Source organism: Pedobacter steynii (assembly GCF_900103665.1).
GTDB lineage: Bacteria > Bacteroidota > Bacteroidia > Sphingobacteriales > Sphingobacteriaceae > Pedobacter > Pedobacter steynii.
In genome coordinates, this window is record NZ_FNGY01000007.1 from 288,357 (window position 1) to 346,027 (window position 57,671).

The 57,671-nt window shown below is 42.7% G+C and carries 49 protein-coding genes (1 of these 49 only partly in view); 17 read left to right on the forward strand and 32 right to left on the reverse strand.

Annotation, left to right across the window (positions count from 1 at the left end; all coding sequences use genetic code 11):
- Nucleotides 1-744: 744 nt before the first annotated feature.
- From BLQ87_RS20350 to BLQ87_RS20375, 6 genes are all read right to left on the reverse strand, one after another.
- On the reverse strand, nucleotides 745-1,707 hold the full coding sequence (locus tag BLQ87_RS20350; RefSeq protein WP_074610439.1) for a YihY/virulence factor BrkB family protein: 963 nt from the start codon (nucleotides 1,705-1,707) through the stop codon (nucleotides 745-747).
- Nucleotides 1,694-2,071, reverse strand: coding sequence for a hypothetical protein (locus tag BLQ87_RS20355; RefSeq protein WP_074610441.1), 378 nt, complete (start codon nucleotides 2,069-2,071; stop codon nucleotides 1,694-1,696). The genes BLQ87_RS20350 and BLQ87_RS20355 overlap by 14 nt, the downstream gene beginning before the upstream one ends.
- Before the next feature lie 98 nt (nucleotides 2,072-2,169).
- Nucleotides 2,170-3,354, reverse strand: a complete 1,185-nt coding sequence (locus BLQ87_RS20360; RefSeq protein ID WP_074610818.1) for an ABC transporter permease — start codon at nucleotides 3,352-3,354, stop codon at nucleotides 2,170-2,172.
- Between the two features lie 5 nt (nucleotides 3,355-3,359).
- Nucleotides 3,360-4,310 (reverse strand): HlyD family secretion protein, encoded by a 951-nt coding sequence (locus tag BLQ87_RS20365; RefSeq protein WP_074610820.1) that lies wholly within the window; start codon nucleotides 4,308-4,310, stop codon nucleotides 3,360-3,362.
- Nucleotides 4,311-4,319: 9 nt separating this feature from the next.
- Nucleotides 4,320-5,708, reverse strand: a complete 1,389-nt coding sequence (locus BLQ87_RS20370; protein WP_083361971.1) for a TolC family protein — start codon at nucleotides 5,706-5,708, stop codon at nucleotides 4,320-4,322.
- Between the two features lie 38 nt (nucleotides 5,709-5,746).
- Nucleotides 5,747-6,346, reverse strand: coding sequence for a Crp/Fnr family transcriptional regulator (locus BLQ87_RS20375; protein WP_074610443.1), 600 nt, complete (start codon nucleotides 6,344-6,346; stop codon nucleotides 5,747-5,749).
- 179 nt (nucleotides 6,347-6,525) lie between these two features.
- Here BLQ87_RS20375 and BLQ87_RS20380 point away from each other — a divergent pair, with 179 nt between their 5' ends.
- Nucleotides 6,526-7,272 carry a metallophosphoesterase gene (locus BLQ87_RS20380; protein WP_074610444.1) on the forward strand — a complete coding sequence of 249 codons (747 nt, stop codon included), beginning with the start codon at nucleotides 6,526-6,528 and terminating at the stop codon, nucleotides 7,270-7,272.
- A 21-nt stretch (nucleotides 7,273-7,293) separates the two neighbouring features.
- Here the strand turns inward: BLQ87_RS20380 and BLQ87_RS20385 are convergent, their stop codons facing one another.
- The 6 genes from BLQ87_RS20385 to BLQ87_RS20410 form a co-directional block, all read right to left on the reverse strand.
- A complete protein-coding gene (locus BLQ87_RS20385) occupies nucleotides 7,294-7,752 on the reverse strand; it encodes an NUDIX hydrolase (RefSeq protein ID WP_074610446.1) in 459 nt (152 codons plus the stop codon).
- A gap of 170 nt (nucleotides 7,753-7,922) precedes the next feature.
- Nucleotides 7,923-8,327, reverse strand: a complete 405-nt coding sequence (locus BLQ87_RS20390) for a response regulator (protein WP_074610448.1) — start codon at nucleotides 8,325-8,327, stop codon at nucleotides 7,923-7,925.
- 111 nt (nucleotides 8,328-8,438) lie between these two features.
- A complete protein-coding gene (locus BLQ87_RS20395; RefSeq protein WP_074610450.1) occupies nucleotides 8,439-8,909 on the reverse strand; it encodes a DinB family protein in 471 nt (156 codons plus the stop codon).
- A 95-nt stretch (nucleotides 8,910-9,004) separates the two neighbouring features.
- A complete protein-coding gene (locus tag BLQ87_RS20400; protein ID WP_074610452.1) occupies nucleotides 9,005-10,456 on the reverse strand; it encodes a nicotinate phosphoribosyltransferase in 1,452 nt (483 codons plus the stop codon).
- A gap of 104 nt (nucleotides 10,457-10,560) precedes the next feature.
- The gene (gene prs, locus BLQ87_RS20405; RefSeq protein ID WP_074610454.1) at nucleotides 10,561-11,400 is read right to left on the reverse strand and encodes a ribose-phosphate diphosphokinase; all 840 of its coding nucleotides are present in this window, start codon (nucleotides 11,398-11,400) and stop codon (nucleotides 10,561-10,563) included.
- 108 nt (nucleotides 11,401-11,508) lie between these two features.
- Nucleotides 11,509-12,216 carry an NUDIX hydrolase gene (locus BLQ87_RS20410; protein WP_074610455.1) on the reverse strand — a complete coding sequence of 236 codons (708 nt, stop codon included), beginning with the start codon at nucleotides 12,214-12,216 and terminating at the stop codon, nucleotides 11,509-11,511.
- A 133-nt stretch (nucleotides 12,217-12,349) separates the two neighbouring features.
- Here BLQ87_RS20410 and BLQ87_RS20415 point away from each other — a divergent pair, with 133 nt between their 5' ends.
- On the forward strand, nucleotides 12,350-12,532 hold the full coding sequence (locus BLQ87_RS20415; protein WP_074610457.1) for a hypothetical protein: 183 nt from the start codon (nucleotides 12,350-12,352) through the stop codon (nucleotides 12,530-12,532).
- A 124-nt stretch (nucleotides 12,533-12,656) separates the two neighbouring features.
- On the opposite strand, the gene BLQ87_RS20420 is transcribed toward BLQ87_RS20415, so the two are convergent.
- The 3 genes from BLQ87_RS20420 to BLQ87_RS20430 all read right to left on the reverse strand — a co-directional run bounded on the left by BLQ87_RS20420 (nucleotide 12,657) and on the right by BLQ87_RS20430 (nucleotide 15,302).
- A complete protein-coding gene (locus tag BLQ87_RS20420; RefSeq protein WP_216857832.1) occupies nucleotides 12,657-13,769 on the reverse strand; it encodes a class I SAM-dependent methyltransferase in 1,113 nt (370 codons plus the stop codon).
- Between the two features lie 194 nt (nucleotides 13,770-13,963).
- On the reverse strand, nucleotides 13,964-14,449 hold the full coding sequence (locus BLQ87_RS20425; RefSeq protein ID WP_074610459.1) for a DUF4112 domain-containing protein: 486 nt from the start codon (nucleotides 14,447-14,449) through the stop codon (nucleotides 13,964-13,966).
- A gap of 58 nt (nucleotides 14,450-14,507) precedes the next feature.
- A complete protein-coding gene (locus tag BLQ87_RS20430) occupies nucleotides 14,508-15,302 on the reverse strand; it encodes an alpha/beta fold hydrolase (protein ID WP_074610460.1) in 795 nt (264 codons plus the stop codon).
- Between the two features lie 519 nt (nucleotides 15,303-15,821).
- Here BLQ87_RS20430 and BLQ87_RS20435 point away from each other — a divergent pair.
- A complete protein-coding gene (locus tag BLQ87_RS20435; protein ID WP_074610462.1) occupies nucleotides 15,822-23,126 on the forward strand; it encodes a LamG-like jellyroll fold domain-containing protein in 7,305 nt (2,434 codons plus the stop codon).
- A gap of 45 nt (nucleotides 23,127-23,171) precedes the next feature.
- Here BLQ87_RS20435 and BLQ87_RS20440 read toward each other — a convergent pair whose 3' ends face one another.
- Nucleotides 23,172-24,560 (reverse strand): aminopeptidase P family protein, encoded by a 1,389-nt coding sequence (locus BLQ87_RS20440; protein WP_074610464.1) that lies wholly within the window; start codon nucleotides 24,558-24,560, stop codon nucleotides 23,172-23,174.
- Between the two features lie 280 nt (nucleotides 24,561-24,840).
- Here BLQ87_RS20440 and BLQ87_RS20445 point away from each other — a divergent pair, with 280 nt between their 5' ends.
- The 4 genes from BLQ87_RS20445 (at nucleotide 24,841) to BLQ87_RS20460 (ending at nucleotide 27,844) form a co-directional block, all read left to right on the forward strand.
- A complete protein-coding gene (locus BLQ87_RS20445; RefSeq protein ID WP_074610466.1) occupies nucleotides 24,841-25,326 on the forward strand; it encodes a hypothetical protein in 486 nt (161 codons plus the stop codon).
- Nucleotides 25,327-25,548: 222 nt separating this feature from the next.
- The gene (locus BLQ87_RS20450) at nucleotides 25,549-26,430 is read left to right on the forward strand and encodes a DUF6694 family lipoprotein (protein WP_074610468.1); all 882 of its coding nucleotides are present in this window, start codon (nucleotides 25,549-25,551) and stop codon (nucleotides 26,428-26,430) included.
- A 297-nt stretch (nucleotides 26,431-26,727) separates the two neighbouring features.
- On the forward strand, nucleotides 26,728-27,216 hold the full coding sequence (locus BLQ87_RS20455) for a hypothetical protein (RefSeq protein ID WP_143010506.1): 489 nt from the start codon (nucleotides 26,728-26,730) through the stop codon (nucleotides 27,214-27,216).
- A 1-nt stretch (nucleotide 27,217) separates the two neighbouring features.
- Nucleotides 27,218-27,844 (forward strand): T6SS effector amidase Tae4 family protein, encoded by a 627-nt coding sequence (locus BLQ87_RS20460; protein ID WP_074610471.1) that lies wholly within the window; start codon nucleotides 27,218-27,220, stop codon nucleotides 27,842-27,844.
- Between the two features lie 147 nt (nucleotides 27,845-27,991).
- Here the strand turns inward: BLQ87_RS20460 and BLQ87_RS34000 are convergent, their stop codons facing one another.
- The gene (locus BLQ87_RS34000; protein ID WP_218129462.1) at nucleotides 27,992-28,231 is read right to left on the reverse strand and encodes a hypothetical protein; all 240 of its coding nucleotides are present in this window, start codon (nucleotides 28,229-28,231) and stop codon (nucleotides 27,992-27,994) included.
- Between the two features lie 9 nt (nucleotides 28,232-28,240).
- Between BLQ87_RS34000 and BLQ87_RS20465 the strand changes: the two genes are divergently transcribed.
- Nucleotides 28,241-29,176, forward strand: a complete 936-nt coding sequence (locus BLQ87_RS20465; RefSeq protein ID WP_218129463.1) for a serine hydrolase domain-containing protein — start codon at nucleotides 28,241-28,243, stop codon at nucleotides 29,174-29,176.
- A gap of 66 nt (nucleotides 29,177-29,242) precedes the next feature.
- On the opposite strand, the gene BLQ87_RS20470 is transcribed toward BLQ87_RS20465, so the two are convergent.
- The 7 genes from BLQ87_RS20470 to BLQ87_RS20500 all read right to left on the reverse strand — a co-directional run bounded on the left by BLQ87_RS20470 (nucleotide 29,243) and on the right by BLQ87_RS20500 (nucleotide 39,635).
- Nucleotides 29,243-29,584: a DUF6370 family protein gene (locus tag BLQ87_RS20470; RefSeq protein ID WP_074610475.1), complete on the reverse strand. Its 342-nt coding sequence runs from the start codon at nucleotides 29,582-29,584 to the stop codon at nucleotides 29,243-29,245.
- A 108-nt stretch (nucleotides 29,585-29,692) separates the two neighbouring features.
- Nucleotides 29,693-30,628: a helix-turn-helix domain-containing protein gene (locus BLQ87_RS20475; protein ID WP_074610477.1), complete on the reverse strand. Its 936-nt coding sequence runs from the start codon at nucleotides 30,626-30,628 to the stop codon at nucleotides 29,693-29,695.
- Nucleotides 30,629-30,649: 21 nt separating this feature from the next.
- Nucleotides 30,650-31,753 (reverse strand): efflux RND transporter periplasmic adaptor subunit, encoded by a 1,104-nt coding sequence (locus BLQ87_RS20480; RefSeq protein ID WP_074610479.1) that lies wholly within the window; start codon nucleotides 31,751-31,753, stop codon nucleotides 30,650-30,652.
- 36 nt (nucleotides 31,754-31,789) lie between these two features.
- Nucleotides 31,790-35,068, reverse strand: coding sequence for an efflux RND transporter permease subunit (locus tag BLQ87_RS20485; RefSeq protein ID WP_074610481.1), 3,279 nt, complete (start codon nucleotides 35,066-35,068; stop codon nucleotides 31,790-31,792).
- A gap of 11 nt (nucleotides 35,069-35,079) precedes the next feature.
- Nucleotides 35,080-36,477, reverse strand: a complete 1,398-nt coding sequence (locus tag BLQ87_RS20490; protein ID WP_074610483.1) for a TolC family protein — start codon at nucleotides 36,475-36,477, stop codon at nucleotides 35,080-35,082.
- 175 nt (nucleotides 36,478-36,652) lie between these two features.
- Nucleotides 36,653-38,131: an arylsulfatase gene (locus BLQ87_RS20495; RefSeq protein ID WP_074610485.1), complete on the reverse strand. Its 1,479-nt coding sequence runs from the start codon at nucleotides 38,129-38,131 to the stop codon at nucleotides 36,653-36,655.
- Nucleotides 38,121-39,635: an alpha-L-fucosidase gene (locus BLQ87_RS20500; protein ID WP_074610488.1), complete on the reverse strand. Its 1,515-nt coding sequence runs from the start codon at nucleotides 39,633-39,635 to the stop codon at nucleotides 38,121-38,123. The genes BLQ87_RS20495 and BLQ87_RS20500 overlap by 11 nt, the downstream gene beginning before the upstream one ends.
- Before the next feature lie 157 nt (nucleotides 39,636-39,792).
- Between BLQ87_RS20500 and BLQ87_RS20505 the strand changes: the two genes are divergently transcribed.
- The 4 genes from BLQ87_RS20505 (at nucleotide 39,793) to BLQ87_RS20520 (ending at nucleotide 42,908) form a co-directional block, all read left to right on the forward strand.
- Entirely contained in the window at nucleotides 39,793-40,650 is an 858-nt protein-coding gene (locus BLQ87_RS20505; RefSeq protein ID WP_074610490.1) for an EamA family transporter, read from the forward strand.
- A gap of 46 nt (nucleotides 40,651-40,696) precedes the next feature.
- A complete protein-coding gene (locus BLQ87_RS20510; protein ID WP_074610491.1) occupies nucleotides 40,697-41,458 on the forward strand; it encodes a helix-turn-helix domain-containing protein in 762 nt (253 codons plus the stop codon).
- Nucleotides 41,459-41,488: 30 nt separating this feature from the next.
- Nucleotides 41,489-41,890: a VOC family protein gene (locus BLQ87_RS20515; RefSeq protein ID WP_074610493.1), complete on the forward strand. Its 402-nt coding sequence runs from the start codon at nucleotides 41,489-41,491 to the stop codon at nucleotides 41,888-41,890.
- 61 nt (nucleotides 41,891-41,951) lie between these two features.
- Complete coding sequence (locus BLQ87_RS20520) at nucleotides 41,952-42,908, forward strand: NADP-dependent oxidoreductase (RefSeq protein ID WP_083361972.1); 957 nt, start codon at nucleotides 41,952-41,954, stop codon at nucleotides 42,906-42,908.
- A 4-nt stretch (nucleotides 42,909-42,912) separates the two neighbouring features.
- Here BLQ87_RS20520 and BLQ87_RS20525 read toward each other — a convergent pair whose 3' ends face one another.
- Nucleotides 42,913-43,758 (reverse strand): AraC family transcriptional regulator, encoded by an 846-nt coding sequence (locus BLQ87_RS20525; protein WP_074610496.1) that lies wholly within the window; start codon nucleotides 43,756-43,758, stop codon nucleotides 42,913-42,915.
- A 160-nt stretch (nucleotides 43,759-43,918) separates the two neighbouring features.
- On the opposite strand from BLQ87_RS20525, the gene BLQ87_RS20530 reads away from it, so the two are divergent.
- Together BLQ87_RS20530 and BLQ87_RS20535 are read left to right on the forward strand one after the other, a co-directional pair.
- A complete protein-coding gene (locus BLQ87_RS20530) occupies nucleotides 43,919-45,598 on the forward strand; it encodes a GMC oxidoreductase (protein WP_074610827.1) in 1,680 nt (559 codons plus the stop codon).
- Nucleotides 45,599-45,602: 4 nt separating this feature from the next.
- Entirely contained in the window at nucleotides 45,603-46,208 is a 606-nt protein-coding gene (locus BLQ87_RS20535; protein WP_074610498.1) for a gluconate 2-dehydrogenase subunit 3 family protein, read from the forward strand.
- 48 nt (nucleotides 46,209-46,256) lie between these two features.
- Here BLQ87_RS20535 and BLQ87_RS20540 read toward each other — a convergent pair whose 3' ends face one another.
- From BLQ87_RS20540 to BLQ87_RS20555, 4 genes are read right to left on the reverse strand one after another with little or no spacing between them, the layout of a single operon-like run.
- Nucleotides 46,257-47,522 (reverse strand): ATP-binding protein, encoded by a 1,266-nt coding sequence (locus BLQ87_RS20540; RefSeq protein ID WP_074610500.1) that lies wholly within the window; start codon nucleotides 47,520-47,522, stop codon nucleotides 46,257-46,259.
- Nucleotides 47,523-47,567: 45 nt separating this feature from the next.
- Nucleotides 47,568-47,882, reverse strand: coding sequence for an antibiotic biosynthesis monooxygenase family protein (locus BLQ87_RS20545; RefSeq protein WP_074610502.1), 315 nt, complete (start codon nucleotides 47,880-47,882; stop codon nucleotides 47,568-47,570).
- Nucleotides 47,879-48,337 carry a DinB family protein gene (locus tag BLQ87_RS20550; RefSeq protein ID WP_074610504.1) on the reverse strand — a complete coding sequence of 153 codons (459 nt, stop codon included), beginning with the start codon at nucleotides 48,335-48,337 and terminating at the stop codon, nucleotides 47,879-47,881. The genes BLQ87_RS20545 and BLQ87_RS20550 overlap by 4 nt, the downstream gene beginning before the upstream one ends.
- A gap of 57 nt (nucleotides 48,338-48,394) precedes the next feature.
- A complete protein-coding gene (locus BLQ87_RS20555) occupies nucleotides 48,395-48,907 on the reverse strand; it encodes a hypothetical protein (protein ID WP_143010507.1) in 513 nt (170 codons plus the stop codon).
- Nucleotides 48,908-49,212: 305 nt separating this feature from the next.
- Here BLQ87_RS20555 and BLQ87_RS20560 point away from each other — a divergent pair, with 305 nt between their 5' ends.
- Both BLQ87_RS20560 and BLQ87_RS20565 read left to right on the forward strand, forming a co-directional pair.
- Nucleotides 49,213-50,382 (forward strand): 6-bladed beta-propeller, encoded by a 1,170-nt coding sequence (locus BLQ87_RS20560; protein ID WP_172664923.1) that lies wholly within the window; start codon nucleotides 49,213-49,215, stop codon nucleotides 50,380-50,382.
- A gap of 8 nt (nucleotides 50,383-50,390) precedes the next feature.
- On the forward strand, nucleotides 50,391-53,225 hold the full coding sequence (locus tag BLQ87_RS20565; protein ID WP_074610509.1) for a TonB-dependent receptor: 2,835 nt from the start codon (nucleotides 50,391-50,393) through the stop codon (nucleotides 53,223-53,225).
- Nucleotides 53,226-53,232: 7 nt separating this feature from the next.
- Here the strand turns inward: BLQ87_RS20565 and BLQ87_RS20570 are convergent, their stop codons facing one another.
- A complete protein-coding gene (locus BLQ87_RS20570) occupies nucleotides 53,233-54,201 on the reverse strand; it encodes a carboxylesterase family protein (protein WP_074610511.1) in 969 nt (322 codons plus the stop codon).
- Nucleotides 54,202-54,413: 212 nt separating this feature from the next.
- On the opposite strand from BLQ87_RS20570, the gene BLQ87_RS20575 reads away from it, so the two are divergent.
- On the forward strand, nucleotides 54,414-54,956 hold the full coding sequence (locus BLQ87_RS20575) for a GIN domain-containing protein (RefSeq protein ID WP_074610512.1): 543 nt from the start codon (nucleotides 54,414-54,416) through the stop codon (nucleotides 54,954-54,956).
- Nucleotides 54,957-55,027: 71 nt separating this feature from the next.
- Here BLQ87_RS20575 and BLQ87_RS20580 read toward each other — a convergent pair whose 3' ends face one another.
- Nucleotides 55,028-56,380: a PhoH family protein gene (locus BLQ87_RS20580; protein WP_074610514.1), complete on the reverse strand. Its 1,353-nt coding sequence runs from the start codon at nucleotides 56,378-56,380 to the stop codon at nucleotides 55,028-55,030.
- A 134-nt stretch (nucleotides 56,381-56,514) separates the two neighbouring features.
- Nucleotides 56,515-57,671, reverse strand: the 3' portion of a protein-coding gene (locus BLQ87_RS20585; RefSeq protein ID WP_074610830.1) for an alkaline phosphatase. The gene runs 709 nt beyond the window's last position; 1,157 of the gene's 1,866 nt are visible here — the last part of the coding sequence; its start codon lies off the right edge, out of view; it ends in the stop codon at nucleotides 56,515-56,517.

The following is a 57,671-nucleotide window of genomic DNA, read 5'->3' on the forward strand; positions in this document are numbered from 1 at the left end:
TTTTTATTAAACAATTGATTAACTAAAACGTAAAAACGGCATTCTATTCAATGAAACACAGGGTGATAACCTGTCCACATTTACAGCATAAAATTATCCAGCACAAGTAAACTATTCGTTATGACAAGATTACCATTGACTACACTTCAGCTTATGCTACTATGAACAAAGATAATAATTATCCTAAAAGAAGCAACAAAAATATTACATTACTTACAATTAATTAAAAATACGCTCAAATAACTGAAAAAAGGCACAAACAAGAACCTAATTTAATCTGTTATTAAATAAATACGCTAAAATGACTTAGCTAATCCAACATTAAGCTTTTAAACGAAATCATTTCCTCCCTTAGCCGGTTAATGATTTTCTGGTTCGTTTCAATCTGGCCCATTCCGGTATATTTTATTTTTCTTCGGTTCTTGTTTCAGAAACAAACTAAGAACTGTTATTTAGCGTGTTAGCCCTATACAACATATTCAGGATGTTGACAGGACACCTCTTCCTGTCGCCAGCATCACACAAGCTTCAACCACGGTGCTCGTTCGGTGCCGACCCGGTCAAAACCGTTTAAACAGCTGATAAGCCTCGCGTATAATTCTCCTAAAAAGCAACTATCACTTAAATAACACTAAAATACACTCCTACATTGCCATCTAATTAAATAGAAATAAAATATCATAGCTACCATAAAAAATGGAATACTGGGTGGTTTTACTGGAAATAGAAAACAGTTTAAACGGCTCATTGTTCACCTAACTTCTCTTTATCATTTTCCTGAACCGAGGCTTTACCCGTTTCGATTTCCACTTCTTTTGTGGTTACGGCGTACCTGGAAGGGTAAATTTCAGCGCCATAAACAACCGCATAAGCTTTGGTAAATTCAGCACCGAAATACAGGATAATGGAAGAATAATAAGTCCATAACAGCAAGACCACCAATGATCCAGCAGCACCATAAGTACTGCCGATATTGCTCTGTCCGATGTAAAAGGAAATCGCAAATTTCCCCAGCATAAAAAGCAAAGCAGTAACCATTGATCCCAGAATCACGTCTTTCCATTTTATGATGGCATCGGGAAGGACTTTAAAGATCACGGCAAAGATCAGCGACACGACTATCAAGGTCAGTATCTGGTTTAAGATATAAAAAATAATCACGGAAACTTCTGCAAAGCTGGCCTGAAGACGGGCATTGAATGCATCCAATACGGCCGTTACCGCTAATGACACTAAAAGCAGAAAGCCCAGGCTGATGATTACAGAAAAAGAAAGCACGCGGTTTTGAAGGATTTTCAGCCAGTCGTTCTTAGGCTTCGGCTTCAGCCCCCAGATCATATTTATGGAATCCTGAATGTCGCCGAAAACGGTAGTCGCGCCGATAAGCAAAGCGACAATCCCAATGATGAAAGCTACATTTCCCTTATCACCGATAGCGGCCTTTTTTACCAGGTCCTGTAATTGTAATGCTGTATCCTTGCCCAGGAATTCATTCAACTGGGCGTAAACCTCACCCTGTGCAGCTTCCTGTCCTAAAAAGATCCCGCAAAGCGAGATGATCACCACCAGCAAAGGCGCCATAGAAAAAACAGTATAGTAAGCCAATGAACCGCTTAGCTTAAGGACCTTATGATCTATAAAGCCATGAAAACATCGCTTTAAAATGTCCCAGATCCCTTTTCCTGTTATTTTCTTAGCAGTCTTCATCCGGATCTTCCTCCTCACAATGTTTGTCAAAAAATCTCTTAATGAAAAGATTTACCATCCGGTTTTCTAATCTATCTTTTGTCCATAAGATCAGGAGCGCGATCAGAGTCAGCAGTAAGGCCACAAAACCAAAACCTTTAGTAAAGCTTTGCAAAAGTTCAGAAAGATAGAATGCCAGGGTAAAACAAACGCCCAAAAATGCCATTAATATAAAAATGATCAGACTAAGGCTGCTGATCACATCGGCCATAAGTTTCGATACTTTTTCTACCGCCATTAACCGGAGAGATTGCAGCCGGATATAGGCGTAATCCTTGACAAGATTCCATAAGGTATTTAAATCTGTAGGTTCTTCCGGCTGCATAAAAACAAGTATTTGTTCTTAAAAACCCAGTCGACAGAAAAATAGTTTTAATAAACTTTAAATACATGTTTTACATGTCCATCCAAAGCAAGGGCAAATTAGTTGGGGGAAACCTCCTCTTTTCCAGCTTTTTTCTTCATCTGGTAGATCTTGATGCGGACTGTAATTAAAGCCAGGATACCATACACCAGGATCAGGATACATAAATGCTGGATAGAAGGCATTACATCCGCCAGTGATCCCTGTTGAAAGAGCATCACTTTGTGGGCATTCAGGAATGGCGTAAGTGGCAAAATTGACGACAACCATTGTACACCGATTGGCATGGCCTCCAGTGGCCAGGAATACCCTCCGATAATAAATGCAGGGGTAGCCAGCAACATCAATACTTGTGTAGCCTTTAGCGCACTCGGTAGCAACGCGCTGATAAACACACCCAGAAAAGTAGTTGCCGCAATGAAGAGTCCAGTTGTAACCGCGTAATTCATTAAAGGGCTTGGGATTGGCGCTCTGAAGATATGATGAAACATATAGTAGATACCCAGTATAAAGACACTCATGATCCAAAAAGGAATCACCTTGATCAAAATCGCAGAAAAGGCATTTCCTGCACGCCCTAAAAACTCTTTTTCGAGGGTTTTATTTTCATACTCCCTGGCAAAACTTACTGCAAGGCCCAACAGCAAGACCTGTTGCAAAACCACAGCCAGCACGCCCGGCCACATGTAAGTAAAGTAGTTACCCGTTTCATTGTACAAACGGATATAGTTTACTTTAAAAGGCTCGTATTGCGTTGCGGCCTGCCCGGCGTTCATTCCCTTTTTCTTTAATCCCTGCATGTTAATTCCGGCACTGAATGTCCCAAGGGTAGTTTGCACCCCTTGCGAAGCCATATTTGCCGTCAGCAGGTTGGTTGTATTGATATAGGTATTGATTTCCGGATAGCGTTTTTGCAGGACTGATGCCTCAAATCTTTCCGGGATGACAACGGTAACTACCGCATTCATCTGACGCATCGTTTCCGTGGTCCCATTATTGGTATTTTTAACGCGGACTACCTGCAGCTTTTCATTTTCGCCAAGCATGTCAATCAGCTGGTTGCTTAGCGGCGTATTGTCCAGATCGACTACGATGATCGGCAGGTGTTCTACTTTTCCTTTTTGATAGACAAAGCCGAAAAGCAAGGCATAGATGATCGGTGCCAGCAGAAATACAGACCGTAATGTACTATCGGCAAAGAACAACCCAAATTCCCTTTTTATCAATGCAAAGAAGTTTTTCATAATCATTACAGAATAATGGTCGCGTTGACTAGTAATTTCTCCGCAGCCTGCTGATCATCCGGGATGATTTTCACCTCGTACACCCCTTCCTCCACATCATAGTTCGGATAAGCAGCGGTAATGTCTGCATAACGGGTCAGCTGTTTAACCGTCTGTATTTTTCCTTTTAACTTTTCCTTATTGTAAAGCACCGTGACTTCGATCGCTTCCCCTTTTTTGTAGGCGGCGATTTTACTTTCCGGAATGGTAAACCTGAAATAGGTGGTTGCCGGCAGATAGCCATTAAACAAGGGATAGCCTGCAGTAGCCAGTTCCCCCACCCTGAGACTGATCGTTTCTACCTGCATATCGTTGGTTGCAATGATGTACCTTTCAGACAAAGCAACCTCGACCTCCTGTAATACGCCCAATGCTTGTTCCGCCTGGCCCTGGGTAGCGGTTTGCGTTTCAGGACGCACTCCTTTTTCGGCTTCATTATACTCTGCATTTACTGCAGTCAGTTGTGCTTTGGCACCATTATATTTAGCCGTAGCTTCATCAAATGCCTGTGGGGTCATCATGCTATCGGCAAACATTGCTTTCGCCCTGCTGAAAGATTTCTCTGCAAATCTGAACTGCTCGGTGATGCCGGATTTCTTGGCCCGGAGTTGTTTCAGCTGATTGGCTGTCGCCCCGTTCTTTGCCATATCGCGTTGCGCTCCGGCAGCCTTTACCGCTCCTTTTGCCTGGGATAATTTTGCATTGACTTCAGGTACATCCAGCATCGCCAGAGTATCCCCTTCCTTTACAAAATCACCTTCTTTCACATAAATTTTCAACACACGCCCGGTTACTTTTGGCGCAAAGGCCAGCGTTTCGCGTTTAATCTTACCTTCTGTACTTTTTTCGGGCTTCGAGCAGGCAGATGCTGCCAGGATGAGTACAAATAATACGCTTTTGAATGAAGTGTTCATCATATGTTTCATTTATTGAATGGTAGAACGGTTGAGGTTACCGGTAGCTTTTAATAATTCGATGGCATTGCGGCGCTGGTTAAAAACCGCCTTAAGATAATCAAGCGCAGCGCCCTGGTAATCGCTTTCTGCACCGATCAAATCCGCTGCTTTGATCAATCCGGTTTTGAATTCCTTGCCGGCTTGCGTCAGGGCATTTTCTGCCATCTTCCTTTGTTTTTGTTTGAGCACTAGCTCTGAATTGGAATTGTTGTAATCCGTTTGTGTCTTGATCAGGTTCAGTTTCAGCTGTTCTTCCGCTTCGGCTTTTTCATTTTCCGCCTTTTTCACTTCTATCCTCGCCTGCTGAACTTCTCTTTTTCCCTTATTTCCATCGAAAATATCCCACTTAAAACCTATGCCAACAGTGAAATTTGGGGCCACCTCGATCTTGTTCGTATGACTGCTAAACCTTCCGATCACAGGCAGGTCGTGCTTTCCTTTCATGTCTACATCGAACAGGTTCAGATAACCCAGTGATGCCGCGGCCTGCACTTTCGGTTTCCACCAGGTTTGTGCTGCTTTCAATTTAAAACCCTGCGCTTCTATGGCGGCTGAAAGGGCCGTAAATTCCGGTCTGTTTGCTATGGTATTTTGAGAACTTACGGTGTTAATGGGAGAAAGGTCGTTTTCTATCAATCCTAACCGCTCCAGGCTAATTCCGGTAAACATTTCCAGCTGGTGTAATAGAAGATTTCTTTTTCCTTCGTATTCCTGTATTTTAGAAGCAAGGGTCGCTTGTGCCACCTCCACTTTCTGATGTTCGTATTTGGTGATCAATCCATAATTCAAGGCCTTATCCGCTGTTTTCTTATTGATTTCATATCGGTCCCGGCTTTTATCCAGCAAGAGTTTCACTTGTCTGAGCAAGGCGAGCTGATCGTAGGCTTTGGAGATCTCGGTAATGATCTGCTGACGGTCCTTTTCCAGTAAAGCAGTCTGTGCTTTCGTTTTCGCATCTACCGCACTTTTAAGGGCGGATACTTTTCCACCGGCATACAAGACACTGCTCAGGCTGAGGTCTGCTTTAAAAAGATTTGCACTGGAGGTAAACCCTGAATTGATTTCCGGGATACTGATCAGGTCGAATAAAGAGGTTCCTGGTAATCCCAAATTAACGCCATTGGCGAGAAATGCATATTTACCGGATACTTCTGCATTAGGGAGGTATACTTCTGATAATTTCTTACGGTCGATTTTAGAGAACTCAATATCCAACCGCTTATTGGCAAGCATATGGTCCTTATTCAGGGCACTGTCAATCAGCTCAGTTAATCCCGGAGGACCAGATTGCTGTGCGTGCAGCATTAAAGGAGAAGATCCGATAAAGAGTACAAAAATGTGTTTTAAAAAAGCTTTCATTACACAAGGATTTTATGAAGGGGCAAAGGTCTGGTTAATTATGCAATTCTCTTTTGATCCAGATCAAAAGCAAGCTTTTTTCTGTTTCTGATTCTACTCAGCGTTTCCTGGGTGATGCCAAGGTAAGACGCAACGGTTCCCAGAGGAGCTCTTCCGATGATGCTTGGCTGCGTGTCCATCAGGGTATCATACCTTTCCTCGGCGCTGAGAAACTGAAGCGCAACGATCCGTTCACCCGCCTTTAACAGGAAGCTTTGCAGGGTTTTATTTTCCAACCGCTGCATCTCCGGAAAATCGACGAGCAACACGTTTAAATCTGTATAAGATATGGAATTAAGCAGTCCGTCTTCCAGCATTTCCATGTTGTATTTGGAAGCAGATTGGGTAAAAAAACTCTCGGGGATGGTTACAAAATCACCTTCGGTATAATACCCGTAGGTGATGTCTTTACCCGATTGGTTGTGGTAAAAGATTCTGATCAGACCCTTCTCTATGAAGAACAATTCTCTGGCGATCTTTCCGGTTTGATGCAGACTTTCTGTTCTGAAAACCTTTCGTTCTACAAACTTCTCCCGGATCGCCGCTTCCATTTCTTTGGAGACAGGGATCACTTTTTCGATTTCTGTTAGTAAGAGCATGCTTAAACAAGTAGGTGAATACTGCAAAATAATCAATTTTATGCGCTAAAAGGAGAGAAATAAGAGATAATTAATAAGTCACTCAATTCCAGTCAAAAAGGCAACGGACCGATTATTGGGGTATTCCTCTGCTTTCTTTCCATAAAAAATCTACCTTTAATGGCTACACGAATACCATAATGAAGATACAGATCATAAGTGACCTACATCAGGAGTTTGGCGTTTCAGCGCTCAACTTTGAAAATGCTGATCTGGTCATTTTAGCAGGAGATACCAACCTTGGAACAAAGGGAATTGAATGGGTTAAGAAATTCATTCCGGATAAACCTGTAATCTATATCCTTGGAAATCACGAATACTACAAGGGCAGCTACCCGAAGACACTTCACAAGATTATCGAGGAATCAAGGGATTCAAATGTAACTGTTCTTGAAAACGACAGGATTGAATTCAATGGAATACGGTTTCATGGTGCAACCTTATGGACAGACTTTTCTTTATTCGGAAGTCCGGTTGAATATGGAATTATCTGTCAGACTCAAATGAACGATTATAAACTCATCCGCCGGGATCCTTCCTACTCCAAACTGAGAAGCATAGATACTTTTAAAATCCATCAGGCTTCCAAGGCATGGCTGGAGCAAAGTCTGGAAGAATCAAAGGGATATAAAAACGTGGTTGTTACTCATCATGCGCCAAGTCTAAGATCCGCACCTGAATTATATAAGAATGATCCGGTAACTGCAGCATATGCTTCTGATCTGGAAGGGATGATTAAGAAATATAATCCTTTGTATTGGATTCATGGACATATCCATACGCCAGTAAGGTATAAAATCGATCAGACAGAAGTGATCTGCAATCCGCACGGGTATATTAATGAAAAATATAACGGCTACAATAGCGAACTAATTATTGAGATATAAGTTCAGCGACCTTAAGTCCGCCTATGTTAACAAGGCATTCAATTCTACTAACAAAGCGAATTGCTGCCCGTTAATATACTGCTTTGCCTCCTCCAGACAAAACCAGCCTGCTTTATCGACTTCATCAAAAGCAACCATTTTGCCAGATTTTGGCGGCCATTCCAGATCAAAGGTATTGCAGCGGATCCGCTTATGATCCAAATCACCGGCAACAGCCCAACACCAGACTTGCTTCCCTCCCTTTTGTACAATTGGCTGAAGTGCGATAAACTTACCTTCCGGCCGATATCCGGTTTCTTCCTCAAACTCTCTGATGGCCGCTTCTAATGGCAACTCATCCGGTAAGAGCTCTCCTTTTGGCACTGTCCACCAACCCAGGTCTTTATTGCGGAAGAATGGCCCGCCAGGATGAACAAGAAAGAATTCCAACCCTTTCACCGTCTTTCTATACAACAAAATACCTGCACTTTGCTTTGCCATTGTTTTATCGTTAACCACAAGTTCAACAAGGAAGCGGAGAAAAAGTTTTTACTTCAAACCACCAGCTACGCTGCTGCTGGTGGTTGAAGGATTAAACGACTTATAAGAATATAAAACACTCGCTTGATAACCGTTCAGCTCAATTGAAAGTTTACCGGAAATTACGTGTTTTAAAGGCGGAAAACACCTGTTTTATGACGTCTGTAGTGCAAAGCCAGCTTTTCAAGCTGATTTAGCAAAATATATAAGTCAAAAGGTTTTGCGATAAAAACATCACACATAAAATCTTCAACGGGTAAAAGCGTCTCTGAAAACGCAGAATAAATGACTACCGGAATGTTGCAGGTGGATTCATTTTGTTTAACCCGTGCACAAAGCTCTTCGCCATTCATTATGGGAAGCATGTAATCCAGCAAAATTACATCGGGCTGGAAATCCTGGGTAACCCTGAGGATTTCTTTAGTATAACGCAAAACCAGACAACGGTACTGACGCGCTTCGAGAACTTCTTGCAGTAGTTCCGAAAGCGCCGCATCATCTTCAACAATAAGGATTTTCTTTAAACAATCTTTCATACAAAGAGGGTCTGTATAAAGTTAAGCATCTCATTTCCCTTCTGTTGACCGTCTTTATACGGTTATTTAAGAAAAAACTACTTGTTTATCCTGCAATCCCTCCTCCTGTTTTCAGTTTTCCTTTACCACCAGCATCATTTGTTTAACCGCGCCAAGATGATAAGCTGCATGAGGAAGCAGTGCCAATGTTCCTTTCAGCAAATTCTCGTCCGACCAGTCTTCAACTTTACTGATGGCTTCCAGAATGAGCAGATAAGCTTCCAGAAGATCCTGCTGTAACCTGAGCCATTGTACTTCGTCTACTTCAGAAACCTTCCAGCTCGTTTCCCAATCAGACGAAGGCCTGTTTCCTTTATAGAATTCAAGCGCAAAATAGAGGCTCCACCTCAGGTGTTCGGTATGGGCAGCGATGGTACTTCCCCCTTTAACAATTGGCGTCGATGCCTGTTCGGCACTGATCGTTTCTATCGCAGCAGTAAAACCATGTCCGGGTTTGGCGTCGATCACCCAGCTTGGACTGTCGTGAACTCCGACGTATAATTCCTGCAATAGCTCAAGCAATCCTTTGATTGAATTTTCCATAACTTATAGCATTGATTAATAAGACCTTAATACAACAACACCCGATCATAAAAAATGTTTATACCCTTGCAGGGGCATAAACATTTTTTATAAATTTAAAGTTGCGCTACAGCTACTTCCTCCTGCATTTTCACCAGCGTTCTGATCTCTTCCAGACTTGTTTCTTTCATCAGTTTTCCATCGCGGTATACCACCTGAAGTAAAGATCCTGCTTCTTCGGCAGGAGTGCACTGGTCTTTCGTCAGGTAAGCATCCCCTTCTTTGATCAGACAAAGCATTCCTTTCAATGATTTCTTTTTATGATCCGTGATCGGATCTTTTTCAATTTCTCTTGGCTCGCCATTTACTTCCACATAGGTTGCTTTGATCGCAAATCCTAAAGTATCACGACTGTGGTTTCTTAAGATCCCACCTACTCCGATCACGAGGTTACTAGCTGCATAGCCCATATTTCTCAGGCGTTCCAGGGTCCTCAGGTATCTTTCGATATACATGCCATCACCATAGATCAGGCCTACTTTAGGGTTTAATATTTTATATCCTTTGCTGTTCAGTGTAGAACCGAATTTCTCATCTAATAAACGGATGGCGCCCTTCCACTCATTGCTTCCTTCTTCCGCCTCAGGGTTTCCGCAGATGATGTATTCCGGATTTCCGCTGTCTGGTCTGAAGACTACTTTTCCATCTCTTTTCAGGATGTCTTCTTTTAGCGTTTCTGCAAATTCCGTCAGTACTTTGTAGACATCAAAAGTATCAGATACGATGGATACAATTCCTGTAGGATACAGCTCCAGCATATGACGGAAAGCGCCGATCTCATCTTCCCTTCCGAAAGAACACATCACACTGTGCTCACTGGCAGGGACAGAAAGCAGGATTGGGGCACCCTGAATGTCGGCATTGTAATATTCTACTGCGCAAGGTAAGGCAGGTACGTTATCACTTCCCAGGAAAGACAGCAAGTGTGCTACCCCACTGATCGCCGCTCCTTCTTCTGAAGCATCTCCGCGGTAACCGAAATCGTGAACCTGGAAAGCTTTAGCCGCTTCCATTTCGATCTCATCTGTTTCGCTGAAATAACGGCTTACAATTTTACGGTACTCATGACTGCAAGTGGCTACGGTAATGGTATACCAAAGTTTTAATAACAAGCTTTCCATAAATCCAACTACCCAGTAGAAATCAGGATGGGTATTGGTGATCGTCATCAGCACGTTTCTTACCGGCATGATCGTTCCTTCTTCTACGGCTTTAATTTCTATTGGCAGGTAGCCCAGCTGACAAAGTGCTCTGATTTTGCTTTCTATCTCCGGAGAATTGTTGCCCAGGATGAGTTTACGGTAAGTCAGGAACTCCTCTCCCATTTCCGGAGTAATCGGTTCAGACAAATACTGTTTGATATAATATTGAAGTCCGAAGAAAACAGTTTCATCGAAGTTTTTATCACTGCGCGCAGTGAGGTAAGAATATACTTTATTGCAGCCTGGAGCATACTGTTCCATGTGGCCCATTTTGTAAACGTCGGTTTGAAGAAGGATATTTTTCATAGTCGTGTTTTTAAAGGTTATGAAGCGATCATCAGCTTATTGCTGTTTGTAAGTGGTATGCTGATGATGGTTTCATAGTCGTGTTTTTTAAATTAAAAGGGAGATTATAATTCGATCAGGTCGGCCAGCAGTATTCTGCTGATCAGGTCTGAACTGTCGTTTTTTATAGAGTCTGTGGTATAGATATGGTCAACCCAGTCTACCAGTTCTGCTTCTCCATGAGACATGATGCCATGAGAAACGATCAGGCTGACCTTACCAGCGTTTCGTTTTTTAAGTTCTTTTGCCACACCTACGAAGGTGGCACCACCATCACAGATATCGTCAATGATGAAGCAGTCTTTGCCGCCCAGGTCGTCCTGATCAACGGTGATCTGTTTGATCTTTCCATTGCTCACATCTCTCACCTTATTGCAAAGGATGATGTCATTGTGATAAGCCAGGGCTTCGGCCAGTTTATAGATCTTTTTCAGGGCTCCGGCATCCGGAGAAACCAGCAGGTAGTCTGTATGATTACTCAGTACCTGTTTCGCGAGGCTATAATTACTGATCAGTTCGCAGTTGTCAAGTAAAGCCAGGGATACTTCGGAATGCACATCAAAGACATACACTTTCTCAAAGTTGCAGCTGTTGATCAGGTTGCACATCACCTTGATGGAAAGTGGCTCTCCTCCTACCATCACCCTGTCCTGACGGGCATAAGGAAGGTAAGGAATAAATGCGCTGATGGTTTTGCTGCCGTTTCTGCGCAATGCATCTACGGCCAGTAACAACTTCATCACTTCATTGGAATCGTTCAGTCTGGCAGAAACCAATACCTCTTCTGCAGCATCCTGTAATTTGATGTGTACTTCACCTCCGCTAAATAAAAAGCTTTTGCTTTCTATCTCTTCCAGAGAAGAATCGAAGGGCTTGAATCCGGTTGATAAATTTAATACTCTCATATCTATTTGCGTTACAATGACACAAATTAAAGTCTTTATTCTTTCTTAAGCAAATTAATTTGTGTTTATTTTACACAAATTAATTTAAAAACCCATAATCAACTGATATTAAAGGAGTTTATTAAGATCGAAACCATTTACTTTAAGCTGTTTATATTTTTCATAATCGAAGGAATACAAATTCCCCGGTCGGCCGGCCCCTACAGATGGCGCCTTTTCATCCAGTTCAATAACCAGGCCTAAAGACATCATTTTACGTTTAAAATTTCTTCGGTCGATGTTATGACCTAATAATTTCATGTAAAGTTGTTCCAGGTCAGAGAAGACAAATCTGGCATCAAGGAGTTCAAAACCGATGGGTTCATAAGTAATTTTTGCCCTTAAGCGGGCGATGGCTTTCGCTACGATCTCCTGATGATCGAAAGCCAGTGAAGGAAGGTCATAAATATTGAACCAGGCAGCTTCGGAAGCATCTGTGGAGGCAAACAAACTGAAATCAGCAGATTTAACCAGTCCGAAGTAAGCCACAGAGATGATGCGGGTTCTGGGATCACGGTCGGGTTTACCAAAGGTGAAAAGTTGTTCCAGGTAATTGATAGACACTCCTGCTTCCTCCTGAAGTTCACGTGCAACTGCTGCTTCCAGGCTCTCCTCATTGTGTACAAATCCACCGGGCAAGGCCCAGTGCCCAAGAAAAGGTTCGATTTTTCTTTTGATCAATAAAACGGAAATCCCATTCTCCTGATTATAGCCAAAAACAATAGCGTCGACGCTAACTTTTATATCTTGTTTAATGGCAGGTGTAGTTTTATTCATTTGTAGAGATAGCTTCCTGCAAAGTAATAACATTAATTGGGGAAAGTGAAAGCTTTTTCAGGATATCCCCGCGTAATAAAACCTAATTTCAACAGGATTGTTATTAAATAAGAAGGATTTAAAAATATCGATTATGAGCAAGCGTATTAATGATGAATTCGGATCTATTTTGAATTCTAAATTCAGAAACAGGGATTATTACTTTCATCCCGACGAGGACTTCAGGGAAGATAAAGAATGGGCCAGGGAAAAATCTGTTAAATCTTCCAAAAAAGATGATATTAATAAAAAATCACCCGAAGAAGCTTCTCAATAGCATAAAAAAACCGGTAATGTTTTACCGGTTTTTTTATTTCCCTCCTGATCAAACCGCAAAAAAAGCATTTAGTGATCCGTTTGGCAATGATGGCAAGCCGGATATTAGCACTGGCTAATATTCGCTAAGCTCCGGGAAGGACCACACTTAGTCCGGATAACTTTTCGCCATTCATTCCCTTTTCCTGGATCAGTACTTTATACTTATCCCCCATCTCCATTAATAAAATGCGGCTGATCCTGTTTATTTTTTGAACTGCGGAGATCACATCCTCTTCGGGAGACGAAGTATCAATGAGCTGCGCTCTGAGGCCCAGAGACATTAAGAACTGGCATTGATTGGTCAGGCCACAGGTTTTTAATCCAGCTTTCGCTCCCCAATGGCTTAACGCGGAGAAGTTAACATGGCTGGTAATGTCCTGCTGACCAATATGATGATAGGGACAATCATTAACACGATGTTTATGGTAACACATCAATGTCCCATATCTTCTGTAAAATTGATAAAGATTAGAAAAGCCATAATCTATAGTCATCAGATAACCTCTGTTTAAAGTAGCTGCGATCTCGCTAATCCAGGTCAGCGATTCCAGATTAACCTCTGTGTGGTAGTTGTAGGGAAGGTCTACGTCCAATTCAGAAAAGTAATTTTTAAGTGCGGCATTTGCCGTTCTAAGTTCTTCGGTAAAACCATCTTCGTAACCAACGAATACTTCTTTCAGTTCCTCTTTCATTACTACCCGCTGAACGGCAAAATTATCTACCAGCTCATTTGACAATATACATCCATTAATCTCCGGGATCTGATCGACTGAATCACACCAGATTACTTTTTCAGTTAAATGTTCTTTTTCTAATTGACGCATCAGGCTACTTTTTTCAATGATGTAATATCGCAGATCATCATACATAGGCCTGTTACTTTTCAAAGCTCCCAATATTGATTTGCATAACGCTCCGGTTCCTGCTCCATACTCCACAACCATAAAAGCTGTTTTTCCCAGATAATGCCACATTTCCTCAAGTTGTTTCGCTATGGTTGCACCAAAGGCTGGCGTAAGTGTTGGACTGGTATAAAAATCGCCGTTCCGGCCAATAGGGTTGTTTCCTGAAGTATAATAACCCAGCTGAGCATTATAAAGGCATTCTTCCATATAGTCGTGGAAGGAAATCGCGCCCGTTTTCTGAATACGCTTTTTGATCTGATCACAAAGTTCGATACGATCTGTATGCTTCATAAATCCCGGAACAAAGGAAAAACCAAAAAGTTTTCCCTAACGGAATAATACAAGAAAGCCACCTTATGAAGGTGGCTTTTATTTGAGGTCTTTATTCATCAGTTAGACAGCGGTCTGATCACGGGTAACTGAATTCGTTGGAGGAACCAAGACCGGTGCCTCAGGATCATTTGCAGATAACAGAGATTTTTCCTCTAGAACAAACTGATGATCCAGGCCGCGATATACCATAGGATAATCATAAGTATCATGAAGATGATAAAAAGCACGGCTAAGGCCAGAAGGATGGTACTCTTTCCACTTCCCTGATGTTTTCCTTCATGGTAATATTCTTCCATGAGTTTCATATTCTTTGTATTTGATTTAAAGAAGAAATCCCAGATCTGACCGATTCCGGGAATCGCCCCTATAGTGGCATCGAGAAAGATATTGAGGCACATCAAAACGACAATCTTACTGGTCAATCCTTTACTGGACATCGCCAGTACCAATCCTCCGGAGATGATAAATCCGGCAAAATCTCCTGCAAAAGGAATAAGGTTTAGGATCGGATCAAGTCCGAAGCGGAATTGCGTTCCCGGAACCCGAAACTGCTCATCCATGAGGTAGGAAAGCTTCCTTACCGTCCTGATGGTCGGGGTATTGGGAATTTCGTTTTGATGATGAGCGGTCTTCGACATTTAAGGTAAACGGAATCTGGGCTCAAATGTTTTATTTAAGGGAATTTAGCATTCCCTTTTATGACCTGATGGCATTGATCGTCTCATTTAAGGCCTCATTGAATGCTTCCGGATGTTCGATCATTGGATAATGACAAGTGCCTGCAATCTCCCTTAACTCGAAGCCATGAACTGCATTTTTTTGTAATGCTTCGATATTGGTAGGATAATAGGTTACGTTAATCAGATAGATCTTCAGCTTTAAATGGGGAAGCAAATCCTTTTCCACCTGATCCATCTTAAAAAACTCCGGCATGGTTGCCTGCCCCATAGGTTCATAAGTGTTCCTGTAATCTGCTACTATCCTATCGGTAATCGCCGCGGGGGTATCCGGGCTAACCAATGCCATCCTTGCATATTGCTCATTGGTTCCTGCAAAGTCTTTCCTCAGGCTATCGATGACCCCTCCCACCTGGTCCTGAAATTCAGGGGCCAAAGGAGTAGCTAAGTTTTTAAAGTTATCGACAACGATAAAACCAATAATAGGATCCGGGAATTTTGTTGCTGCGATCAGATTGAGATCGGCGCCCAGAGAATGACCGATCAGGATCACCTTTTCCAGTTGGTGGTGTTTGATTAGCGCAACAATATCATCCGCCAGGCCTTCAATCGACCAATCACTTCTTGATCTGCCTGATTTCCCATGACCGGCGAGGTCTAACGTAACAACCGTATAATCGCGTTTAAAAAAGTCGACCTGTGCTGCCCAGTAACTTTGGTCAATGTAAGCACCATGAACAAATAACAGGGTAATAGCTCCTTTACCATCAATGTGGTGATTAATCGTGGTTCCGTTGTTTTCGAATTCTCTCATTATAGTATATTTTGGCGATACTAATTTAACATTTCAACCTTCATTATTCTGTTTTTTCTGAAAATCCTCCATCCCTTGAATCAATGACGCAGTACAACGAAAATGAATAAGAGCGTTGGTATTGACGAGACCATGCAAACGTTTGCGTTGAAATACACAGGGTTGCATTGTAATACGAATATTACTCCAAAAGCACCATCATTATATACCGATTTAGTAGAATTTATGCCTTAAATCTCTTTGATCTGTTACTGATCTCTGAAAAACACCAATATCATTTTATCATCCGGGTTAAAAAACCCTCAAACGAGCTAAATAAATCAATATCAATCGTTTGCGCAATGATAAAAAGCAGATTCCAAACAAAAGCCCTTAAATTGGATTTACCAAACTAACCATCCTAAATCTTCTCTTATGAAATCTCTCCTTCATTACCTATTCCACTTCAGGAAAGTACCTGTACTCCTTTACGTTCGAAGTAAACCGCAGCGCTAAACCAATCAAACCTTATATACCATTATGAAGAAAATTTTATTATTTCTTTGGGGCATTCTTGTGCCTTTATTTTTAGCTGCGCAGGTTCGGAAGCCTGCCGAAAAAGACTTCCGGATCCTCCATACCAACAAGGAATTTAAGCCCGAAAAGGGCTTTCGCTCTGATCAGAGCAGCAGTATGACCGATCAGAAAAAAGGAAGGATAAAATACCATAAAGGCGAATACTTCCTCGTTCAGTTCGAAGAGCTTCCGGATGCTGCACAAAAGGAAAAGTTAAAAAGTCTGGGCATCAAACTGCTCGACTATGTCCCAAATTACTCCTATTACGCACATTTTAAGAAAGAACTCAACTCGGATCAGTTTCCCGCTTTGGGCATCAGAACGGTTTTACCTATAGATGAAGGTTTCAAATTATCTGAAAACCTCTTCAGAAATAAAATCCCCCAACATGCCAGAAAAGGCACTGAACTGGAACTGGAAGTTCTCTTTTATGATGAAGCAGACCTGGTGGCAGCCGAAACGGCCATCCTCAAAGAGGCCCGGATCAAAGCTAAAGGTCAGGCCAGAAAATGGACCATCATGATCGCTCAGAACAAGCTGAAAAAGCTCGCTGCAATTAAAGAGATCAAATTCATTTCTCCTGTTGAAGACGCCCCTAAACCGGAAGTAGATGGGCCCGGAGATATCTTTGCCAATAACATTGGCCGCTCCAACTACATCAACAGCGGTTTTAACGGGTGGAATTACAATGGTGCGGGTGTCAATGTACACATCCGTGAAAATGACTTCCTACAGGACATTGACATGCAAGGCAGGATGATTCCGGGTTCGGCGAATGTAAACCCTGGAGGTCACTCCTGGAGTGTTTCCAAACGAATGGGCAGTGCAGGAAATTACGATCCTAAAGATCAGTCCAATGCATGGGGTTCAAACTTTTATGTCGTTTCCGGACAAAACACCTATACCAATTACGACGATCCCAATAAAAAGATCAGGGTCACGAATATGTCTTATGGCTGGGGTGCGGATGCGAATTATAGTTCCTTATCAAATGAGCACGACAACTATATCCGGACCAGACCGGAAGCCATGCTCGTTTACTCTTCCGGAAACAGTGGGGATATCGTCCCGATTGGCGGCAAATACAATGGCCTGCCAGGCTGGGGGAACCTTACCGGAAGCGCAAAACATGCCAAAAACCTGCTGACCATCAGTGGAACGGATTACGATGATAATTTCCTGGACTGGACCAATAAGGGGCCTGCTTACGACGGCAGGATTAAACCAGACCTGACCATAGAAGGCTCAGGGGGAACTTCCTATGCAGCGCCAAAGGTTTCCGGCATATTTGCCATACTGCATCAGGCCTATAAAGCCGAAACACAAGCTACGACCGCCCCTTCTGCATTGATCAAGGCCATTTTACTGAACACTGCCGACGATATTTACAATCCGGGAATCGATTTTAAAACAGGTTATGGTCGTCCTAACGTCCGCCGTGCGTTCAAAACCATCCAGAACAGGAGCTTCAGCACTGGTCAGATGGCAAACGGTGCTTCAAAAACGACCAGCATTGAAGTCCCTGCAGGCACAAGCCAGGTCAGGGTTTTGTTATATTGGGCCGATTACGAAGCGACGCCCGGTGCGGCACAGTCGCTGGTGAATGACCTGGACCTGAATGTAACAGATCCATCATCCAATACTTTCCTGCCATGGGGATTAGATACTGCTGCAAATGCAATAAGCCTGAATTCTTTACCTACCAGAAAAGCAGACCACATCAATAACGCAGAACAAGTGACCATAGACAATCCTGTGGCCGGAACTTATACGTTAAACATCAATGGAAACCTGATCCCACAAGGGCCTCAGGAATATTTCATCACTTATGAATTTATAAAAGACGAGATCATGATGGCCTATCCTCTTGGTGGAGAAGCCATGGGGCCGGGAAAATCAGAATACATCCGCTGGGATGCTTATGGTACTCCGGGCACTTTTAATCTGGATTATTCCACAGATAACGGCAGCACCTGGATGGCCATCGCCGGCAATATCGCCGCAAATAAACGACAGTTTAAATGGACTGTGCCCAACCTCTCTTCAAAAATTCAGATCAGGGTGAAAAGAGGTGCCCAGGAAAGTATTGCCGGCAACGTGAATGTACTCGCCGCACCCGAAGGCTTGGAAGTAGTTTGGGCAGGGAGCAGTTCTTTGCAATTGTCCTGGAGGAAACTAACCCCCGCAGTGCAATATGAAGTATTTAAGCTTGGGGAAAAATATATGGAATCAGCAGGTCTGACCAGCGATACCAGTATCGTTCTGAATGGTTCAGATCCGAACAAACAGGAATGGTATGCGGTTCGTGCGATTGGCGCAAGCGGATTACAGGGACTTCGTGGAAACAGTATTCCTAAAGAAACAGGTCTGTTGAATTTCAAAAACCTGATTACAGGAACCGCATTCAACATTCGTAAAAATGGAGCCTTGCTTACAGGTAAAGTCAACGCACTCGGAGGAACATTAACGAATCTGATCTTTGAGTATGGCCCTACTACTGCTTATGGTTCCCAAACCAATGTTGCAGGATCTTATTCGGGCGCCAATCTCAACCCCGTTCAACAGGAAGTTCCGCTGACCATGAAATCGGGAGAAATATGGCACTACCGACTGAAAGCTACAGCCAATGGCACTGATGTTTTTGGAGAAGACCATACCTTCCAACCTGCTCCGGGTAATTCCGTTGCTTTTACAGGAACAGGAACTGAATACATTACTCTAGGTAGCAATTCTGCCATTAACGGCACAAAGGCAAGAACGATAGAGCTTTGGGCAAAGGCCGATGCCTTTAACGATGGCGGCGTATTTGCAACGGGTATCACCGGAACAAATTTAGGGGAATTTAGTTTGAGAACCACGACCACAGATAACCTTTGGAGAGCAAATTTCTGGAACTCCAGTAAAGATTTCACCCTGGCCAACAGTAAGGGCGAATGGCACCATTACGCATTGGTGTTTGATGGAACAAATGTGAGTTTCTACTATGATGGGGAACAAAAACTGGCACCAACTCCAACCGCTCTAAACACGACAAACGGTCTCGTGCGACTCGGTTTATGGAACAGCGGGCCGAGCAATAAATTTTTCAAAGGGGAGATCGATGAAGTGAGGGTTTGGAATAAGGCTTTAAGCTCTTTTGAGATCAAACAAGGTTTCCACCACCCTGTTCAGGGAAATGAAGCCGGACTGGTTTATTATGCGAATTTCGACAACCAAGAGGCTGAGATTTATGATATCGTGAGCAAAAAAGCGGTATTGGTAACCGGAACTCCTGTTCGGATCAAAACGGCCTATCCTTTTGGTGGGGGTGCTTCACAGGCAAAATCTGAAGTCGCCGGAAGTTCAGTTTACGGCAATGGGGTCAATGTTACTGCTTTCTACAACGCGGTTACTCCTGTGATTGCAGGATTCTCTAAAATAGATTTCACCTCGCCTGCATTCAACGACTTCTCTCCTTCTGCGGTTAAAATTGGTAATGAATATTGGGTAGGGAACCGTTTCAATACGAATGCCAACCTGAATATGAATTTAACTTTTACGAGTACGGAAGACCTGACCGCAGCAGATCAGTTACATCCGGAGAAGATCCTGGTGATGACCAGACCTGCTTATGGAAGTGCAAAATGGCAGTTCAGTACACCTGCAACTGCAGTAGATGAAGTCAACAATACGATTACAGTAAATAACCTAAATGCGTATTCGCAGTATTTCTTTATCAAAGATAGTGCGCCTTTTCTATTGAGCACCGCAGATTCACTCGTTTTCAGCGATGCCAGAGCAGGCTCAAAAACAAAGTCGGAGAGCTTCCTCTTATCAGGAACAAACCTGTCTGCAGATAGCATTAAGATAAAAGCGCCTGCAGGATATGAGATCTCGATGGACAACCTGACTTTTGTAGGTGCCAATTCATTTCTGACGGTCAGCCCTGATAACGGAACAGTTAAAGACCTGAAGATCTATGCACGTTTTACACCAACTGCAGCGCAGCTTTATACAGGTACAATTAAAATCAGCTCAGGATTGCAGTTGTTTTCCGAAGTCAAAGTCAGCCAAAGAGGAATTAAGGCAGATGTGATTGCCGGAAAAGCAATGACTTTTGATGGTAACGGAGATTACCTGGAAATTCAGGAACTCAACTGGCAGCCAAAAGTGTTTACCATTGAATGGTGGCATAAAGCTAAATCTTATAAAAACTATAACCAGTCAATCGGTAATGGATGGGGCTCGTTCCTCGTTCATTCCGATACTGGCGGGGGATTGAATATTGGTGTAGCCAACAATACGGCTTCCAGGTTAATCATCACCGATGCGTTTAAGGACCTGGCCTGGCACCATTACGCCTATACGTTCAACAATGGCGTTGCGAAGATCTATAGAGATGGAAAGCTGGCCGACAGCAAGACGGCTTCTTCACTCCCACCGATGTGGAGCAGTTTCAAGATCGGATCTACCGATGGCAATTCTGTTGACGGGGAGATGGAAGAATTCAGGATGTGGTCTGTGGAGAAAACACAGCAACAGGTTCGTGAAGGAATGCACCTGACATCAGTAGGAAACGAGCCAGGCTTAAAAGTCTACCTACAGTTCCAGGATGCCCTAAAAGGCGTATCAGATTTATCAGATAACGGATATAAGGTTTCTTTAAATGGCGATGCGAAAAGACTGGTCTCTACCGCTCCCGTGGCCGCAGGAATCAGCGAAAGCAAACAAATTACCAGCTCCGGAATCAGCGATTATCCGTTAGCAGGTTTGAGTTTAACGTTTTCTGAAACGGGTACCAATCCAAATGGAGAAGTGGTAGTGAGCCGGTTAAAATCTATTCCAAATGAAAACACCAGCGTCTCGGTACTGGACAGTACCTATTGGGTGATCAACAATTACGGAAGCAATACCGCTCCTACCGGATTGGTTGGGTTGAGCCTGAAAAACGTACAGGATCCTGCTGCCACTGAAGGGCTGTACCGCCTCAGTTCCCGTGCTTTTAACGCCTTTGGCCAGACCTGGAACTCCATGGCAACCCAGCTAAGCCCGACAGCCAATCCGGTGAACTTTAGCATCAGCCCTGCTGCCACCACTTTCGGACAGCTGGCACTGAACAAAATTTCAGGATTTGAGCCATTGGAAACACTGGCAGGGAAAGCTTACAAGTTTGATGGAACTGCAGGCGCACTAAAAATAACAGGACTGAACTGGAAGCCAACGGCCTTTACCCTTGAATACTGGCTAAATGCAGCATCGGCAAAATCATGGAATCAATCGGTTGGAAATGGCTGGGGAAGTTTCCTTATTCATGCAGATGACGATAAAGGATTGAGCATCGGCGTTGCCAATAATACCGCATCCAGGATTGACATTCCAGGAATGTTTAATACGCTAAATACCTGGCATCACCTTGCCTTCAGTTACGATAACGGAGCTGTTAAACTCTATATAGACGGTCAGTTGTCGGCGTCAAAGCCAAGTTCATCGGCCCCGCCACTATGGGATAATTTTAACATTGGAAGTATGGATGGGAATACCATCAACGGAAGAATGGATGAATTCCGCTTGTGGTCTACCCCACGTACTGCACAGGAAATTCAGGAAAATATGCACCTGACTTTAAGTGGCAATGAACCTGGATTAAAAGTCTATTTACAGGGACAGGGAAATGCCGGTCCGGGACAGCTCATCGATGTATCACCGAACCACTATGTGGTAGAAGCTACCGGAAACGTACAACGCGAAGCATCTTCCGCTCCGGTAGCCAGCGGGCTTAGTCAGACTTTAGCGTTGACTGCCGCCGGAAAATATGATTTCAACCTTGCCGGACTGGCCTTAAATTATGCCGCTACAGGAACTTATCCCAAAGGAAATGTAGTGATCAGCAGGTTGAATAGCCTTCCTTTTAACCTGTCGGCCAACACCAATACATTGGATTCCAAATACTGGATCATCAGAAACTATGGAGATATTACAGCGAGCGCTCTTGAAAGTGCGGAATTGTCCGGCGTTGTCAACAGCAGCGTAAACCTGAACCTTCATCAACGCGGCTTCAATCAAAGCGGAGATTGGAGTACGGGAATTCAGGGAAGCAGCCAAACAGGCTTCAGCAGCTTCTCTGCAGGAACTGCTGACCTTAGAAACAGTCAGATCATCATCGATAGTAAAGCAAATACCGCACCGTTGATCGCTTTCAGCAGTCCTTCGAACAATGGCAGTTATAAAACCACAGATACGATAAAAATGACAGGAACCGCGACAGATCCGGATGGACTGGCACCGGTAGTAGAGTTGTACAATGGCCCGGCAAAACTCAGCACCCTCAGCGGGCCTTCGTTCAGCTACAACCTTGGACCACTTTCTGACGGAACTTATCAGCTGCTGGCCAAAGCCATAGATAAAGCAGGACTGACGACAACAGATACGGTCTCGGTTACTGTTAAGACCAACACCAATCCGCTGATTGCTTTAACCTCACCTGCACAAAGCACTGTGTTTGACACCTCACAACCTATTCTTTTGAAGGCAGAAGCCAGTGATAACGACGGAACTATTGCCTTGGTTGAATTCTATGATGGAACCCTGAAAATCGGAGAAAGCAATACCTTGCCGTATCAGTTCAACTGGACCGGAACAACGGTTGGCAATCATCAGCTGACTGCAAAGGCGAGAGATAACAATGGAGGAGAAAGTAATTCCGAAATACTTGTCCTTCAGGTAACACCGGTAAATGCTCCACCTGCGGTAGCGATCATCAGTCCTGAAAACGGAAGCCTTTTTAATCCAAACAAAAAGGTGACCATCACTGCCCAGGCTACGGATTCAGATGGCGCTGTTACCAGGGTAGAATTCTTTGAAAGGTCTGCTAAAATTGCAACGCTGACCACTCCACCTTACACTTTTAACTGGCAGCCAAAAGATCCGGGTACTTATTATATGAGCGCTGTCGCTACGGACGACAAAGGATTAACAAATACCTCAGCTACAGTAATCGTTAACCTCGAGAAGAAGAAAGATGCCATTCAGCCTTCAAATATCATTACGCCAAATGGAGATGGCAGAAATGATAAATGGATCATTGAAGACATTGCTAACTTCCCGAACAATAAGGTTACCGTTTTCAGTAAAAAAGGAAGAATAGTGTTTAGTACCAGAAATTACTCCAATGATTCTAATTATTGGGAAGGATTATTCGATGGAAGTCCACTATTGGAGGATACCTATTTCTACACCATTGACATCGGCGCAAAACAAGCCTATACGGGTTTTATCACCCTGATCAGATAATGGTTTTATTTACCGGATGTCTTTGGGGGCATCCGGTAAATAATTTTAATAAGCGTTACTTCTTATTGCTTCTACGTCCTCTACAGAGATCGCCAGGTCTTTACCCAGCTTACGGGAACCTTCATTGGTGATGACATAGTCGTCTTCTACCCTAATCCCACCAAAGTTTCTATACGCTTCCACTTTATCGTAATTGATATATTCTGAAAGGTGATTGCTTTCTTTCCACTGATCGATCAGTTCCGGAATAAAGTAAAGTCCAGGTTCTACAGTCAATACATAACCTGCTTCCAAAGCTTTTCCCAGCCTCAGTGATTTCAGTCCGAATTGCGTGGTGTTCTTTTTCAATTCGTCAGTATATCCTACATATTGTTCGCCAAGGTTCTCCATGTCGTGAACATCGAGTCCCATCATGTGGCCGGTACCACATTGGAAAAACAGCGTATGCGCACCCTGAGCTACCGCATCTTCCAGATTACCTTTCATGAGGCCCAAAGATTTTAATCCTTCCGCAAGGCTGAGGCAGGACCTGTTATGGATATCGAGGTAACGGACTCCAGGTTTCAGGGCTTTTACCCCTTCCTGATAAGCATTTAACACAATATTATAGGCTTCTTTTTGTGCGGAAAGGAATTTCTTTCCTGCCGGATAAGTACGGGTAAGATCGCCTGCATAACCCATTGGCGTTTCTGCTCCTGAATCGTTGAGCACCATGTCTCCTTCTTTTAAAATGTTCCCATGGTGATGGTTGTGCAGAATCTGTCCCTTAACCGTCAAAATAATCGGGTAAGACAGTTGTCCGCCTGATTTTAGCGCCACCTGATGAACAGCAGCTGCGATTTCATTTTCTGACATCCCCGGTCTTGCGATCTGCATTGCCATCAGGTGCATATCAGCTGAGATATCAGAAGCTTTATCCAGCTCCACCAGCTCTACTGCTGACTTTATAGAACGCTGTGCCACAACGGCTTTAATGAAGGGTACAGAAACCGCTTCGCTAAGCTCGCTTTGTTTAAGGTCCAGCAAGTCTGCCAGTTTGATTTTGGCTTCGGCGCGATATGGCGGTAAGAAATGAACTTTTCTTTTATTTTTGGCAAGGTAGCTTTCGAGTGCTGAAGAAGGAGAAACGATGGCTATTCCGGCATCATCTGCTTTCGCGCGAAGCGTCTTTTGTCTGCCCATCCATACAATAGCATCCATGCTCATCTCATCCCCAAAAAGAATCACTTTATCTTCATCAATATCGATGATGGCGTTTAATCCCGGTTCCTGGATTCCAAAGTAATAAAGAAAAGTACTGTCTTGTCTGAAATGATAGGTGTTGTCAAAGAAGTTCATCGGGCTCTCTTCATTGCCTAAAAAGAGCAGGATTCCATTGTTGAATTCTCCGGCCAGTTGTTTTCTTCTTTCTATATATTCGTTTTTATGAAACATATGTGATGATTTTAAGGTGTTGTCTCAAAGTTAGAAAAAGTTCATGTTGTTAGCAGAGGTTCTGAATTTTTCCTTGTTTCTTATTCCGGGGATATCTTTGTCTGATTCAGGAGTTCCCACTTATTGATATTACCCATCTTATTTATTAATAATACCTGGAAACCAGTATAAAAAACTACTGGTTTTCCACGATTGCAAGTCAGCAGTTGCATTTTTAGCTTTGTCGGAATTAAACACCCTTATCCCCCTTTTATCTTAAAAAACATTAAACAAATACATTATGATCATTAGAAAACTACTTTTTTCTTTTACCGCGGTTGCGGCATTATTTACAATGAATGTCAGCAATGCAAATGCTCAGGATTACAAACATGCAATTGGTGGCCGTTTTGGTAACGCCAATGGTGTAAGTTTTAAAACAGCGCTTAACAAAGGCGCAATGCTGGAGTTAATTGGAAACTTTAGAAGCAATAGCGGTGTAACTTATATGAATCTGACTGGTTTATACGAAGTTTACAACCCGATAAAAGGTGCGGATGGCCTTAACTGGTTCTATGGTGGTGGCGCAACAGTTGGTGCTTACAAAATAAAACATGGTGGTGGCAGCGATATATACTTGTCGGCGAATGGTGTTTTAGGATTGGATTACAAAATAAAAAATGCGCCGATTAACTTGTCGTTAGACTGGATCCCTGCGCTGCAAATCACTCCTGATACTGAATTTTGGGGCGGTGATATCGGTTTAGGTGTCCGCTTCACTTTCTAAAGAAGATAGATTTACTTCAATTTCATGTAGCTGGGATAATCACAATTATTCCAGCTATGTTTTTATAACAATGTTAACACCACCATCCCTAGCGCTCCTATGGTCATAATCAAAAGCCCGATGTAAGTATAGATTCCTTAAATCAATTCATCTAACAGGCTATTTTTAAACAAAAAAACAGATCTTTAAAAAACAAACGCTTAAAAGAGAAAAATGCACTTAATGAAGAAATTAGTTATAATCAGCAGTATTCTGCTCTTATTTTTATCCAGCTGTTCAGAAAAAATTGACGGCAGTTCTGAGGAAAAGTTCAAAGCCTCTGCTAAAAAAATAAAAAGTAAGCTTAGTACAGAAGATCAAAACAGATTTGAAGTCGCTTTAAGGGTCATCACCGCATCAGCTATGAAACATAAATTTGATCATCCAGAGGAAGATAAGAACAAATCTTTTAATGAAATTACCCTGGAGATGGTGAATGGTAAAAGTTACGATAATGTAGTTGATATAGCAGAACAATACCTGGCAGAGGGCCATAAAATGGAAATTGCTGGTTTGAAAAAAGATATGGCCGATCTTGCCGGCAGAAAGGCTCAGGAAGTTGCGTTAAAAAAAGAATTAGATATGTTGAAAGGGACCCTGGTTAAAATTGACCTGGTGAACGGAGAACCTACTATTTTTGCTGAATTTAAAAACCTATCAAAGGATACACTCTATCGGTTTACTTGTTCGGTATTTTTAAAAACAGATTCTGGAAAGTTCCTGACCTCGTCTTCGTCCAATTCACATACTGGTAAAACAAGTGCTAACGGAACTGTTAATCCCAATGATACCTTTATTGCCACGGCAGGGATAGGACAGCTCATCATGCGGGATTATCCTCATGTTCCATGGAAAACCATGAAATATCCAGTTAAAGACCTAACCCGGTATCATCTGGTTGCTGGTGGAATTACCAAACAATTGCGTATGTATGAACGGGAGCATGACCTATCTTCAGTGAAATGGGATTACTGGGATGAAATGAATTTCGTGAAGATGACAGCTTTAATCAAAAAACGGGAAGCCCAAAAACCAACGCTTGATGACCTCGAGCTCAGCAAATAAAACACAGTTAAAAAGCAGAGCGTAATTATAGTGGTTGAATTATATCCACTAAGCCCATATACTGATTGTGAGGAGATAGTTTGTGCACATAGGTGCAAATATAGCTCATTTGAGAAAAAAGAGGTTATTAATTTCCCCCAATGCCATTGCAATTAAGTAATTATAAATAATGGTACTGTTTTTGCAGGATAAGGAAAATCATTCTATTCAAAAAAAGGACAGCTAATTATTATGATGCAACGCCCGCTCAAACTATATCATACAAAAATCATCTTTAAGGCAGCCGTCGTCATTTTAATGCTTTTTTCACTATCCTCTTGCAAGGGAGGACGTCCGGATTCTAAAAACAACCAGGATACCATTCAAAAAGATAGTTCCATTGTTCAGAGAGATAGTACAACTAAAGCTCAGACCAGGCCTCAGCCTGTTGCGGAAACAGTCCACCTTCCTGAATCTTTTTACAAAGACATCCAGTTGATGGCAACAGATATTGTCAGGGTGAAGTTTTTAAAGGTCGATACTTTTAAATACAATGTAAAAGTCTACAGAACACAAGTATTGAAAGTATATAAAGGAAAGCTAAAAACAGCACAATTCCTTGATTATGCGGGGAGGTCAGAAAGAAACTTTGGCAGCAATCCAACAGATACGGTTATTGTTTTCCTTTACCACCATAAAAAACCACTTGAACATTTTGAAGACAAGAACCTGCGTTACAGTGTCGTGGAGGATAATGCGACCGTGGATAACTCAAAGTATATCGATAGTTTATTAAAAAAACGCTAAAATGGGCATCTCTCTTCCTCCATTCTCAGAATTACGTGTCAACTATCCTGTGATCGAGCATCAGGCCCTATTAAGTTCAATCGGTGGCGGGGTTAATTCCGTATTAATGGACAATGGCTGTGTGATCAGAATGAGTAAAGCATTCAATTATCTCGGGGATCCACCTATTCCCTTTGATCAATGGCCTACACCTTCATGGAAGGTAATTCCAAAATCGATTAATTTTGATGAACTCAGGAAAGCTAAGATCCAGAGGGATAACTTGCATAGCATTCCAAGAACATATAAATATGTGAATACCTTTGAGACCACCTATGGGGCGGACAAAAAGCGCTATTGTTTTCGGGTAAATGAATTCTTCGACTATATGAACCACAAATACAAGCAACCGGATCATAAAATACTTCTGGAACCACGTCAGACCATGCTAACTGTCGGACAAATTAGTCAACTCAAAAGGACGATTTATGGAAAAACAGGAATCATATGTTTCAAGGCAAAATTTGGAGCAGACAGACCGGGGTCAGCAGCATCAGGACATTTTACATTATGGGATGGTAATGTCTGTCTGTATGGCGATTATTTTCAGGACACAAGGACCTATGCCATTTATTTCTGGACCTGCTAATACAAGGCTTTCCATCTGATTCCCCGAGTATCGCCTCAATACCTACCTTTTGAATCTCATCCGATGAAATTCTTAATTCATAGCAACTACCCATACTTTTTTATTATAATTGATATATAGTTATTAACCGGCACTAAATAAACTTATTTATTCCTGAACGACAAGACACTTCTCGTCTACCTGAATAAATAAAACAAAACTAACGCAATGTTTATCAAAAAACCTCAAAACAAACACCTCTTCCTTGTCGCCCTTATTTTGATTATCGGAAGCATAGCTTCCTGTAAAGTCGCCCGCTTTGTTTATTACAATTTTGCTGACATCGGGGATCATAAAAAATTCCCTTCCCGGCAATTGCATAATGATGGTCCAAAATTCGTTTTCCATCAGACAGAAATGGGAAAATTTCCGAAAAACATCAAGATCTACGAACAAGGAGAAGTTCCTTTTGATCAATACCTGGAGGACAACAATACTGTCGCTTTTATGATCATTAAAAATGACACCATTCAATATGAGAAATATTTCAAAGGTTATGATCAGGCAGCCATTGTCCCCTCCTTTTCTATGGCGAAATCTGTGCTCTCTATCCTGATCGGTTGTGCGATTGATGATGGCCTGATTAAATCTGTTGAGGAGCCGGTTACCAATTACATTCCTGAATTAAAAGAAAATGGTTTTGATAAAGTCACACTGGAACATCTCTTACAGATGACCTCAGGTCTGGAATTTAATGAAGGTTATGGCAACCCTTTTGGAGAAGTAGCCACCTTTTATTATGGCACCAACCTGAGAAAAGCGACCACCAACCTGAAATTAAAAAGAGCCCCGGGAACAGCATTCGAATATGTGAGTGGCAACCCTCAGATTCTCGGACTGGTATTGGAAAGGGCATTAAAAACAAAAACCATCACCGCATACCTTCAGGAGAAACTATGGCAACCGCTAGGAATGGAGTATGATGCCAGCTGGAGTCTGGACAAAAAGAAAAACGGACTGGAAAAAACCTTCTGCTGCATCAACGCCAGGGCCAGAGATTTTGCTAAAATTGGCAGGCTTTACCTGAATAAAGGAAATTGGAACGGCCGGCAGATCGTATCTGAAAGCTGGGTGAAGCAATCCACCAAAATAGACACCAGCAGAGGAAGCGCTTCGTATTATCAGTATCAATGGTGGCTTCCTACGAAGAAAGGTGATTTTATGGCGGCAGGAATTTTGGGACAGTACATCTATGTCAATCCGGCAAAAAATCTGATCATTGTGAGGTTAGGAAAAAATAAAGGAAAGGCCGATTGGCAAGGTACTTTTATCAAATTGGCTTCTACCTATTAATCAGTCCTGCACCCTTGATAAAGGGTGCAGGCTACACCAGTTAAATATTAAATTGGAGTTGTTTGCTTATTTATCTTTCAATAATTTGAAAGAAGTGGCTTTAAATCTGCCATCAACAACCTTTCCTGTTACTTCTGCTTTTCTGATCTTGTTGCAAAAGCCATCTTTGGCATGGGCATCACCATGGTCATCAATGCTTGTTCCATCCACAAAATAAGCATGGCCGTTTATGCGCACTGCAAGGTCACATTCTTTTCCTTCCAGGCCAAACTTACATTCTCCGCAGGCAGTCTCCACCACCTGAGGCTTTTGTTTACTGGCAACAACAGTTTCTTTTTTTACTTTTTCCTGCGCCTGAACAGCAATTGCAAAACAGGCAAAAAACACGAGTGTAATCAGCTTCTTCATGGTTATTAAATTTTCTATAATATTAAGAATAATTCTTTCAATAATCCGAAACAGGAAGGCTTATTTTTTCATTTCAAAACGGCATGCTGATGGTGACCTTCTCCAACTTTATCTAAATGATTTCGGCGTCCCTTGCATTTGCCTGCGGAAAAAGATATTGAAGTTGGCCGGGTACTCGAAACCAAGGCAATAAGCAATCTGGGCAATATTCCATTCCGTATGCTTCAATAAAGCCACAGCTTCGGTCGCAATTCTTTTGGAAATGTGTTCAGACGTTGTTCTTCCCGTCACTTCTTTTACCGCATGGTTCAAATGGTTCACATGTACGGAAAGTTTATGCGCAAAATCATGAGCCGTTTTGAGCTCCAGAATATGATCTGTGGAGCCAATGGGAAACTGCCGCTCTAACAACTCCAGAAAAAGGGAGGTTAGTCTTACTGATGCATTATTTTCTTTGAAATAAGTATCTGCAGGCCTTACTTTTAACGCTTCATGAACGATAAGGTGAATATAATTGCGCAGCATTTCATATTTATGAATATAGTCTCCGTCTAACTCTCCCATCATTTTCACAAAGATCTCCATAAAAGTCTTTTCCTGCTCCTCATTGATATTGATCATCGGGCAATCGTGAATTCTCCAAAGCAAAGATTCCCTCAGGCTCTCGTTTCTTTTATGAATGAAATTTTCCGTAAACAGGCAAAAATATCCCGATTGGGTATCAGAGGTACATTCCCATGCATATGGAATATTGGGGTTGGTAAACAACAGTGCCCTGCCGTTTACCTCTATCCGCTGATTTGGATAATGAAGAATTCCGGAGCCAATGATCAGGGAAATTTTATAGAAATCCCTGCGGTTATAGGGAGTTGGATGTAAGGTACAATGTGTAGATCTTTTGAACACACCAAAATGTCCGATATCACTCACCATCTCTAAATTGGGGATACTGATATCCGGACGTATCACCCTCAGCCAGTCGTAGTAATCCTGTAAACTCTGCGTCTTATTCGCCAAGTGAAGATCTGGGTTCTTGGTTAACATTACTTTAATCACTATATAAAATTACGGTTTGATCACGTTACCTTCGCGAAGTTCTTCAGATGGTTCCGTAACAATTTCATCACCAGCATTAAGTTCGCCAAAAATCTCAGTTTTACCATCCGTTAATCTTCCTTTTTTAACGTTTACCTTTACGGCTTTATTTTGTACCACTTTCCAGACAAAGATCCCCTCAGCGGTCTCGAGAACAGCTTTTCTGGGAACCGTAAAAGTACTGGCATTTGCCGGAAGCGGGATATGAACCTCGGCCACCATTCCCGGCAACAACTCTTTGCTGGTATTCGGTACGTCTATTTCTACCCTTTCTGAACGCAGGCGCAAATCCAGCGCACCAGATAAGCGTTTTACTTTTGCGGTAAAGGTTTTTTCAGGCATCGACTTTACGCTAAAAGTCACCTCATGTCCATCTTTCAGGTAACCGGTATACACCTCAGGTATGGAAACTGCCAGACGAAGATTTTTCTGTTCCTGCAAGGTGAACAAGGGAAATTCAGACCCTTTCCCTGAAGGGCCTACATAAGCCCCTAAATTCACATTCCTGGCGGTGATAATTCCATTAAAAGGCGCGCGAATCTCCAGGTAGTCCCTGATATTGCTGACTTCTTTATAGGAAGCTTTTGCCGCTTCGAACTGTGCCAGATCCGAATTTCTACGGGCAACAGCCTGGTCAAGGTCATTCTTCGAAATCGTACCAGGGGTTTTACTTGTTTCATATAAGCGGTCGTAATTTGCTTTACTTGCCGTATACAGCGCTTCCTGAGCCTTCAATCTGGACTGGGCAGCTGCTAACTGCGAATTCGTTTCGGGCGCCTCCAGTGTCATCAATAGCTGTCCCTTGCTCACTTCCGATCCAATGTCTACTTTTAAAGTTTTCACAAAGCTGCTCACCTTGGCATAGAGATCTACCTGTTGAAAGGCACTCAGCTCCCCCGGCAACTGCAAAGCCGTGGAAAGTTTTTCTTTTTCTAGTTTAAAGGTAGCGATCTCCGGCTTTTTCTCTGTGCTGGTCACTTCCTTTTTTGCGGTGGCGGTACAACCGTTGATGATCGTCAACAGGGCTAAACTTCCTGTTAAGATCATGGCATTTCGTGTGCTGTTTGTTCTCATTAGTTTATATTTTATGCAGGACCAGGTCCTTATTAATTAATCTTCTAATCCTTTGATGTAATGTTTACTCTCTTTATCCTCCGGATCTAAGGAGATGGAAGCCGTAGAAACCTTTCCCTGAACCCATGCAAACACGAGTGGCAGAATGATCAGCACGGCAAAGGTGGAGGCAATCAAACCGCCGATCACGGCTCTTCCCAAAGGAGAAACCTGATCGCCACCTTCTCCATGTCCAATCGCCATCGGCAGCATTCCTGCAACCATCGCCACACTGGTCATGATGATAGGTCTGATCCTTAAAGCCGCAGCTTCTCTGGCCGATTCCAGTGCATTGCCATTGTGTAATCGCAAATGCTCCGCGTTCGTGATGAGCAAAACCGCATTAGCAATAGATACACCTACCGACATGATGATCCCCATATAGGATTGAAGGTTCAGCGTAGACCCCGTTAGTTTTAATAAAAGTAAGGAACCCAAAACCACCGCAGGCACCGTGGTCAAAATAACCAATGGCACTTTAAAGGATTGGAAATTCGCAGAGAGCATCAGAAAGATCACCACAATGGCCACCAAAAGTCCTGACTGCAGGCTCCCCAATGTCTCGTCCAGCACTTTGATCATTCCTACAGGCTGTACAATTAATCCCCTTGGCAGCTCCCCTACCGAGCTGATCGCTTTTTGGACATCTTTAGCTGCAGCACCAAGGTCCATTTTATTCAGGTTTGCCGTAACCGAAAGGTAAGGCATAGCCCCTAAATTATCATTCTCTCCATAAGTGGTATCGGAAGTGATCGTCGCAACGTCACTTAACACCGGGCGGTTTACATTTCTCAGTAAAGGAATCTCCCCCAAATCTTCTTTACTGTTCATTTGATTAAAAGGCACCTGAACCTGTACGCTATACGCAAGATTGATCTTTTCATCGATCCATATGTTTTTATCTGTATACCTCGAAGAAGAGGTGGAAGCCACGAGAGACCTTGAAATATCAGTCAGGTCTACGCCCAATTGTGCCGCTTTAACCCGGTCGATATTGACGTTCAACGAGGGATACTTAACGGCTTGTGCCAACTGAATATCCCGCAGATAAGGAATGCTTTGCAAGGCCTTCATTACCTTTCTCGCATACACTTCATTCTGGGCTTTGTTCTTCCCTGCAATGCGGACCTCGACCGGAGTTGGAGAACCCTGACTCAGCACTTTATCCGTGAGTTCAATCGGTTCAAAAGAAAGCTTAACATCAGGTTCCAGTGCTTTCACCCTTTCCCTCAGCTGATCTTTAAATTCTTCCATATCGCCATGATAATCCTTAAACCCAACCTGGAAGACCGCTTCGTGCGGACCAGCCATAAACAGGTAGATCGGGTTTACGGAGAATAAAGCAGGATGTTGCCCCACATATACAGAAGAGATGGACAAGTGTTCCGGACCAACGATATTTTTTAATTCTTTCAGAATCACCTGTACCTTTTCTTCTGTACGCTCTAACCTCGTCCCGTCTGGTGCGCGCATTCTCAATTGAAACTGACTGGAATTCACTTTAGGTAAAACATCCCTTCCGATATTGCTCAGCAATAAAGCTGCAGCACCGACAATCAGCACGAGATAACCTAAGACCACGATTTTCCGGTGCGGCATGATGCGGTCAAGAAAGCGCATGAAACGATTCCTAAAGCGCTCAAAGAGAGAAACTTTTCCATCATTATTAAAATCTTCACGTTCTACCAGTACTTTCTTTTGATTTAAAGTATCCTTTTCTGATTCCAGACTCAATCCGGTTTCTTTGAATACCGCTTCATCTTCTGTGATCTCTGCACCATGTGGTTTTGCTTTCTTCGGATGTGCCACCATCAGCCAGTTGGCCATGATCGGTACAAATGTTTGTGATAAGAAAAAAGAAACAATCATGGAGAAGCCAATGGCCAGAGCCAATGGCAGGAACAGCGCACCCGGAATGCCCGACATGGTAAATGCAGGTGCAAATACGGCCAGGATACAAAACAGGATCAATAGTTTAGGAAAAGCAATCTCCTTACAGGCGTCCCAGATGGCCAGAGCCTTGGGTTTACCCATATCAAAATGCTGGTGAATGTTTTCAATCGTTACCGTCGACTCATCCACAAGGATTCCGATCGCCAGTGCCAATCCACTCAAAGACATAATGTTAATCGTTTGTCCGAAAAGCTTCAAAAACAGCACCCCGGCAACGATGGAAGTCGGTATCGTGAGGATCACGATCAATGCGGCACGCTTATCTCCAAGAAACAGGAGCACCATCAAACCCGTTAATAAAGCACCGATCACCCCTTCACTGATCAAACTTTTCACGGCATTGATCACATATACGGACTGGTCAAATTCGTAGGAGAGCTTCACATCTTCCGGCAGGGTATTCTGAATCGCCGGCAAATTTTCTTTGAGCTTGCTCACCACATCCCAGGTGGAGGCATCGCCGGATTTGGCAATACTGAGGTATACAGAACGTTTGCCATTGATCAGCGCATAACCTGCTGTCGCATCCGCTCCGTCTTTCACTACGGCCACATCGCGCAGGTACAGGTTTTGCACCCCACCTTTAAACAAAGGGATATTCTCAAATTCTTTAACTTTTTGAATCGTATAGTTTGTTGGGGTCAGGTAGTTTTGATTGCCCATACGCACATTCCCTGATGGCGCCGTTTGGTTGTTCACCTTAATCGCTTCTACCACCTGATCCACGGTCATGTTATGAGAACGCAACAACTCAGGATCGACATTAATCTCGATCGTCCTGATGTTTCCGCCAAACGGAGCCGGCGATAAGAGTCCGGGGATCGCGGTAAAGGAAGCACGCACATACGTGTTGGCAAGATCCTGCAATTCATTATTAGAACGTATGGGACTGCTCAGCACCAATTGTCCGACGGGCAAGGAAGAAGCATCAAACCTGATGATAAAGGGAGGCTGAGAACCCGGCGGAAAGATTGCCTGTGCCCTGTTCGACAAAGCGCTGAGCTCTGAGGCGGCCTGCGCCATATTTGTTCCCTCATAATAAGTCAGCTTCATCAACATCAGTCCCTGCACATTTTTGGTCTCAATGGTTTTTACCCCGCTTGCAAAAAGCAATATATTGATGTATTGTTTCCCGAAATAAGCCTCCATTTGTGTAGGCGTATATCCCCCGAAAGGATGGGCTATATAAATGACAGGAAGGTTCATTTTAGGTAAGATATCTACCTTAATATCTTTGATGGCACCGATTCCGAAGAAGAACAATCCGGCAACAAGTACCAGGATCGAGATCGGCTTTCTAAGTGCAAAACGTATTAAATTCATGTAAGGGCTAATTAAAATTCGTTGATAAACAGGTCAAAATTTCCAAGTGCAGCAGATTTCAGCAGCAAGGCCTGCCATACATTGGTATAGGCAATATCCCGGTCTGTTTCTGCCCTGTTGAGGGTATACAAAGCCTGAGTGAGGTCTACAATTGTGCTGAGCCCGTTTTTATATAAAGTACTTTTTTGCAGATAGGCATCTGAGGCCGCCTTCACCTGAACAGGTGCTTCGTTATAGTTGTCGACCGCATTTTTCAGTTTCACATTGGCCATCGCAACCTGTGCCTGTAACTGCTGTCCGGCAAGTTCGTATTCGTTTTGCAATCCTTTAGAAAGGTATTCCTGTGCCCTAACCTGAGGATGAGCCCTCAGTATGCTCGTCAGGTTCCAGACCATTCCAACCCCTACAAGGTAATTCCCCCTTACCGGGTTGATGCCATCGGCGTAATTTTGGGTAAAGGCAGTTTGGTTTTGCGCATAGGCGGAACTAAAGCCTGATCCCCTGCCCTGCATTACCCCGAACAGAGAAAAGCTGGGGTAATAAGATTTGCGGAACAACTTCGCTTGTTCATCGCTCAGCTCCACCCTGTTGCGGTAATATTTTAACAGTGGATGGGCATTTTCATTGAGCAGGCTGTCCTGATACAAAATCCCGGGTACGCGCGTGATGGAGGCAGTATCCAGGACCATATCTGTTGCGGTAATGCCCATCAGTATGCCCAACCGGTTTGCCTGTTCCTGTTCCAGATCTTTAGCCTTGGTTAAGGCAATTTTGGCACTGGAAACTTCGGCTTTGGCCAAAGAAGAATCTACTCCTGCAATCAGTCCGTTGCTGGCCCTGATGACTGCGGTATTCTTAAAGGTAATTGCCCGGTCGAGGTTTCGTTCCTGCGATTTGCGAAGCCTTTGGGCAGCAATGAGGTTCAGGTAAGCCGCTGAAACCCGGATTTCGTGCTGAAACTTCTCCTGTGCCAGGTCGTTTTCATCTCTTTTGAGCAGCGTTTGAGCAACTTTGATTTTCTCTTTTATCCTTCCGAAGGTAAAGAAGTCCCAGTTTATGTTGGCAAGGTATAGCGCGCCAAAAGCAGCGTTCCAGTTCTGGCGGTCGAGGGATGGTCCGCTGGATGCAACCCCCAATCCGCCTAAGCCGTATGAAGGCCCGTTTTGTCCGTTAATCGTTCCGTAGTCCTGCTGTGCGGATAAACTCAGATTGGGCAGGTAATCCCGGCGGGCCTGCTGAACACCTGCTTCTGAAGCGCTCACATAATTCCCCTTTGCTTTAATGCTCCCGTAATTATTTAAGGCAGTGCTGATCGCATCTTTCAATTTGAGCATTTGTGCACCTGCGCCCGGGCTGCCAAGGGTCAAAATACCGAATAGTGTAATTACAAATAATAAGGGTTTAGGCATGGTGTATGATTTACACCACAAATTTATCCCCTGCCCATAAAATCAAAGTATTCAGTTCAAACCAATAATTATGAAATTCAAACAATTGTGCTGCTTTGGCATTAATGACATTTCCATTACAAGTCAAATATCGCACCCTCCACCTTCCGTTGCTGCGGTGGAAAGATAATTTATATTATAAAAAGTTCCAGGCCTTCACATGGGAGTCCCGGTGCTCTTTTTTTACGATCTCATTAAATTGTTGAATGAGCTCCGGATGGTTTGCCGCCTGGTCCCTGCTTTCGCTGCGATCAGTTTTCAGGTTAAAGAGCTGCCATGGACTTTGCGGATCTTTTTTCACATTGACGCGAACGCCTTTCCAATCTCCCATTCTGATGGCCAGTTGTCCGCCTTTTTCAGGATATTCGAAATAAAGGTATTCATGCTTTTTCTGTTGGTCATCTTTTCCCGTTAAGGTAGGAAGAAAGGACAGCCCATCGGTATCTTCCAGCTTTTGGCCGGTCAGCTCTGCCATCGTCGCCAACAGGTCGTATTGTGCAGACACCAGGTTTGTTGTAGATCCAGGTTTAATTTTCCCCGGCCATCTGGCCAGAAAAGGCTCCCGGATTCCACCTTCATACACATCCATCTTTAATCCTTTCAATCCATCAACACTGTTAAAGAACTTTGCATTTACCCCACCATTAAAAGTCGTCCCGTTATCACTGGAAAACATAATGATCGTATTTTCATCCAGCCCCAGGTCTTTCAGTCTTTTCATGATAAGGCCCACCTGTTTATCCAGAAAGGTAATCATTGCGGCATAGGTTGAGTATGGGTATTTGTTTGCCGCATAGCCCTGTTGCCCGTAATAAGGTCTTTCTTTGAACTTTCCGATATATTCTTTTACGTCCTGATCCGGTGCCTGTAAAGAAACATGTGGCAGTGGATAAGGCAGGTATAGAAAGAAAGGATTTTCCTTGTTGCTATCGATAAAAGCAAGCGCCTTTTCCGTCATCTTTTCAGGCGCATAAACTTTGCCTTTATAATAATCAAAATCTTTATCCGTCGCCTTTGCCGAATCTAATTGTTTATGGACATTGATAAAAGTATTGCCCAGTGTATCCCATTTTTCATTTTCCCATAAATGGGTCGGGTAAAAACTATGCGCTTGTTTTTGATCCAGAAGACCATAGTAATAGTCAAAGCCTTGTTTCAATGGAGAACCTTCCGTAGCATTCATTCCCAAGCCCCATTTACCCACCAGCGCCGTTTTATACCCAGCCCGCTGCATTAAGCGCGCAACGGTCAGTGTTCCTGCTTTTAAAGGCATTTGTCCGCGTTCTGTACTATCAGGAAATCCACCCAACTCGAAATTTCCACGGATATAAGAATGACCGCCATGTTTGCCTGTCATCAGCATTGCCCTGGCCGGGGCACAAACAGGCGTGCCGCTATAATGATCGGTAAACTTCATCCCCTGTCTGGCCATCTTGTCCAGGTTTGGCGTTTTGATCTTTTTCTGGCCATAAGGGCCGGTTTCAGCATAACCAAGGTCGTCCGCATAGATGTAAATCACATTTGGTTTTTGTGTATTTTGCTGACTGTATGCTGCACTGCATTGCAGGAAAACCGCTGCAATTATGAGCAGCTTTGAAAACAGTTTATTTTCCATAGTTGATCTTTCTCAGGCTTTTAGATTTTGTATCTGAAACTGCAAAATGGCTGATGGATGGAATGCCATTGGAAGCGGTAATGCTTAACCTGATCTTTGCAGCATGCTCATATTTAGGAAGTGTAATGATCTTACAGGCACCAATTTCATCTCCTTTATAAACAGTCTTCCAGGTGCCATCGAAAATTGCTATAGAAAAGTGTTGAACATGAAAATTTCTGATGGTAGAGAATCCATCACTCAGTGATTTCATTTCCGGTTGCTCCATAATCGTGATTCTATTGATTTTTTTGTTCAGGTCCATCTCTAAAGAAGCAATGGAATCTCCGGCAGTCCACCAGGTTTCCAGGCTATAATCATTTGCCTTCTCTGCTCCTCTTTTAGGATCACTATCCGTACTCGAAGCTTTTATCGCGGCATTAAAAGCCAGATTCTGATAACCGGCAGACAATGGTTTTTTGCCACCTTTAATTCCAACCCGCTCTGCCAATTCAATAATCCTGGCGCTTTCATGCGCTCTGATGCGGCCATGCTGATCGGGTGGAACGTTAAGAATCATGATGTTATTATTTGCCGTAGTCCAATAAAACAGTTCTTCCAGTTCATCTACTCCTCTGGCAGGCAAGATTGCTTTTTTCTGGAACCAGTTCCAGCGATCGGAAAGGCAAAGGGTATGTTCCAGGATCAGGTAATGATTCTCCTTGTTATACATATATAACTTAGGGTCGTCCCACCTCGCCAGATTTGGGTCTTTAGTCCTGAAATCTACAGGCCAGAAACGGATAGGATCGCCTTCCTGCATATCCTCTGGCTGCTGAACGGCGGTAATATTTTCTTTTTTTCCGATCGTATGGTTTACGGTAACCAAACAGCCCGGCTGCAGTTTTTTGATGTGTGCATATACTTCCGCTAATTTCCAGTCGGCATCTTTCTTTGCCCATCCCCCGTCAAACCAGAGCTCACAGATGTTTCCGTAATTGCTCAGCAATTCGGTCAGCTGTTTTTTCATAAAGCTGACATAAGCATCCGGATTGGGGTCATTATGCGAAGGCTCATGCCTGTCCCATAACGAGTAATACAAGCCGAGCTCTATACCATATTTTTTACAGGCTTTCGCTACCGCAGCCACTACATCCGTTTTTACGGGAGAAGAGGCGACGTCATAGTCCGTGTATTTGCTATTCCACAGCGCGAATCCATCGTGATGTTTGGTCACCAGGATCACATACCTGAAACCTGCTTCTTTTGCTGTTTTCACCCATTGATCACAATCCAGCTGATCTGGCTGATAAGAGGAAACCGGCAGTTTTCCGTCCGACCATTCCGTTTCATTAAAGGTATTCAGTCCGAAATGGATGAACATTCCATAGCCTCTTTTGATTTGTGAAAGCTGCAGTGCAGACGGCTTTTGCGCTTTCGAGACCGATATTAAAAAAAAAGGCAAAGCAAGGAATAGCAATAAAGTTCCCTTTATTATTTTAGATCTGTTGAATTGGACAAACATATGTTTTGGTTTATTTGGTTACGGGTTTCAAATGTGTTGATTGTGTGGTTAAACGAAAGTAAAGAATTCTTTTTCTATTTCCTCAATTTCCCCCTTTATCCTATGGAATCGCTATAATTTACTTAAATTTGCCCCCTCATTTAACTCCCGGCCCATCATGAAAAACAATCGACTGCTTCAGATACCACCATTACCCGCAGTTTTATTGGCCATCATCAGTGTTCAGGCCGGGGCTGCAATTGCAAAAGGTCTCTTTCCGGCAATAGGTCCGGCGAGTACCGCTTCTTTGAGGATTGGCTTATCAGCCGTCATCCTATTCATCGCCAACAGGCCAAATCTCAGAACGCTCAGTAAAGTACAATGGAAAGCGGTGATGCTTTATGGCCTGGTATTGGGCGCGATGAACCTGATATTTTACATGGCCATTAAGAGGATCCCCCTTGCACTGGGCGTTACTCTGGAATTTATTGGTCCACTGTTGCTGGCCGTATTAAACTCCAAGAAGGTCATGGATTACCTTTGGGTATTGCTCGCCGCAGTAGGAATCGCACTGATCGCCCCATGGTCCGAGAAAGGATTGGATTTAACCGGTGTCCTGCTGGCTTTACTTGCCGGCGGATTATGGGCAACCTATATTGTTCTTGGCGGCAAAATCTCTAAGGTAATGAAAGGCGGAGATGCCGTTTCTGTAGGGATGATTTTCGCGACATTACTGGTTGTTCCGTTTGGAATTGGCAGTGGGGGATTTGGGAATTTAACGCCTGGTTTGCTTTTGATGGGTGCCGCATTGGCCCTCCTGTCCAGCGCTATTCCTTTTACCCTCGAAATGAGTGCACTTAGTCAGATGCCGGCACGGACCTTCAGTATTCTCATGAGCCTGGAACCTGCGGTTGCTGCATTGTGCGGAATAGTATTCCTAAACGAGCACCTTTCCCTGGTCGAATACCTCTCCGTAGCCCTTGTGATCATCGCCAGCGCAGGTGCTACAATTACTTCAAAAAGGGAGACATTATAATTCCAATTTGAGCGTTATCTTCTAGAACCAATTCACATGCATCCCTATGCAAGAGACAAACAACGTAGAATATCAAAGGGCAGCACCTGACCATTTGCTGTCCGGCTTCGTAAAATGTTATTGGTCGGTGCACAATCCCGATCAGGAGGAAAAAAAGTTCAGCATCCTCCCGGATGGTCATTTCGACCTTCTTTTTCGTTCCGTTGAGGGCCAGCCTATCCGCATATCTCTAAGCGGATTATGGAACCAGGAAACCACCTCTATCGTACCTGGAAAAGCCACTACTTTTGGGATCAGCTTTAAGCTACCCGCTTCAGAATACCTGTTAAAAGAAAGCATTGCAGCGCTGGTAAACGCAGAGAAAGATTTACCTTCAGATTTCTGGGGACTTGAACTCAGGGATTTAACAGACTTCAATGCGCTGGTAGCAACACTTCAGCAAAAAATGCTTCAGCGTCTCTGTAAAAACATCGACAACAGAAAACTGCACCTGTTTGATACTTTATACACTTCCAATGGCTCTGTCACTGCGGAAGAAGTTTCCAATACCATTCTCTGGAGCAACAGGCAAATCAGTCAGTATTTTAAAGACCAGTTTGGGATTTCATTAAAATCTTATTGTACGATTCTTCGTTACCGCGCTTCTTTTGATCATCTGAATGAAAAAGAGCTGTATCCACAACAGAATTATACTGATCAGGCACATTTCATCAGGGAAGTGAAAAAATATTCAGGCGTTACGCCCGGTGTACTCGCCGAAAATGAAAACAACCGATTTATACAATTGTCAACACTTAAGAAGGAATAATTTTGCGGTTTAACAACTAACGAAATTATAATGGAAAAATTAAGCGAGAAAACAAATGTGATCAACTGGTTCGAAATCCCGGTAACAGATACTGCCAGGGCGAAGAAGTTCTATGAAACCATTCTTGATATCGAAATGAATACCCAGCAGTTTGGTGAAGAGGAACTTACCTTCTTCCCTGCTACGCCCGAGGTTATTCAGGCTACTTCGGGAAGGGTGACCGGAATTCTCTTAAAAAACGAATTTTCCAAACCATCTCAGGACGGAACTGTTGTTTATATCAATGCCAGTCCGGACCTTCAAAAAGTCCTGGACAAGATTGAGGCATACGGAGGAACGGTAGTCGTTCCAAGAACACAAATCATCGCCGGCTTTATCGCTCAGTTTATAGATACTGAAGGAAATAGAGTCGCGTTACACTCAGAATACTAAAAAACAACCGATGAACCTGACATAGTGATGCCGGGTTCATCTGACCCTTAAAAACAAAGAAATGAAAGCGATCAGATTGCACGATTATGGTACTCCTGAATCATTAGTGATGGAGGAAGTTCCGGTACCGGAAATAAAGGACAATGAAGTATTGGTAAAAGTTCATGCCGCCTCTGTGAATCCGATTGACTGGAAAAAGGGTTCGGGAGCAATGAAGGCTTTTTTCCCGGTTCATTTCCCATGGATTCCCGGTGAAGATTTTGCAGGAACAATCGCCGCAATAGGTAAAGACGTGCAGGATTTTAAGATCGGTGATGAAGTATATGGTGATACCGGACACGGTGGTGCTTATGCAGAATATGTGGCGGTGAAGACAGGTATCATTGCAAAAAAACCAGGCTCCTTATCCTTTACCGAAGCGGCTTCGGTCCCTCTGGTAGCGGAAACGGCATGGCAGGGATTATTCAAATATGCAAAACTGGAAAAAGGACAAAGCATTCTGATTCATGGTGGCGCGGGTGCAGTGGGTGCTTATGCCGTTCAGTTTGCCCGTCATGCCGGCGCGAAAGTAATTGTCACCGCTTCTGCTACAGATGAGGAATTCCTGAAATCTATCGGCGCAGATCAGGTATTAGATTATAAGAGCACCCGTTTTGAAGCCGTTTTGAGCAATATTGATGTGGTGTTTGACCTTGTTGGTGGCGACAACCAGCTGAGGTCCTTCCAGGTGATGAAACCAGGTGGAATATTGGTGGCCAGTACTCAGCCAATTGATGAAGCCGCAGCAACCAAACATCAGGTTACCGGGATTTTCATGGACATGAAGCCTTCAACCGCAGGATTAAACCGGATTACGGAACTGCTGGATGCAGGGGAAGTACGAACTTCGATCGCCAACATCTATCCTTTGGAACAGGCTACCGCAGGCTGGAACGACATTGCCAGCCGACATTCGAAAGTAGCAACCGCAGCAAAAGAGAAGCGTAAAAACGGAAAGACCGTGCTTCAGGTGATTTAATTGCTCAGGCCAGGTGTTGCTTTCTGTACTGTGATGGAGAAAGCTTTGTAACATCCTTAAACTGCTTGCTAAAATTCGGCCAGCTGTTATATCCACTGTTGTAACAGATGTCTAAAACAGGTCTGTCCGTCTCCCGCAGCAACTTACAGGCACGACCGATCCTGATTTCTTTGATGAAATCAAAATAACTCTTTTTGACATTTCTTTTGAAAAACCGACAGAAGGAAGGGATAGACATTCTGGTAATTCCGGCGACTTCTTTCAGGGAGACGGCGTCCAGATAATGTTTAAATGAATAATCGATAATCGTTTCTATCAACGCATTTTCAGCTCCGCCTCCCAAGCTGTCAAATGCGTTGGTAAGGGTTCTTTGTTCGGCAGAACTGCCGATCTTTTGCATGCTGTTTAGCAGCAGCTGAATTCTTTCCAGACCTTCTTCCTGTTCCATCTTTTTAATGATGACTGCAATATCCTCTGCCAATTGCCCTTGCAACTGAACCCCGGTATCGTTGTTTTCCAATGGCCTGCAAATGTTCTTCAGCTCCGGCAGGGACAAAAAAGTTTCCCCCATAAAATCTTTCAGAAAGTGAATCACAATCGCACTTCCTATCATTTTATGTTCCGATTTCCGAAACCAATGCGGCAGATTTGGACTCAAAAAGAAAACGTCACCTTCTTTATACTCTCCAATATAATCCCCGATTAATGCAGTTCCGTTTCCTTCGGTAATCAGGATCAACTCACATTCGAGGTGTTTATGCCAGGCGGTTTCGAAATCAGGTGTTTTATACGTCCGACAGGCAAAAGAATGGTGTTCTTCTACATGAATTTTCTGGATCAGTGTCTTCATTTCATTTGGCTATTCAACTGCTATATTAACCATAAATACTGTATTTCAGCACAAAAAATGATCAGATAACGTATTTTTTTCAATAAATAACAGTTGAAGCAGGCTCAGATTAAGCTGTACATTTAAGATAACCAAATAAAACCTAACTGAACAAGAGATGATAGAAGATAACACCTATGATGCAATTGTCGTTGGCTCTGGCATCAGCGGCGGCTGGGCGGCAAAAGAACTTTGCGAAAAAGGCCTGAAAGTTTTAATGCTGGAGCGTGGCGGTCCCCATGAGCACATTAAAGATTATAAAACTGCTCAAAAGAATCCCTGGGAGTTTGAACACCGTGGAGGGACAACTACGGAGCAAAAAAAGAAATATCCGGTCATACATCGCGGCTGGGCTGCATCAGAAGCGGTAATGGATGCCTGGGCGAATGAAGAAGACTGCCCTTATACAGAAGTCAAGCCCTTTACCTGGTGGCGCAGCTATCGCATGGGGGGCCGTTCTATCCTTTGGGGAAGGCAATCTTATCGCTGGAGTCCAATGGACTTTGAAGCCAATGAAAAAGAAGGCATTGCTGTTCCCTGGCCAATCGGCTATGCGGATCTTGCACCATGGTATGATTATGTAGAGAAATTTGCAGGAATCAGCGGTTCAAAAGAAAACCTCGCGCAATTGCCCGATGGTCATTTCCTTCCCCCTATGGAATTGAACTGCGTAGAAAAAGATATGGCGGAAAGGCTGAAAAAACACTATAAAGACCAGCGTCACCTCATCATCGGAAGAACAGCAAACCTGACGGAAGCGATACCCGGAAGAACAAAATGCCAGTTTAGAAACCGTTGCTGGGAAGGTTGTCCTTTTGGTGGTTACTTCAGCACACAATCATCCACCCTGCCTGCGGCAATGAAAACCGGTAACCTTACGGTAATGCCCTATTCTTTAGTCACACAGATTTTATATGATCCAGACAAAAAGAAAGCAAAAGGTGTGGAAGTTTTAGATACGGAAACCAATAAAACCTATGAGTATCATAGTAAAATTGTCTTTTTATGTGCCTCTACCTTAAACACAGCCTGGATTTTATTTAATTCTGCCACCAGCGTCTGGCCGGGAGGATTGGGGAGCAGCAGTGGCGAGCTTGGACATAATGTAATGGATCACCATTATAACATTGGTGCACAGGGAACAATTGAAGGCTATGAGGATCAATATGTGTTCGGCAGAAGGGCGAATGGCTTTTATATTCCGAGATTTGCCAATCTATCAGGCGATAAAAGAGACTACCTGCGTGGATTTGGCTATCAGGGTGGTGCCAGCAGACAAGGCTGGAGCAGAGAAATTGCCGAGCTGAATATGGGTGGCAATTTTAAGGATGCTTTGACAGAACCCGGGCAATGGACAATTGGTGCAACTGCTTTTGGGGAGATCCTGCCCTATCATGAAAACAAGATTTCATTAGATCAAAATAAGAAAGATAAATGGGGATTGCCTGTCCTGTCTATGGATGCAGAATTAAAGGAAAATGAGCTTAAAATGCGGAAAGACATGCAGGAAGAGATGAAACAGATGTTTGATGCCGTGGGTGTAAAAAATATAAGTACCTGGGACGGCGGACATGCGTTGGGACATGGCATCCATGAAATGGGGACCGCAAGAATGGGAAGAGATCCAAAGACCTCTGTATTGAACAAATGGAATCAGGTCTGGGACTGTATGAACGTGTTTGTAACTGATGGGGCATGTATGACTTCCTCTGCCTGCCAAAACCCCTCACTAACGTATATGGCCTTAACTGCCAGAGCTGCAGATTATGCGGTAAGTGAATTAAAGAAAAATAACCTCTGACAATATGGAAAGAAGAGAACTTTTAAAAATGATTGCGGTACTGACCGGTGGCGTGATGATTGGCGGCAATGCGCTCCTTAGCGGCTGTAATTCGGAGCCCAAAGTAGGTCAGTATCACCTTTTCAGTAAAGAAGACATTGATTTTCTGAACGAAGTTGCAGAAACCATCTTGCCGGAAACGAAAACCCCGGGCGCCAAAGCGGCAAACGTAGGGCAATTTATGACGGTAATGGTGACTGATTGTTATGAAACAAAAGATCAGAAAGCTTTTAGACAAGGAATAAAAGACCTGAATTCGGCTTGTGAGAAAATGCACAAAACCGGCTTTATGAAAGCGAAGCCAGAACAGCGGCTGTCCTTATTAACAGCACTGGATAAAGAGGCAAAAGCATATCAGGCAAAAAAAGGGGAACTGGAAGAACTGGAACGAAAAAAAGATAAGGATTTTCCAGGTTTGCCAAATCATTATTTCCTGATGATGAAACAACTGACGATGTTGGGTTACTTTACTTCGGAAGCCGGTTGTACGCAGGCCTTACGTTACCAGGCTGTGCCCGGTAAATATGAAGGCTCCGTTCCCTATAAAAAGGGAGACAAGGCCTGGGCCTGATGAGATAAAGGGTGTTCTTTTTTTCAGAACACCCTTTATCTGTACTTTTTATATCGCCAAAAAGCTCATCAGCTCTTCCTTTTCTTCTGCTTCCATCTCCACAATTCCTTCGATAACCTGGAACAATTGCCCACGATCTGCAGAATTCAGGAGCACGTGGATCAATCTGACAAATGCTTTCTTTTGATCTATACTTAAACCGCTGAATAACTTCGGTTGAATCTCATAGATCACCTTTAATGTTTCTACGAGATCCTGTCTTTTCATTTGTTCTTCCGCTTCAAATTTTGGCAGTACACCTTCCAGTTCATATTTCTCGATCAGCTTATTGGAAAACTCTTTCAGAAAGGGTTTTCTTTTCATTCTCAAAAGCTCATTGACTTTTTTAATCAGGTATTTATACTCTGAAGAAGATTTGGTCCGGCTGTATAATTTTACCTGCGCATCATGATCAGAACTGCTGAAATCAAACTCATTAAAGAATTCGCTTTCAATGAAAACACTGTGATAGTATTCATCGGCCTTTTTGTTAAGCGTAGTATAATCTTTATAGACCTCCTGTCCTTTATGATTGATAAAATAATTTTTAGACAATTCCTTATGTAAGGATTCCTTCCATTGGATAAACTTAACTTTAAACACCGTATTGCTATCCGGATACCGGAATACCAGTCCTTCTTCGTAATCAATGATATTGTCCTGATAAATTAAAGGCTTTCCGTTGATGACAATTGAAAATCCCCGGTTTTTATTCAGCTCCAAAAACCAGCAGAACTCTGCCTGTAAATAAGGGATGATGCTCAACTCTACTGCTTCTTTAGAAAGCTGGATGTTTGAAAAGGAAACCGTTGTGCCGGTTGTGCCGCTCTTTACATCTTCGTTTAATAAGGCAGACTCGTAATTGTTCAGTCCGCCGATAGCGACCTGAATACTGCCGTTTTTATAAACACCCTGCTCTTCATAAGTTGTATTCCATTCTGCATGGTGTGCAAAGGTGAAAAAGGTGAGCCTTCCTACCCCATTCTTTCCATGCATGGTCGACTTATGGAGGTGGATCCGTTGCTCCATTGCTTTTTCCGACTCGTAAAAGGGATTAAATTTATCCTTTAGATAAGCGAAGTTTATTCCATAACCATTGTCTGAAACTTTCAGGCTTTCCAATGTCCCCAGTTCATTATGGGTATAATCGATCCGGATGGTATCCGCCTTAGCGTCAAAGCCATTCCAGATGTATTCTGCAAGTGCCTGTTTTTCATTATAAAGACGCAGGACTTTTTTTATACCGGTAGAAGTGATGTTTACATGATTTGCCATATTCAGACGCTTAAAATTAGGAAGCACAAAGTTAAGTTTATTTGGCTATCCTTTATCCACAATCGGCTTTGGGACCACCATTTCATAGTGCTCCACCCTTGGAAAAGGATCGTAGTATTTATGCAGCAACTTTTTCCATTCCTGGTATTCTGCGGATTGCCTGAACCCTATGGTATGGTCTTCTACAGTATCCCAGTTGACCAGCAAAAGATACCTGCTGCCAACTTCCAGACAGCGCTGGAGCTGGTGTCCCTGATAGCCTTTCATCTTACTGATGATCAGAGATGCGGTGGCAAAATCACGCTCAAAGGAATTGGCTTCGGAAGGAATCACGTCCAGTACAGCAACTTCTAATATCATTTCTTTTCTCTTGTATAAGTGATGTACATCAGGTCCGGAGCAGTGGTCAAAAACGGCTTGATCAGACTTACAATCTGTCCCTGATGGTATCCGGAATGGATGAAAATATGGGTCAGCATATCAGAGATGCTCGTCTCGTAACTGACTCCTTTAGTGGTATAATAATGAACTTTTCTACTCAGGTCTTCCTCCTCAATGCTGTGGAGGAAATCAGTAATTAGTTTTCTGTTGTAATCCAGTTCCTGTTGCCATCGCTCCATGTCAAAATGTGCCCAGACCTGTACGTCCTGCATTTCTCCAACCATTCTGCTACCCCAGATGCGGCTGGCGGCGATCAAATGGTTAAAAAGGTCCTGCGCACGTTGAGGAATCTCCGTTGCGCCTTGCATTGCGGCGAGTAGTCTGGCATTGGTCCAGTAATCAAACTCCAGCAGATTGAAAAAATAATCCTTCATAAAATTTATTTTATGAAGGACAAGTTATTAAAAATCGTGAAAAGTTAACAGTCTTATTTACAAGACCAATAAGCTATTTATTTCGTAAGCCAGATTCGGCGTATTACCGATCTTATAAAGCCTTCCTGACATCACCACTTCTTTCAACAGTAGTGTTTTGAATGTTTCTGAACCTGATTTATGATGCAGTTTAAGGACTTTACCATCATTCAAATTCATTTCCATCTGACCGCTGGCATTCACTTTTGAGATCTGTCCTTTTATTTTCAATTCTGCTTCCTGCTTATTTTTCATAAAAGGCGCAATATTGTTCAGGTTAAGAATATCGACATTTTTCAAAGGTGCTCCCAAAAGCAGGGTTCCTTTAAGCGCTGCTACCGGCTGAAGTCTGACCGCTTCCTCGCCACGCTGCAAAAATTGATTGGCAATGATAAAAGCAAGCAGCAAAAACGCAATCACTTTCATGCTGCGAATGCCTCTTGCGCTATATACAAAATATGTTTTTTCGGTGTTAACTCCTTTTAAAATCTCATTAACTCCCAATGATCTTTTTTTAATCAGCTGTCCCATGATGGTTTGGTTATTTATTTCTGGTACAAATCTGAGGTATTTTTTCTCCACCAATCTTGATCTATGGTAAAAAAACGAAAATATTAAGAAACTATGACTATTCTATAACGACTACGCAAACGTTTGACTTACAAAAGTTAAGGGAAATCTGAAATTAAATATATAGGTTTAATAGAAAGTTAACCAAACGTCATTAAACCACCACCAACCCATCCATGTTAAAAAATACGCTCTTTGTACTTTTGTCCTGTTTTTTTCTTTCCGCGATCAGTAAAGCTCAAGTCAGTAAAATAGACAGTTCAGAAATGGTTACGTTACGAATAGACCCCGAAAGCTCCAGAGGTGCAGCTGTTTCCCGTTTTTTCGACGAGGTGAACTTCATTCCTCTGGAAACGACAAAAGAGAGTCTATTTGGATCAATCAACCAACTCAGCGTGACTGAAGACTGTTTTGTCATCTTTGACTGGGATACCAAATCAGTTTTGATCTTCAACAAAGCAGGGAAATTTAAAACCAGAATAAATGCCAGCAAGATGGAAAATCCTGAAGACAAGAAGGGAACTGAAAATTTCTATGGCTTCAATCTGAAAACTGAAAATGGTGTTGTTTCCATTCAGATCAATACGATGAAATATAATACGTACTTCGACCTGAATGGGAAGTTCGTAAAAAGGGTCCTCACAAAAAAAGACATAGACACCGATCCTGAATATTTTAAATTCAAAGAAGGCGCAAAGATCAATAAAAATCATTTGTACAAAAAAGATAAGGACAGCTCCTACTATGAAATCGCCATTCTTAAAAACAAAAAAGAGGTAGGGATCTATTTTCCGTATCAGGCAGACAGGTATACAAATGATGAGTTTTTGAGTGCCGGTGGTGATGCGATTACAAACTACGGGCTGGAAAATGAAAAGTTTTTCAGAAGACCCTACGATTATAATATCTACAAGATTACACCTGAAAAACTATTCCTCGCTTACCGGCTTATATTCCCCATAAACAACTCTACACCAACAGATTTTATGGAGAACCCTGTCTACAAAAAGAAAAGAATAGCATTCTTTGAAAAAAATAAAGACATATTTTACTCCATTAGTAATACCTATAAAATCGGGAATCTGCTTTTTTTTAAAGTGCACAATATGGCCTGGGATACGCAGCAGAAAACTGCATTGATTTATCATTTAAAAACGACTGAATTAACATCAATAAAGGACCTGGAACCGGATTCCCTATCCAATTATCTCCCCATCACTGATGCCGGTTTCCATTATGACTTTTCCAGCCGTGGTTTTTTAGGCTACGATGATGGATATTTATATACCAGCTATTCCTCATTAGCCATGTTTACATTTAAGGAACAGAGTGCAGGTAAAAAAGCCACATACCCCCCGCTACTGACCGGTTACTTTAAAACGGGGAACAAAAAAAGCAACCCGGTTATCATTCAGTTAAAACCTAAGAAAGATTAGCTCTCCCTATGCGTATATTTTATTTCTATCTCCTGGTATTTTTACCGGCGATCACCATTAATAGTTCCAAAGCACAACAAAATACCCCGGTTCATATCGGTACAGTGAAAGGCATTGTAAGGGATACCGCCAGAAATTATGTATTAAAATCAGCCACGGTATCCATTTATAAAGCGAAAGACAGCAGTTTACTCAGCTACCAGATCAGCAATAATTACGGAGAATTCAGTTTCAAAAACCTACCTGTTAATACAGGTTTAAGAATAGACATTAGTCATGTTGGCTATCAGCTGCTGCGGAAGATCTTTAGCATTCCGGGCTCCAAAAATGCAATCGACCTGCAAACTTTAATCATTAGCCCCAGCGACATTACGTTAAAGGATGTCGTGATTTCAATCCCACCAATCAGCATGAACGGAGATACCCTGGAATTCAATGCGGCTGCGTTTAAACTGGACAGCAATGCTGTGGTAGAAGATCTGTTGAGAAAAATACCAAATGTAACCTTATGGGGGGATGGACAGATTACCGTCAATGGCCGCGAGGTGAAAAGCCTGTTGGTAAACGGAAAGCCTTTTTTTGGTAATAATCCAAAAATAGCCCTCCAGAACATTGCTAAAAATGCCCTGGAAAAAATACAGGTATACCATACACAGAAAGATAAAAGCAACCCGCTGGATTCCACACTGGAAGTAAATCTTAAACTTAAAAAGGGAAAAGATATTGGTTATTTTGGAAAAATCGGAATAGGTTATGGGACAAACCATCGCTACGAAGGAGACGCCAGCTTTAATCTTTTCTCTCCAAAAATGCAGCTGGCCGTTATCGCAGCCAGTAATAACGTGAACAAGATTCCTAATGATGCAGAAACCTTAACATCCAATAGTACTTTCAAGGGGATAAATACAAATGTCGAATACCAGCCTGATTTCAGAACAACGGGACTTACCCAACCGACAACTGTCGGAGTAACCTTCCAGTATAACTTTGTGGAGAAGCCAACCTGGAATAACAAAAATGCTTTGTCTTCTAATTATTTCTTACAGCATAAAGACAATGAAAACCTCAGTGATAAAATAACGGTAACCTCCATCAACAATACAGACAAAATCTTTGAAAAAAGCAGCAATAAGGGAACAGCTGTAAGTACCAATCAAAAATTCGATTCCGGTTATGAATGGCTGAAAGACAATAAATCCCTGCGGATTTCACAATCGATGACCATAAACGACGGAGATACAAAGTCAGAGACCCGGAGAACTGCCGAGAATACAAAAAACGAGCTGACCAGCACCAATAACAGCCTCAATCAAAACAATTATAAAAATAGAAAATTCAACCTGGATGCCACTTATCAAGTCGCCCGAAATTACATGAAACCCATGCAATTGTTTAAAGGACTTAAGGCAACTTATGCAGTACAGGTTCATGATGATCAAAATCAAAGCCTGAACATCACCGCATTTAAATCTTATACAGACGCAGCTTCTGATCAAAAATTTAATCGAAAATATGACACCCGCTCCAAAGGAATTAACCAACAAATCGATTTAGAGTTCATGGACTTAAAGTCAATGTTTTTTGGTCGTAAGCAACTGGCCGGAATAGATTTCTCATTGACTAATAACCTGAATTTACGGACAACTGACCAACAGGATCAGGTTCAGGACCTTGAGCCGAACAATAGTCATTATGAGAACAATACGTATTTGACCAATAACGTCAATACGACTATCATCGAAGAAACCCCAGGTTTAAATTTCAAAAAGACCTTCAGCAGGAACTTATCCAACAGATACAGTAAAAATCTAACCATCAGATTTTTACCAAAACAAAAATTTCTCCACCAGAACAATGAATCAGAAAAATCCTTTCAGAATATCAAACGAAGTTATACTAAGTTTTTACCTGATGCAGCCATTGACTACAATGACCATCAGTTTGGGGAATATTACAGAAATTATACGCTGTCCTTTAGTACGAAGATTCAAATGCCGACCTTACAGCAAATGGCACCACTAGCAGATAGTACAAACCTATACTCCCTGCAAAAGGGAAACCTGAATTTGAAAGCGGCAACAGAAAAAGTAATTGCTTTTACATTCAACCATTCAGATCAGGGCACCAAAAACACTTTAAATTACAATACCCGGATCAGTGCCGGTATGATCAATGACAGGATCGTTGATAGCATCTATATTGACCATCAAAACAGGCGAAGTATTTATTTAACCAATGCGAATGGTCATAAATACCTGAATTTCTATGCCAACGTTCGTAAAGCATATAAGTTTAAAACCTCTGAGATCCAGTTCGGATTGAGTACAAACATTGACGCTAATAAAAGCCCGGGATATACCAATAATGTATTTACCTTCTCCAAAAATTTAAACACAGGTTCCAGATTAAGCGTAAACTATACCTATCAGGGACATTTTGCCCTGGCAGTCGCCCATAATTACAATACTTACAGCTCAAAACAGGAAGCTTTTAATACGGGTTATAGCGGAACAAACCAGGCGACTTCCATCAGCTCGAGTTACAATGTCACGAGGAGATTCACTTTAAACAGCAATGTAAGTTTCAATACGAGTACCTCGAAGGATACGGAAGACATTAATTTCACGATTTGGAATGCCGGTGCGGTGTATAGATTCCTAAAAGGGAACAATGCGGAGTTTAAACTATCCGCATTGGATTTACTACATCAAAACACAAGTGTGATCAATTATGCAAATGCCAATAGTTTTACTACCGGAACACAAAAGGTATTGCAACAGTACTTTATGGTCACCATTTCTTACTACCCCAGACAGTTTGGAAAAAAAACAGCTAAAAAATAAAACCTTACTACTTTTTTATCAGTTTGTAAACATCTTGTCTTTCGTTATTCACGACAAACTGTTGCTTTCTTTTTTTACCAGAGAATACAATATCGACCGGTTCGTTTTCTTTGATAAAAAATTTATGCTCCTGATAAGGTTTGATTTCCAGCCGATGGTTTCCCATCGTTCCGATCAATACTCCGGAACCTGCATCCACCTTAATGGTGTCATTCTTCAAGCTATTCACATAATAGCCCTGATAACGTTCCAGATCTTCTTTGGCAACCGTAATCTGGCTATATTTAAATTTTTTCTGACTAAGCATCCAGGTGTATAAACTATCTGTATTGTAGGCCGCAGTCCAGCTGTCATGCCCGGCATCCGGATAAACCGTGAATTTTACTGCCGGATTGTGATGGCGAAGTGCTTCCACCATCTCCTGACTGGCCTTTAGCGGAACCGCATCGTCTTTAGCGCCATGGAACGCCCAGGTCGGGGTATTCCGCATCAACCAAACCTTCGAGCTGTCTCCTCCTCCGCAAACAGGAATTACTGCCGCAAACAATCCGGGATATTTTATCGCCATGTCCCAGCTGCCAAAGCCCCCCATACTTAAACCCGTCAGGTACAAACGATCTTCATCTATACGGTATTTCTTCTGCAGAGATCGCATCAGACGCATCAGGTCCTTACTTTCCCAGCCTTCACCTGCATGTGCCTGAGGAGAAACCAAAATAAAAGGGAATTTTCTTCCTGCTTCCACCAATTTGGGCAGTCCGTTTATTTTCACCTTTTCCAAATCATTTCCGCGTTCACCGCTACCATGTAAAAACAAGACCAGCGGAAATTTCTTCAATGAATCCTGCTGATAACCTTCCGGGAGGTACAATAAATAATTGCTTTCTATGATTAATTTTTCGTGGCGCTGCTGAGCAGAAACCATCCTGCTGAAGAAACAGATCAGAAAAAGGGAGATTAAAAATAGTCTTTTCATAACATTAAAATGATCGGTTTTAGATTTGGTATCCCCTAAGATACTAAATCGACGAAAATATTTTCGTCGATTGGTCGAATACTATTGGCCGTTGGTCGACTGCGATTTCCGCATGGTCTAATGCTGCAAAAACCGCTGAAACGTTTCTGCCAGGATGATGTCTTATCTACAAAACAACAACAAAATAATTAAAAACTTAAAAACTAAAAGATATGAAAACTGCCATCAAAACCCTAATCGCTTCTTCGTTAACAGCCATCGTTTTAACTTCTTCAGCATTCACCACTTTCGCTAAAGAAAAAGCACCAATCCACAGTTCAGTTACTGTAAAGTTCAATAAGGTAGTCGTAACCGGAAACGCCAAAGTCGTATTGATCCAAAGCAATACAGAAACCGTTGCTTCAAACGAAGAATTGAATGAAAACACAACCGTTAAACAAAAAGGATATACTTTGTACATCAACTCTACGGAAGAAAATCCTTCAACAATCTATGTACATGTAAAAGACCTGCAAAGGATTGATGCTTCAAATACTGCCAATGTAAAAACCCGTGGTGATTTCGATCTTCAGGTATTACAGATCTTCTTAAAAGATGATGCTAAAGCAAATGTAAATGCAAAAGTAGGTAGTCTTTACACCGACATGCAAGGTCAGTCTGACTTAAAATTAAGCGGTTCATCAGCAGAACACCACCTGGTTAGAAACGAGGTGTCTAAACTAAACCTGAATGACTTTGTAATCGCTAAACTTTAGGATCATTACCGCCCAAAGCGTTTGATATACGCAACAAGAAACCGTTCTAAGCCATGAACGGTTTTTTTGTGTTACAGCAAATCGTTCGCGAGATTGGCCAGTTCACTCCGCTCCCCTTTATCCAGGGTAATGTGTGCATACAAAGGGTGGTTTTTAGCGCTCTCGATCAGGTAGGACAGGCCATTACTTTCGGCATCAAGATAAGGGGTATCGATTTGATAGATATCCCCCGTAAAAACAATCTTTGTTTCCTCTCCTGCCCTGGAAATGATCGTTTTAATCTCATGTGGCGTTAAATTCTGGGCTTCATCCACAATGAAAAATATTTTGGTAAGTGTGCGTCCCCGGATATAAGCCAAAGGGGCAATCACAATTTTTTCGGTGCTGACAAACTCGTCGATCTTTGCCTGCGCTTTGGGGTCGTCGGTATATTGCTCCTTAATAAAACGGAGGTTATCCCAGATCGGCGCCATATAAGGGTCTATTTTTGATTTCGCATCACCGGGGAGAAAGCCAATATCCTTGTTACTCAGGGCTACAATTGGCCGTGTTACATAAATTTGCCGGTAATCCTTACGTTGTTCCAGTGCGCTGGCGATGGCCAATAATGTTTTTCCCGTCCCGGCCTTTCCCTGTATCGTGACCAGCTTTACTGCCGGATTTAACATGGCATGGATCGCCATGCTCTGCTCCTCGTTTCTTGGCGCTATATTAAACACCTTTTGTGCTTTTACAGTAACCATCATTCCTGCTTTCACATCATGATAAGCCGTAACCGGCTTCCGCTTACTTTTCAGGATATAAAAATGATTGCCCGTTTCCGGAGCCAGTTCCAGCTGATCAGCGTTTGCAGTTCCTGTAGCCTTCAGCTCATCCAGCAGCTCAGCGCTCACATTTGTCAGCGTTGTTTTTCCGGTATATAATGCATCGACATTTTTAATTTTGCCGGTCTCATAATCTTCCGCATGTAAGTCCAGGGATTTGGCCTTTAACCGCAGGCAGATGTCCTTGGAAACCAGTACAATTTTTTTATCCGGAAACTCTTCTTTCAAGCTTAATGCCGCATTTAAGATGCGGTGGTCAAATTTACCAGCCCCAAAGATAGCTTCGGCATTCAAAAGAGAGGGTTTATAATCCATCACCACTTTAAAATGCCCACGCTTGCTTCCTTTCAATGGAATCCATTTGTTCATCACCTGCTCTCCGGAAGCACTGTCCATCAGCCGGATAAAACTTCTTGCTTCTGCATTTCTGGTTTCATTTCCATTTTTCATATTGTCCAGTTCTTCCAAAACCTGGATAGGAATGGCTACATCATGTTCCTGAAAATTATTGAAAGCACTATGATCATACAAGATAACCGAAGTATCCAATACAAAGATCTTTTTTTGGGGAGGTGTGCGCTGTAGGATAGATTTACTCATGACACCTAAAAATAGCGAAAATCATAAATAAATCCTGTGAATTAAGGGAATAAGTTCCGAAACTTATGGAAAGAGAAGCGCAGGAATAAAAACCCGGCCGCTTTCTGAACTGAAAACAGCCGGGAAGGGTATTTCTATTTTTTCTTTTTATTCTTCAATCCGATCACTTTAAGGATCTTATGAAAAATTTCATTGTTGGCATAAGTCCCACGGAATTCCGCTGAACCTGGCCCATAGGCAAATACAGGAACCATAATATTGGTATGGTCGTTGGTGCTGAAATGACCACTGATCATTCCTTTCTCTGCTGAGGCATCCAATAAGGTCAGTCCGCCTGTTTCATGATCTGCTGTGATCACCACTAAGGTTTCTCCATTCTGATCAGCAAAACGCAACGCTGCTTCGACCGTTTTATCAAAATCGTGAAGTTCAGTCACCACGTAAGGCAAGTCGTTTGCATGACCTCCGTAATCGATCTGTGCGCCCTCGGCCATCACAAAGAAACCTTCTTTATTGCCGGAAAGCATTTTCAAACTGTGTACTAAAGCTTCTTTTAACAGCGCTCCACGGCCATCTTTCACCGGACGGGTTGCCGTATCAGGAAGCAATACCAGTTGCCTGCCTTTGCTTTCTTTGTAAAAACCGGCAGCGCTCGTGTTCAGTTTAAATCCCTGATCGGCCAGTTTGTTCATCAAAGCTGCATCTTTATTTTTGAGAAAGCTTTTTTGATTGGAACCTAGCAGGATTTCTACTTTACTGCTCAGCAAATCAGCAGCAATTTCTGAACTCATGGACCGGTCCACCTGATGCGCATAAAATACGGCAGGGGTCGCATCGGTAATGTCGCCAACACTGATAATTCCACTTTTAATGCCATAATTGGCCAGGGTATCCACCAGGTTGGTTCTTTTCTTTTGATCAGCACCTACACCGATGTACCGGTTATTGGTTTTCTCTCCGATGGCCATTGCCGATCCACCCGCTGCAGAATCCGTATTTCCTGCATCTGCTGCTGCAGTTTGTGAAAAACCAATGTTATGGATGTTACTCATATTGAGCTGTCCGTGATTGGCAATATAACCCGCATGAATTTGTGCCAGTCCCATTCCGTCTCCAATCAGCAGGATTACATTTTTAACCGGTTTCTGCAGTCCGTCGACCTTATACTCCGGAGTGTATACCGGATAAGCGACCGGATTCGTATAACTAAGCTTATCCTTATGAAGGTGAAATTCCTTTAATTTCTCAGGCTGATCGGTATTGATCCAGTCTGCACCCAGTCGCTCCAGCA

What these genes read in the sequence shown, in the direction of transcription:
- BLQ87_RS20350 (WP_074610439.1), bottom strand. Translation starts at nt 1,707, where the DNA reads ATGAAGACTGCTAAGAAAATAACAGGAAAAGGGATCTGGGACATTTTA.
- BLQ87_RS20355 (WP_074610441.1), bottom strand. Translation starts at nt 2,071, where the DNA reads ATGCAGCCGGAAGAACCTACAGATTTAAATACCTTATGGAATCTTGTC.
- BLQ87_RS20360 (WP_074610818.1), bottom strand. Translation starts at nt 3,354, where the DNA reads ATGAAAAACTTCTTTGCATTGATAAAAAGGGAATTTGGGTTGTTCTTT.
- BLQ87_RS20365 (WP_074610820.1), bottom strand. Translation starts at nt 4,310, where the DNA reads ATGATGAACACTTCATTCAAAAGCGTATTATTTGTACTCATCCTGGCA.
- BLQ87_RS20370 (WP_083361971.1), bottom strand. Translation starts at nt 5,708, where the DNA reads ATGAAAGCTTTTTTAAAACACATTTTTGTACTCTTTATCGGATCTTCT.
- BLQ87_RS20375 (WP_074610443.1), bottom strand. Translation starts at nt 6,346, where the DNA reads ATGCTCTTACTAACAGAAATCGAAAAAGTGATCCCTGTCTCCAAAGAA.
- BLQ87_RS20380 (WP_074610444.1), top strand. Translation starts at nt 6,526, where the DNA reads ATGAAGATACAGATCATAAGTGACCTACATCAGGAGTTTGGCGTTTCA.
- BLQ87_RS20385 (WP_074610446.1), bottom strand. Translation starts at nt 7,752, where the DNA reads ATGGCAAAGCAAAGTGCAGGTATTTTGTTGTATAGAAAGACGGTGAAA.
- BLQ87_RS20390 (WP_074610448.1), bottom strand. Translation starts at nt 8,327, where the DNA reads ATGAAAGATTGTTTAAAGAAAATCCTTATTGTTGAAGATGATGCGGCG.
- BLQ87_RS20395 (WP_074610450.1), bottom strand. Translation starts at nt 8,909, where the DNA reads ATGGAAAATTCAATCAAAGGATTGCTTGAGCTATTGCAGGAATTATAC.
- BLQ87_RS20400 (WP_074610452.1), bottom strand. Translation starts at nt 10,456, where the DNA reads ATGAAAAATATCCTTCTTCAAACCGACGTTTACAAAATGGGCCACATG.
- prs (WP_074610454.1), bottom strand. Translation starts at nt 11,400, where the DNA reads ATGAGAGTATTAAATTTATCAACCGGATTCAAGCCCTTCGATTCTTCT.
- BLQ87_RS20410 (WP_074610455.1), bottom strand. Translation starts at nt 12,216, where the DNA reads ATGAATAAAACTACACCTGCCATTAAACAAGATATAAAAGTTAGCGTC.
- BLQ87_RS20415 (WP_074610457.1), top strand. Translation starts at nt 12,350, where the DNA reads ATGAGCAAGCGTATTAATGATGAATTCGGATCTATTTTGAATTCTAAA.
- BLQ87_RS20420 (WP_216857832.1), bottom strand. Translation starts at nt 13,769, where the DNA reads ATGAAGCATACAGATCGTATCGAACTTTGTGATCAGATCAAAAAGCGT.
- BLQ87_RS20425 (WP_074610459.1), bottom strand. Translation starts at nt 14,449, where the DNA reads ATGTCGAAGACCGCTCATCATCAAAACGAAATTCCCAATACCCCGACC.
- BLQ87_RS20430 (WP_074610460.1), bottom strand. Translation starts at nt 15,302, where the DNA reads ATGAGAGAATTCGAAAACAACGGAACCACGATTAATCACCACATTGAT.
- BLQ87_RS20435 (WP_074610462.1), top strand. Translation starts at nt 15,822, where the DNA reads ATGAAGAAAATTTTATTATTTCTTTGGGGCATTCTTGTGCCTTTATTT.
- BLQ87_RS20440 (WP_074610464.1), bottom strand. Translation starts at nt 24,560, where the DNA reads ATGTTTCATAAAAACGAATATATAGAAAGAAGAAAACAACTGGCCGGA.
- BLQ87_RS20445 (WP_074610466.1), top strand. Translation starts at nt 24,841, where the DNA reads ATGATCATTAGAAAACTACTTTTTTCTTTTACCGCGGTTGCGGCATTA.
- BLQ87_RS20450 (WP_074610468.1), top strand. Translation starts at nt 25,549, where the DNA reads ATGAAGAAATTAGTTATAATCAGCAGTATTCTGCTCTTATTTTTATCC.
- BLQ87_RS20455 (WP_143010506.1), top strand. Translation starts at nt 26,728, where the DNA reads ATGCTTTTTTCACTATCCTCTTGCAAGGGAGGACGTCCGGATTCTAAA.
- BLQ87_RS20460 (WP_074610471.1), top strand. Translation starts at nt 27,218, where the DNA reads ATGGGCATCTCTCTTCCTCCATTCTCAGAATTACGTGTCAACTATCCT.
- BLQ87_RS34000 (WP_218129462.1), bottom strand. Translation starts at nt 28,231, where the DNA reads ATGGAAAACGAATTTTGGACCATCATTATGCAATTGCCGGGAAGGGAA.
- BLQ87_RS20465 (WP_218129463.1), top strand. Translation starts at nt 28,241, where the DNA reads ATGGGAAAATTTCCGAAAAACATCAAGATCTACGAACAAGGAGAAGTT.
- BLQ87_RS20470 (WP_074610475.1), bottom strand. Translation starts at nt 29,584, where the DNA reads ATGAAGAAGCTGATTACACTCGTGTTTTTTGCCTGTTTTGCAATTGCT.
- BLQ87_RS20475 (WP_074610477.1), bottom strand. Translation starts at nt 30,628, where the DNA reads ATGTTAACCAAGAACCCAGATCTTCACTTGGCGAATAAGACGCAGAGT.
- BLQ87_RS20480 (WP_074610479.1), bottom strand. Translation starts at nt 31,753, where the DNA reads ATGAGAACAAACAGCACACGAAATGCCATGATCTTAACAGGAAGTTTA.
- BLQ87_RS20485 (WP_074610481.1), bottom strand. Translation starts at nt 35,068, where the DNA reads ATGAATTTAATACGTTTTGCACTTAGAAAGCCGATCTCGATCCTGGTA.
- BLQ87_RS20490 (WP_074610483.1), bottom strand. Translation starts at nt 36,477, where the DNA reads ATGCCTAAACCCTTATTATTTGTAATTACACTATTCGGTATTTTGACC.
- BLQ87_RS20495 (WP_074610485.1), bottom strand. Translation starts at nt 38,131, where the DNA reads ATGGAAAATAAACTGTTTTCAAAGCTGCTCATAATTGCAGCGGTTTTC.
- BLQ87_RS20500 (WP_074610488.1), bottom strand. Translation starts at nt 39,635, where the DNA reads ATGTTTGTCCAATTCAACAGATCTAAAATAATAAAGGGAACTTTATTG.
- BLQ87_RS20505 (WP_074610490.1), top strand. Translation starts at nt 39,793, where the DNA reads ATGAAAAACAATCGACTGCTTCAGATACCACCATTACCCGCAGTTTTA.
- BLQ87_RS20510 (WP_074610491.1), top strand. Translation starts at nt 40,697, where the DNA reads ATGCAAGAGACAAACAACGTAGAATATCAAAGGGCAGCACCTGACCAT.
- BLQ87_RS20515 (WP_074610493.1), top strand. Translation starts at nt 41,489, where the DNA reads ATGGAAAAATTAAGCGAGAAAACAAATGTGATCAACTGGTTCGAAATC.
- BLQ87_RS20520 (WP_083361972.1), top strand. Translation starts at nt 41,952, where the DNA reads ATGAAAGCGATCAGATTGCACGATTATGGTACTCCTGAATCATTAGTG.
- BLQ87_RS20525 (WP_074610496.1), bottom strand. Translation starts at nt 43,758, where the DNA reads ATGAAGACACTGATCCAGAAAATTCATGTAGAAGAACACCATTCTTTT.
- BLQ87_RS20535 (WP_074610498.1), top strand. Translation starts at nt 45,603, where the DNA reads ATGGAAAGAAGAGAACTTTTAAAAATGATTGCGGTACTGACCGGTGGC.
- BLQ87_RS20540 (WP_074610500.1), bottom strand. Translation starts at nt 47,522, where the DNA reads ATGGCAAATCATGTAAACATCACTTCTACCGGTATAAAAAAAGTCCTG.
- BLQ87_RS20545 (WP_074610502.1), bottom strand. Translation starts at nt 47,882, where the DNA reads ATGATATTAGAAGTTGCTGTACTGGACGTGATTCCTTCCGAAGCCAAT.
- BLQ87_RS20550 (WP_074610504.1), bottom strand. Translation starts at nt 48,337, where the DNA reads ATGAAGGATTATTTTTTCAATCTGCTGGAGTTTGATTACTGGACCAAT.
- BLQ87_RS20555 (WP_143010507.1), bottom strand. Translation starts at nt 48,907, where the DNA reads ATGGGACAGCTGATTAAAAAAAGATCATTGGGAGTTAATGAGATTTTA.
- BLQ87_RS20560 (WP_172664923.1), top strand. Translation starts at nt 49,213, where the DNA reads ATGGTTACGTTACGAATAGACCCCGAAAGCTCCAGAGGTGCAGCTGTT.
- BLQ87_RS20565 (WP_074610509.1), top strand. Translation starts at nt 50,391, where the DNA reads ATGCGTATATTTTATTTCTATCTCCTGGTATTTTTACCGGCGATCACC.
- BLQ87_RS20570 (WP_074610511.1), bottom strand. Translation starts at nt 54,201, where the DNA reads ATGAAAAGACTATTTTTAATCTCCCTTTTTCTGATCTGTTTCTTCAGC.
- BLQ87_RS20575 (WP_074610512.1), top strand. Translation starts at nt 54,414, where the DNA reads ATGAAAACTGCCATCAAAACCCTAATCGCTTCTTCGTTAACAGCCATC.
- BLQ87_RS20580 (WP_074610514.1), bottom strand. Translation starts at nt 56,380, where the DNA reads ATGAGTAAATCTATCCTACAGCGCACACCTCCCCAAAAAAAGATCTTT.